General features: G+C 36.2%; 58 protein-coding genes, 1 pseudogene and 5 other annotated features (1 of these 64 running past the window's edge). Of the genes and pseudogenes, 43 read left to right on the top strand and 16 right to left on the bottom strand.

The features are described from left to right. The 13 genes from coaE to BWGOE10_RS22800 all read left to right on the top strand — a co-directional run. Window positions 1–491, top strand: partial view of a dephospho-CoA kinase gene (gene coaE / locus BWGOE10_RS22865; protein WP_070145073.1) — the 3' portion only. 112 nt of this gene lie to the left of the window's left edge; only the last 491 of its 603 coding nucleotides appear in the window; its start codon lies beyond the left edge, outside the window; it ends in the stop codon at window positions 489–491. Window positions 492–600: 109 nt separating this feature from the next. Beyond that, entirely contained in the window at window positions 601–1,629 is a 1,029-nt protein-coding gene (locus tag BWGOE10_RS22860) for a glyceraldehyde-3-phosphate dehydrogenase (RefSeq protein WP_070145072.1), read from the top strand. Window positions 1,630–2,016: 387 nt separating this feature from the next. Beyond that, entirely contained in the window at window positions 2,017–2,400 is a 384-nt protein-coding gene (speD, locus tag BWGOE10_RS22850; protein ID WP_002003660.1) for an adenosylmethionine decarboxylase, read from the top strand. Window positions 2,401–2,596: 196 nt separating this feature from the next. After that, window positions 2,597–3,058, top strand: coding sequence for a transcriptional regulator NrdR (gene nrdR / locus BWGOE10_RS22845; RefSeq protein ID WP_001203686.1), 462 nt, complete (start codon window positions 2,597–2,599; stop codon window positions 3,056–3,058). A 145-nt stretch (window positions 3,059–3,203) separates the two neighbouring features. After that, on the top strand, window positions 3,204–4,607 hold the full coding sequence (locus tag BWGOE10_RS22840) for a replication initiation and membrane attachment family protein (protein ID WP_070145070.1): 1,404 nt from the start codon (window positions 3,204–3,206) through the stop codon (window positions 4,605–4,607). Window positions 4,608–4,640: 33 nt separating this feature from the next. Next, window positions 4,641–5,579 (top strand): primosomal protein DnaI, encoded by a 939-nt coding sequence (gene dnaI, locus BWGOE10_RS22835; RefSeq protein WP_002015473.1) that lies wholly within the window; start codon window positions 4,641–4,643, stop codon window positions 5,577–5,579. Between the two features lie 388 nt (window positions 5,580–5,967). Beyond that, window positions 5,968–6,849 carry a putative sporulation protein YtxC gene (ytxC, locus tag BWGOE10_RS22830; protein ID WP_070145069.1) on the top strand — a complete coding sequence of 294 codons (882 nt, stop codon included), beginning with the start codon at window positions 5,968–5,970 and terminating at the stop codon, window positions 6,847–6,849. A 31-nt stretch (window positions 6,850–6,880) separates the two neighbouring features. Next, window positions 6,881–7,108 (top strand) — a binding site (T-box leader). A gap of 47 nt (window positions 7,109–7,155) precedes the next feature. Further along, window positions 7,156–9,093 (top strand): threonine--tRNA ligase, encoded by a 1,938-nt coding sequence (gene thrS, locus BWGOE10_RS22825; protein WP_000786076.1) that lies wholly within the window; start codon window positions 7,156–7,158, stop codon window positions 9,091–9,093. A gap of 206 nt (window positions 9,094–9,299) precedes the next feature. Continuing rightward, window positions 9,300–9,420 (top strand) — a sequence feature (ribosomal protein L20 leader region). Window positions 9,421–9,483: 63 nt separating this feature from the next. Then, window positions 9,484–9,987, top strand: a complete 504-nt coding sequence (gene infC / locus BWGOE10_RS22820) for a translation initiation factor IF-3 (RefSeq protein ID WP_002015470.1) — start codon at window positions 9,484–9,486, stop codon at window positions 9,985–9,987. A 21-nt stretch (window positions 9,988–10,008) separates the two neighbouring features. After that, window positions 10,009–10,209: a 50S ribosomal protein L35 gene (gene rpmI, locus BWGOE10_RS22815; protein ID WP_001125945.1), complete on the top strand. Its 201-nt coding sequence runs from the start codon at window positions 10,009–10,011 to the stop codon at window positions 10,207–10,209. 38 nt (window positions 10,210–10,247) lie between these two features. After that, window positions 10,248–10,604 carry a 50S ribosomal protein L20 gene (gene rplT / locus BWGOE10_RS22810; RefSeq protein ID WP_001138364.1) on the top strand — a complete coding sequence of 119 codons (357 nt, stop codon included), beginning with the start codon at window positions 10,248–10,250 and terminating at the stop codon, window positions 10,602–10,604. Window positions 10,605–11,040: 436 nt separating this feature from the next. Then, on the top strand, window positions 11,041–11,532 hold the full coding sequence (locus BWGOE10_RS22805; protein ID WP_000365057.1) for a dUTP diphosphatase: 492 nt from the start codon (window positions 11,041–11,043) through the stop codon (window positions 11,530–11,532). A 69-nt stretch (window positions 11,533–11,601) separates the two neighbouring features. Continuing rightward, on the top strand, window positions 11,602–12,687 hold the full coding sequence (locus tag BWGOE10_RS22800; protein ID WP_070145068.1) for a M42 family metallopeptidase: 1,086 nt from the start codon (window positions 11,602–11,604) through the stop codon (window positions 12,685–12,687). Window positions 12,688–12,728: 41 nt separating this feature from the next. On the opposite strand, the gene BWGOE10_RS22795 is transcribed toward BWGOE10_RS22800, so the two are convergent. Next, entirely contained in the window at window positions 12,729–13,346 is a 618-nt protein-coding gene (locus BWGOE10_RS22795; protein ID WP_070145067.1) for a TetR/AcrR family transcriptional regulator, read from the bottom strand. A gap of 296 nt (window positions 13,347–13,642) precedes the next feature. Between BWGOE10_RS22795 and BWGOE10_RS22790 the strand changes: the two genes are divergently transcribed. Together BWGOE10_RS22790 and BWGOE10_RS22785 are read left to right on the top strand one after the other, a co-directional pair. Then, the gene (locus BWGOE10_RS22790; RefSeq protein ID WP_001071405.1) at window positions 13,643–14,296 is read left to right on the top strand and encodes an HlyD family secretion protein; all 654 of its coding nucleotides are present in this window, start codon (window positions 13,643–13,645) and stop codon (window positions 14,294–14,296) included. A gap of 12 nt (window positions 14,297–14,308) precedes the next feature. Continuing rightward, window positions 14,309–16,105, top strand: a complete 1,797-nt coding sequence (locus BWGOE10_RS22785; protein ID WP_070145066.1) for a DHA2 family efflux MFS transporter permease subunit — start codon at window positions 14,309–14,311, stop codon at window positions 16,103–16,105. Window positions 16,106–16,125: 20 nt separating this feature from the next. Here the strand turns inward: BWGOE10_RS22785 and BWGOE10_RS22780 are convergent, their stop codons facing one another. From BWGOE10_RS22780 to sspI, 5 genes are all read right to left on the bottom strand, one after another. Continuing rightward, the gene (locus BWGOE10_RS22780; protein ID WP_070145065.1) at window positions 16,126–16,488 is read right to left on the bottom strand and encodes an ammonia permease; all 363 of its coding nucleotides are present in this window, start codon (window positions 16,486–16,488) and stop codon (window positions 16,126–16,128) included. A 13-nt stretch (window positions 16,489–16,501) separates the two neighbouring features. Beyond that, a complete protein-coding gene (locus tag BWGOE10_RS22775) occupies window positions 16,502–16,876 on the bottom strand; it encodes an ammonia permease (RefSeq protein ID WP_070145064.1) in 375 nt (124 codons plus the stop codon). A gap of 189 nt (window positions 16,877–17,065) precedes the next feature. Further along, window positions 17,066–17,779, bottom strand: coding sequence for a CPBP family intramembrane glutamic endopeptidase (locus tag BWGOE10_RS22770; RefSeq protein ID WP_070145063.1), 714 nt, complete (start codon window positions 17,777–17,779; stop codon window positions 17,066–17,068). A 162-nt stretch (window positions 17,780–17,941) separates the two neighbouring features. Then, window positions 17,942–18,499, bottom strand: coding sequence for an HD domain-containing protein (locus tag BWGOE10_RS22765; RefSeq protein ID WP_070145062.1), 558 nt, complete (start codon window positions 18,497–18,499; stop codon window positions 17,942–17,944). Window positions 18,500–18,674: 175 nt separating this feature from the next. Then, window positions 18,675–18,884 carry a small acid-soluble spore protein SspI gene (gene sspI / locus BWGOE10_RS22760; RefSeq protein WP_000009511.1) on the bottom strand — a complete coding sequence of 70 codons (210 nt, stop codon included), beginning with the start codon at window positions 18,882–18,884 and terminating at the stop codon, window positions 18,675–18,677. 82 nt (window positions 18,885–18,966) lie between these two features. On the opposite strand from sspI, the gene BWGOE10_RS22755 reads away from it, so the two are divergent. The 6 genes from BWGOE10_RS22755 (at window position 18,967) to BWGOE10_RS31960 (ending at window position 26,794) form a co-directional block, all read left to right on the top strand. Next, window positions 18,967–19,764: a TrmH family RNA methyltransferase gene (locus BWGOE10_RS22755; protein WP_070145061.1), complete on the top strand. Its 798-nt coding sequence runs from the start codon at window positions 18,967–18,969 to the stop codon at window positions 19,762–19,764. A gap of 62 nt (window positions 19,765–19,826) precedes the next feature. Further along, window positions 19,827–20,055: a binding site (T-box leader), on the top strand. Between the two features lie 43 nt (window positions 20,056–20,098). After that, window positions 20,099–21,133 carry a phenylalanine--tRNA ligase subunit alpha gene (gene pheS, locus BWGOE10_RS22750; RefSeq protein ID WP_000388220.1) on the top strand — a complete coding sequence of 345 codons (1,035 nt, stop codon included), beginning with the start codon at window positions 20,099–20,101 and terminating at the stop codon, window positions 21,131–21,133. Window positions 21,134–21,151: 18 nt separating this feature from the next. Continuing rightward, the gene (gene pheT, locus BWGOE10_RS22745; RefSeq protein ID WP_070145060.1) at window positions 21,152–23,572 is read left to right on the top strand and encodes a phenylalanine--tRNA ligase subunit beta; all 2,421 of its coding nucleotides are present in this window, start codon (window positions 21,152–21,154) and stop codon (window positions 23,570–23,572) included. A gap of 277 nt (window positions 23,573–23,849) precedes the next feature. Then, window positions 23,850–24,101: a binding site (T-box leader), on the top strand. A 52-nt stretch (window positions 24,102–24,153) separates the two neighbouring features. Next, the gene (gene asnS, locus BWGOE10_RS22740) at window positions 24,154–25,545 is read left to right on the top strand and encodes an asparagine--tRNA ligase (RefSeq protein ID WP_002015453.1); all 1,392 of its coding nucleotides are present in this window, start codon (window positions 24,154–24,156) and stop codon (window positions 25,543–25,545) included. A 129-nt stretch (window positions 25,546–25,674) separates the two neighbouring features. Then, window positions 25,675–26,577, top strand: coding sequence for an SDR family oxidoreductase (locus tag BWGOE10_RS22735; RefSeq protein ID WP_070145059.1), 903 nt, complete (start codon window positions 25,675–25,677; stop codon window positions 26,575–26,577). 82 nt (window positions 26,578–26,659) lie between these two features. Then, complete coding sequence (locus tag BWGOE10_RS31960) at window positions 26,660–26,794, top strand: YuzL family protein (protein WP_098786374.1); 135 nt, start codon at window positions 26,660–26,662, stop codon at window positions 26,792–26,794. A gap of 43 nt (window positions 26,795–26,837) precedes the next feature. Here BWGOE10_RS31960 and BWGOE10_RS22730 read toward each other — a convergent pair whose 3' ends face one another. The 3 genes and pseudogenes from BWGOE10_RS22730 to rnhC all read right to left on the bottom strand — a co-directional run bounded on the left by BWGOE10_RS22730 (window position 26,838) and on the right by rnhC (window position 28,437). Next, on the bottom strand, window positions 26,838–27,089 hold the full coding sequence (locus BWGOE10_RS22730; RefSeq protein WP_070145058.1) for a hypothetical protein: 252 nt from the start codon (window positions 27,087–27,089) through the stop codon (window positions 26,838–26,840). A 13-nt stretch (window positions 27,090–27,102) separates the two neighbouring features. Beyond that, a pseudogene (locus tag BWGOE10_RS22725) lies at window positions 27,103–27,374 on the bottom strand (hypothetical protein). Between the two features lie 127 nt (window positions 27,375–27,501). Next, window positions 27,502–28,437 carry a ribonuclease HIII gene (gene rnhC / locus BWGOE10_RS22720; RefSeq protein WP_070145057.1) on the bottom strand — a complete coding sequence of 312 codons (936 nt, stop codon included), beginning with the start codon at window positions 28,435–28,437 and terminating at the stop codon, window positions 27,502–27,504. 124 nt (window positions 28,438–28,561) lie between these two features. Between rnhC and zapA the strand changes: the two genes are divergently transcribed. From zapA to srtB, 12 genes are all read left to right on the top strand, one after another. Next, on the top strand, window positions 28,562–28,831 hold the full coding sequence (gene zapA / locus BWGOE10_RS22715) for a cell division protein ZapA (RefSeq protein WP_002112165.1): 270 nt from the start codon (window positions 28,562–28,564) through the stop codon (window positions 28,829–28,831). 1 nt (window position 28,832) lies between these two features. Beyond that, window positions 28,833–29,372 (top strand): CvpA family protein, encoded by a 540-nt coding sequence (locus BWGOE10_RS22710; protein ID WP_002015450.1) that lies wholly within the window; start codon window positions 28,833–28,835, stop codon window positions 29,370–29,372. 55 nt (window positions 29,373–29,427) lie between these two features. Next, the gene (gene polX / locus BWGOE10_RS22705; protein WP_002112162.1) at window positions 29,428–31,146 is read left to right on the top strand and encodes a DNA polymerase/3'-5' exonuclease PolX; all 1,719 of its coding nucleotides are present in this window, start codon (window positions 29,428–29,430) and stop codon (window positions 31,144–31,146) included. A gap of 19 nt (window positions 31,147–31,165) precedes the next feature. Continuing rightward, window positions 31,166–33,526: an endonuclease MutS2 gene (locus BWGOE10_RS22700; protein WP_070145056.1), complete on the top strand. Its 2,361-nt coding sequence runs from the start codon at window positions 31,166–31,168 to the stop codon at window positions 33,524–33,526. Window positions 33,527–33,721: 195 nt separating this feature from the next. Beyond that, entirely contained in the window at window positions 33,722–34,411 is a 690-nt protein-coding gene (locus tag BWGOE10_RS22695; protein WP_070145055.1) for a 23S rRNA pseudouridine(2604) synthase RluF, read from the top strand. 108 nt (window positions 34,412–34,519) lie between these two features. Further along, window positions 34,520–34,771 (top strand) — a binding site (T-box leader). A 114-nt stretch (window positions 34,772–34,885) separates the two neighbouring features. Beyond that, window positions 34,886–36,211: a branched-chain amino acid transport system II carrier protein BrnQ6 gene (gene brnQ6, locus BWGOE10_RS22690; protein ID WP_070145054.1), complete on the top strand. Its 1,326-nt coding sequence runs from the start codon at window positions 34,886–34,888 to the stop codon at window positions 36,209–36,211. Window positions 36,212–36,698: 487 nt separating this feature from the next. Then, window positions 36,699–37,409 carry a heme uptake protein IsdC gene (gene isdC, locus BWGOE10_RS22685; RefSeq protein WP_070145053.1) on the top strand — a complete coding sequence of 237 codons (711 nt, stop codon included), beginning with the start codon at window positions 36,699–36,701 and terminating at the stop codon, window positions 37,407–37,409. Between the two features lie 24 nt (window positions 37,410–37,433). Continuing rightward, window positions 37,434–40,565: an NEAT domain-containing protein gene (locus BWGOE10_RS22680; protein WP_070145052.1), complete on the top strand. Its 3,132-nt coding sequence runs from the start codon at window positions 37,434–37,436 to the stop codon at window positions 40,563–40,565. Between the two features lie 69 nt (window positions 40,566–40,634). Next, entirely contained in the window at window positions 40,635–41,516 is an 882-nt protein-coding gene (isdE, locus tag BWGOE10_RS22675) for a heme ABC transporter substrate-binding protein IsdE (protein ID WP_070145051.1), read from the top strand. A gap of 27 nt (window positions 41,517–41,543) precedes the next feature. Continuing rightward, a complete protein-coding gene (locus tag BWGOE10_RS22670) occupies window positions 41,544–42,527 on the top strand; it encodes a FecCD family ABC transporter permease (RefSeq protein ID WP_070145050.1) in 984 nt (327 codons plus the stop codon). Continuing rightward, on the top strand, window positions 42,517–43,287 hold the full coding sequence (locus BWGOE10_RS22665; RefSeq protein WP_070145049.1) for an ABC transporter ATP-binding protein: 771 nt from the start codon (window positions 42,517–42,519) through the stop codon (window positions 43,285–43,287). The genes BWGOE10_RS22670 and BWGOE10_RS22665 overlap by 11 nt, the downstream gene beginning before the upstream one ends. A gap of 43 nt (window positions 43,288–43,330) precedes the next feature. Then, complete coding sequence (gene srtB, locus BWGOE10_RS22660) at window positions 43,331–44,095, top strand: class B sortase (protein WP_070145048.1); 765 nt, start codon at window positions 43,331–43,333, stop codon at window positions 44,093–44,095. A 72-nt stretch (window positions 44,096–44,167) separates the two neighbouring features. Here srtB and isdG read toward each other — a convergent pair whose 3' ends face one another. Further along, a complete protein-coding gene (gene isdG, locus BWGOE10_RS22655) occupies window positions 44,168–44,491 on the bottom strand; it encodes a heme oxygenase (protein ID WP_002112144.1) in 324 nt (107 codons plus the stop codon). A 247-nt stretch (window positions 44,492–44,738) separates the two neighbouring features. Here isdG and BWGOE10_RS22650 point away from each other — a divergent pair, with 247 nt between their 5' ends. Further along, window positions 44,739–45,938, top strand: a complete 1,200-nt coding sequence (locus BWGOE10_RS22650; RefSeq protein WP_070145047.1) for a class I SAM-dependent rRNA methyltransferase — start codon at window positions 44,739–44,741, stop codon at window positions 45,936–45,938. A 40-nt stretch (window positions 45,939–45,978) separates the two neighbouring features. Here the strand turns inward: BWGOE10_RS22650 and BWGOE10_RS22645 are convergent, their stop codons facing one another. Then, on the bottom strand, window positions 45,979–46,173 hold the full coding sequence (locus BWGOE10_RS22645; RefSeq protein ID WP_002112142.1) for a YwbE family protein: 195 nt from the start codon (window positions 46,171–46,173) through the stop codon (window positions 45,979–45,981). Continuing rightward, window positions 46,174–46,347 carry a hypothetical protein gene (locus tag BWGOE10_RS32985; protein ID WP_002112138.1) on the bottom strand — a complete coding sequence of 58 codons (174 nt, stop codon included), beginning with the start codon at window positions 46,345–46,347 and terminating at the stop codon, window positions 46,174–46,176. Window positions 46,348–46,517: 170 nt separating this feature from the next. On the opposite strand from BWGOE10_RS32985, the gene BWGOE10_RS22640 reads away from it, so the two are divergent. The 7 genes from BWGOE10_RS22640 to BWGOE10_RS22615 all read left to right on the top strand — a co-directional run bounded on the left by BWGOE10_RS22640 (window position 46,518) and on the right by BWGOE10_RS22615 (window position 51,716). Continuing rightward, window positions 46,518–47,210 carry a response regulator transcription factor gene (locus tag BWGOE10_RS22640; RefSeq protein ID WP_070145046.1) on the top strand — a complete coding sequence of 231 codons (693 nt, stop codon included), beginning with the start codon at window positions 46,518–46,520 and terminating at the stop codon, window positions 47,208–47,210. A gap of 1 nt (window position 47,211) precedes the next feature. Next, window positions 47,212–48,147: a HAMP domain-containing histidine kinase gene (locus BWGOE10_RS22635; RefSeq protein ID WP_070145045.1), complete on the top strand. Its 936-nt coding sequence runs from the start codon at window positions 47,212–47,214 to the stop codon at window positions 48,145–48,147. 125 nt (window positions 48,148–48,272) lie between these two features. After that, the gene (locus BWGOE10_RS22630; RefSeq protein WP_070145044.1) at window positions 48,273–49,196 is read left to right on the top strand and encodes an ABC transporter ATP-binding protein; all 924 of its coding nucleotides are present in this window, start codon (window positions 48,273–48,275) and stop codon (window positions 49,194–49,196) included. Beyond that, window positions 49,189–49,350 (top strand): hypothetical protein, encoded by a 162-nt coding sequence (locus tag BWGOE10_RS32980; RefSeq protein WP_171903136.1) that lies wholly within the window; start codon window positions 49,189–49,191, stop codon window positions 49,348–49,350. The genes BWGOE10_RS22630 and BWGOE10_RS32980 overlap by 8 nt, the downstream gene beginning before the upstream one ends. A gap of 34 nt (window positions 49,351–49,384) precedes the next feature. Beyond that, a complete protein-coding gene (locus BWGOE10_RS22625; protein WP_070145043.1) occupies window positions 49,385–50,089 on the top strand; it encodes an ABC transporter permease in 705 nt (234 codons plus the stop codon). Between the two features lie 34 nt (window positions 50,090–50,123). Continuing rightward, window positions 50,124–50,996 (top strand): DUF4097 family beta strand repeat-containing protein, encoded by an 873-nt coding sequence (locus BWGOE10_RS22620; RefSeq protein WP_070145042.1) that lies wholly within the window; start codon window positions 50,124–50,126, stop codon window positions 50,994–50,996. Window positions 50,997–51,020: 24 nt separating this feature from the next. Beyond that, the gene (locus BWGOE10_RS22615; RefSeq protein WP_070145041.1) at window positions 51,021–51,716 is read left to right on the top strand and encodes an ABC transporter permease; all 696 of its coding nucleotides are present in this window, start codon (window positions 51,021–51,023) and stop codon (window positions 51,714–51,716) included. A 64-nt stretch (window positions 51,717–51,780) separates the two neighbouring features. Here the strand turns inward: BWGOE10_RS22615 and BWGOE10_RS22610 are convergent, their stop codons facing one another. Beyond that, window positions 51,781–52,113, bottom strand: a complete 333-nt coding sequence (locus tag BWGOE10_RS22610) for a spore coat protein C (RefSeq protein WP_070145040.1) — start codon at window positions 52,111–52,113, stop codon at window positions 51,781–51,783. Between the two features lie 134 nt (window positions 52,114–52,247). Continuing rightward, window positions 52,248–52,751: a DinB family protein gene (locus BWGOE10_RS22605; RefSeq protein WP_070145039.1), complete on the bottom strand. Its 504-nt coding sequence runs from the start codon at window positions 52,749–52,751 to the stop codon at window positions 52,248–52,250. 174 nt (window positions 52,752–52,925) lie between these two features. Here BWGOE10_RS22605 and BWGOE10_RS22600 point away from each other — a divergent pair, with 174 nt between their 5' ends. Beyond that, complete coding sequence (locus BWGOE10_RS22600) at window positions 52,926–53,822, top strand: hypothetical protein (protein ID WP_070145038.1); 897 nt, start codon at window positions 52,926–52,928, stop codon at window positions 53,820–53,822. A gap of 46 nt (window positions 53,823–53,868) precedes the next feature. Here the strand turns inward: BWGOE10_RS22600 and fhuB are convergent, their stop codons facing one another. Continuing rightward, the gene (gene fhuB / locus BWGOE10_RS22595) at window positions 53,869–55,905 is read right to left on the bottom strand and encodes a Fe(3+)-hydroxamate ABC transporter permease FhuB (RefSeq protein ID WP_070145037.1); all 2,037 of its coding nucleotides are present in this window, start codon (window positions 55,903–55,905) and stop codon (window positions 53,869–53,871) included. A gap of 7 nt (window positions 55,906–55,912) precedes the next feature. Then, window positions 55,913–56,887 (bottom strand): ABC transporter substrate-binding protein, encoded by a 975-nt coding sequence (locus tag BWGOE10_RS22590; RefSeq protein ID WP_002122874.1) that lies wholly within the window; start codon window positions 56,885–56,887, stop codon window positions 55,913–55,915. Window positions 56,888–57,297: 410 nt separating this feature from the next. On the opposite strand from BWGOE10_RS22590, the gene BWGOE10_RS22585 reads away from it, so the two are divergent. Then, the coding region (locus BWGOE10_RS22585) for a collagen-like protein (RefSeq protein ID WP_131798980.1) at window positions 57,298–57,671 on the top strand (374 nt) is incomplete at its 3' end.

Below are 57,671 nucleotides of genomic sequence, written 5' to 3'. Positions count from 1 at the left end.
AAGTTGTAGAACGAGGGAAACCAGCATATAACAAAATTGTAGATGTCTTTGGAACGGAAGTGTTACAAAAAGATGGAGAGCTTGATCGGCCGCAGCTTGGGAGTGTCGTTTTTTATAATGAAGAAAAACGATTGCAGTTAAACAAAATTGTTCATCCTGCAGTGCGTGAAGAAATGAATGTACAAAAGGAGATGTACATAAAAGAAGGCATGCAAGCGGTTGTGTTAGATATCCCTCTTTTGTTTGAAAGTAAATTAACAAATCTCGTTGATCGAGTATTAGTTGTAGCAGTCACACCGAATACGCAATTAGAACGTTTAATGAAACGGAATGATTTTTCGGAAGAAGAAGCAACGGCGCGTATTCAATCTCAAATGTCATTAGAAGAAAAAGTAACGAGGGCGGATGAAGTAATTTATAATGATGGCACAATTGCTGAAACGCAAACACAATTAGCGGCTATTTTGAAAGAATGGAACATTATTGATTAAAAAATTGTGAAATTAATGAAAATGCTTAGTGACATATCTCCTTTTTGTGTTATACTATTATTGGGATTAGAGATAAATAGTATAACGCATTCAAGGGGGATAACATATTATGACTCGTGTGGCAATTAATGGATTTGGACGTATTGGGAGAATGGTGTTTCGTCAAGCAATAAAAGAAAGCGCATTCGAAATTGTAGCAATCAACGCAAGCTATCCGTCCGAAACGTTAGCACATTTAATTAAATATGATACAGTACATGGTAAGTTTGACGGAACAGTGGAAGCATTTGAAGATCACTTATTAGTAGATGGGAAAATGATTCGCCTTTTAAACAACCGTGATCCGAAGGAATTGCCTTGGAAAGATCTAGGTGTTGAAGTTGTAATTGAAGCAACTGGTAAATTTAACGCGAAAGAAAAAGCAATTCTTCATGTTGAAGCTGGAGCGAAAAAAGTTATTTTAACAGCGCCTGGTAAAAATGAAGATGTAACAATCGTAGTTGGTGTGAACGAAGACCAATTAGATATTACAAAACATACCGTTATTTCAAATGCATCTTGTACAACAAACTGTTTAGCGCCTGTTGTAAAGGTGTTAGATGAGCAGTTCGGAATTGAAAACGGTTTAATGACAACTGTTCACGCTTATACAAATGACCAAAAAAATATTGATAACCCACATAAAGATTTAAGAAGAGCGCGTGCTTGCGGACAGTCTATCATTCCGACAACGACGGGTGCCGCGAAAGCGCTTGCAAAAGTTCTTCCACACTTAAACGGAAAACTTCATGGTATGGCACTTCGTGTACCAACGCCAAACGTGTCTCTTGTTGATTTAGTAGTAGACGTAAAACGTGATGTAACAGTTGAAGATATTAATGAAGCATTCAAAAATGTTGCAAACGGTGCGTTAAAAGGAATTGTAGAATTCAGCGATGAGCCTTTAGTGTCTATCGACTTTAATACAAATACACACTCAGCTATTATTGATGGTTTATCTACAATGGTAATGGGTGAGCGTAAAGTGAAAGTACTTGCTTGGTATGATAACGAGTGGGGCTACTCTCGTCGTGTTGTAGATCTTGTAACGTTAGTTGTAGATGAATTAGCAAAACAAGAAAATGTACAACATATTTAAGTGAAATAGGGGGAGGGCAAGTGAATATTTGCCTTCTTTTTTTATTTTTTTCTGAAAAGAAAAAAATTATAGGAGTATATTTTCAAATAGTGGACAGACCAAAAAACGTTGTGATTACTGTATTTGTGAATCATTTATTTTTTTTAGGGAAAAGTAAAGAGGAAATTATGACAGAAAATCGAAAAAACTGTTGTTGCAAAATGAAAATAAACAAAGTATACTAACACTCGTAAACTTAAGAGCTGAGGTACGTAGTCACTACTTAAAGGGTTAGGACCTCTCTGGACTAACTTTCCCCCGTGGTAGTGGAGCAAGCCAAATTGCAAATTAGTTTTCAATTCGAACAGTTAGAATAAATTTACAAGGGGGAACTGTAGAATGGATACTATGGATACGATGGGTCGTCACGTGATCGCTGAACTTTGGGATTGCGATTTCGACAAGCTTAATGACATGCCGTATATTGAACAATTATTTGTGGATGCAGCACTAAGAGCTGGTGCTGAAGTACGTGAGGTTGCTTTTCATAAATTTGCACCACAAGGTGTAAGTGGAGTAGTAATTATCTCGGAATCACATTTAACAATTCATAGCTTTCCGGAGCACGGTTATGCAAGTATTGATGTTTATACTTGTGGGGATCGTATTGATCCAAATGTTGCTGCAGAATATATTGCAGAAGGTTTAAACGCGAAAACGCGTGAGAGCATCGAGCTTCCTCGAGGCACTGGTAGCTTCGAAATTAAGCAGAGAGAAACAAAAGCTCTTTAAAAAAGAACATAATTGATTTAAAATGTAAAGAGGTGTATAATGCACCTCTTTTTTAGTTTATATAAAATAGGATCACGATATGTAATAACTTAGAGTGGTCATTGTAGAAGAATGAGTTATATAATATTGTATATATATTTTCACATGTAGGTGAGTAGCGAAAGAATAAAGATTATATTGTAAAGGAGTGAATGAATTGCGTTGTCCATCCTGTTTTCATAATGGCACAAGAGTGTTAGATTCGCGTCCGGTAGACGAGGGACGCTCTATTCGAAGAAGAAGAGAGTGTGAAAGTTGTTTAAGTCGCTTTACGACATTTGAAAGAGTAGAAGAATCACCTCTTATCGTTGTTAAAAAAGAAGGAACACGAGAAGAGTTTAATAAAGAGAAAATTTTACGCGGTTTAATTAAAGCGTGTGAAAAAAGACCTGTATCTTTAAGGCAGTTAGAGGAAGTAACACAAAGTGTGGAGCGTGAACTTCGTAACTTAGGTATATCAGAAGTGAAAAGTGATATGATTGGTGAAATTGTTATGGAAGAACTTCGTGATATTGATGATGTTGCTTACGTACGTTTTGCTTCTGTGTATCGTCAATTTAAAGATTTAAATGTATTTATTGAAGAATTAAAAGATATACTGCAAAAAGAGAGAGAGTAGAAAGAATCTCTTTATATACTGTAAGTAAACGAGATAAGAGAGCTAGAAGCGGAAGCTAATAGCTCTTTTTCGCTAATAAATTATATAATAAAGATAGAACGAGTGAAATATAGGTTAGATTGGATGAGAGAAAGGAAAAGCAAGAATGGAAAAACAGTCATGGATGGAGCTATTGCCGATTGATCGTTATAAAGTAAGTGCGAAAGGGTTGTTACATAATTACGACCGGAAAGTATTAACGATGTTGTATCAGCCGTTAATAGGTAGTAGAGCTTTTAGCTTATACATGACGCTATGGGGAGAGTTAGAGCAAGATCGTGTGTTTGGAAAAGAGAATACACATCACTCCCTTATGGTGACTATGCAAATGCAACTTCCTGAAATATATGGGGAACGAGTAAAGTTAGAAGCGATTGGTCTTTTAAATGTATATATTAAGAAAGAAAAAGATATTCGAATGTTTATATATGAATTGCAACCACCTTTATCTCCGAAGCAGTTTTTTGATGATATTGTTTTAAGTATCTTTTTATATAATCGCTTGAGTCGGACAAAATACAACCAAGTAAAGCAATATTTCTTAGAAGAAGAATTCGATTTTGCTTCTTATGAAAATGTTACGCGCTCCTTCAACGATGTATTTGATTCGTTTAACCCAGGTCAGTTTGAACATGCGCAAGAAGAACTGCGTATCCCGAAAACGACAACTATGCCAAATAACGAGAATGGGGATGCACCGAAAGTTTGGAATGATTTCTTTGATTTCTCTTTATTTGTAGACGGACTATCAGCGCTTGTTCCTAAAAAGGCGATTACAGATCAAGTGCGAGAATGTGTCATTACACTCGCTTATGTGTACGGTGTGGATGTGTTATCGATGCAAAATATCGTTCTTGGCGCAGTGACAGAGATACAAACTATTGATATCGAAAGGCTTCGGAAGGGAGCACGCGATTGGTATCAATTTGAAAATGGTCAAGCACTACCTGTATTAAGTGAAAGGGTGCAACCTCATGCTGCTCGTACAATGAAAGAGAAAGAGCCAACTACGCAAGAAGAGATGCTAATGAAGCAGTTAGAGGAAATCTCGCCAAAACAACTATTGAAAGAGATTTCAGGCGGTGCAGAGGCGACGAAAGCGGACTTGCAAATCGTTGAGGATGTAATGATAAATCAAAAATTAACGCCAGGGGTTGTGAATGTACTTATTTATTACGTTATGCTACGCTCAGATATGAAGCTTGCTAAAACGTATGTCGAGAAGATTGCGGGACATTGGGCGCGAAAAAAGGTCGGTACAGTAGGCGAGGCGATGGCGCTAGCGAAAGAAGAGAATCGTCAATATCAAGAGTGGGCTGAGACGAAGAAAAAAGGTCGTACAGCGAAGAAAACAGTGAGAAAAGAAATGGTACCAGATTGGCTTAAAGAAGAGTCGAAAGAAGAGAAAGAACCTGTAAAAAATGACGTAAGTGCGAAAAAAGATGCAAGTACGTTAGAAGATGAACGGAAACGATTAGAAGAAGTATTGAAAAAATATAAGCGTGATTAATAAAAGAAAATGAACGCTCTTTGAGGTGAGAAAATGGAGCATATTCAAAATTCATTTACGAAATTAATGGAAAATAAAAACTTTAAAAATAGATATGAAGTCTTAAAGGCAGAAGTGATGGCGCACCCTCGTGTGAAAGAATTTATAGACGAACATAAAGGTGAAGTAACGACTTCTATGATTGAACGAAGTCTTGTGAAGTTATATGAATATATTGGACAAAGTGTAGGGTGTGCGGATTGTCCAGATTTAGGGTCATGTAAAAATATGCTACAAGGATATGAGCCGAAGCTCGTCATTCAAGGTAAGATGATTGATATTCAATACGATCGTTGTATTAGAAAAGTAGCATATGATGAGAGAAAAAAATATGAAAAACTTGTTCAAAGTGTATATATGCCAGTTGATATTTTGCAGGCAACTATGGAAAATTTAGACCCTTCAGATTTAGATGCACGTATTGATGCAATAGGTGCAACGAATGAATTTTTAAACACATACGAACCAGGTAAAAAAGCACAAGGTTTATATTTGTATGGTAAATTTGGTGTAGGGAAAACGTATCTTTTAGGGGCAATTGCAAATGAGCTTGCGCGAAAGAAAATTAGTTCGATGCTCGTATACTTCCCTGAATTTTTACGTGAAATCAAAAGTTCGATTCAAGATAATTCGATTAGCGGAAAGATTGATGCTGTCAAACGTGTACAAGTATTAATGTTAGATGATATCGGGGCAGAAGCGATGTCAAGTTTTGTACGTGATGATGTACTCGGTGCAATCTTACAGTTCCGTATGTTGGAAAACTTACCGACGTTCTTTACATCTAACTTTGATTTCAAACAGTTGGAACATCATTTAACGTATACACAGCGCGGTGAAGCAGAAGAGATGAAAGCGGCCCGTATTATGGAACGAATTAAATATTTAGCGAAGCCAATCCCAATTGGCGGGAAGAACCGTCGTAATAAGTAAAGAGCGAGCTGAGAAGCTTGCTCTTTTTTATCCCGCATTAACGGGCAGTAAGATTCCCACCTCAAAATTCGGCTGTAAAGCAAAGAAGTTAGGTGGGAGTCGGGCTGCCCGTAAAAGCCCGATTGGTGAGGGCTGATAATCAGTGGAGGATGGACAAAACCTCCAATGATTAAAGTTTCACTTTATTTTAATCATTTTTTCAGAGTAGCTTGTATCATTTTTTTCTCCCTCCCTTAATATATATAAAATTAGCAAGCCATATCGAGTGGATGTTCTAACGATGGGAGATAGGTTTCTACTAAGAGTGAACTTCCATAGATCGGACTCTTATAGGATTTGTAACGTATAGATGCAATCCTTTAGAGCGGGGATAAAAGGGGGGACAAAAGTGATTGAAATTTGCTTCGAAGAAAAGAATGATGCTGTGCACGTATACAGACAACTAACGAAAAGAACGGAATCCTTATATAAGGAAACAAGTGTATATTTAAACGAACAAAAGGTTATTATTCATATACCATTATGTGAATCGAATTATATTGAAAAGATTTTATTGCCAGTATTACTATATTTCATTATGAATGTGAAACAAAATGAATGGATTCATACCATTTTAAAGGAAAAGTTTTTTTATGAAGAACAAGAAGAGTGTCATCAAATATTGCATATGGCACATGAGATTTTAAAGGAAAGGAGAAAAGGAGTAGCTCGTGATTTAACACGTCAAAAATTTGAATCTTATATTGCGTCGTCTTTGAATGATTGGCTTTGTGATCCGCTCTCATTCTCGTTTTCATCATACGTTCGTTTTCGTCTTCGTACATATAGGGAAATGGTAGCTGAGCTTGCTGAAGTTGCAATTGATGAGTATAAGATGGAGCAGGAATATCAAATGTTCATTGAGACACTTCGCCAACAAGTAAGTAGCCGGAAATCACGTTTGTCCTGTGTACATCTTGTTTTTGATGAAAGTTTTATTTTCTATGATGATAAAGGTAGACGTTTAAAACAGGAGAAATTGGTTCAATATATAGATGAAGAATTATTAAAGAAACAGGATGTATATATCGATACGAAAGTAATTGCGCCACTTCTTTCTATTTCGCCGAAAAAGATTTATTTATATACGAAAGAACAAGATCATAATATGATTATTACTTTGCGAAATGTATTTCAGGAACGAGTGCAACTACATGGATTACATGAATTTGAGCGCAACGTGAAAAATTTAAAAAATAAAGGTAACGCCCTTGATTTTCTAAGTTTTTGAGCATATAATTACCTACATAAATGAAATATATCGAAATGTTATGATGAGGACATGGGTAGTTTTCTACGATTTTCAGAGAGGGAAGCCTTAGGGTGTGAGCTTCCTAGTACGGGATAATTACTTACCACCTCTAAACTTTAGCAGTGAACGTTTTTCTAGTAATTGCTAACGGACAACACCGTTATGTTGAACTTGAGCAATTAACAATAAGGTTAATTGGAACAAGGGTGGAACCACGAATTCAACACTCGTCCCTTTTTATGGGATGAGTGTTTTTTATTTTGAAAAAAAGAGGAGTGACCAGTGATGGCAGATGTAGTTAAAATTACTTTCCCTGATGGAGCTGTGAAGGAGTTTCCAAAAGGCGTAACAACTGAAGAAATCGCAGCTTCTATTAGCCCAGGCTTAAAGAAAAAAGCTGTGGCTGGAAAATTAAACGATGAGATGATCGATCTTGTTACACCAATCGAAGAAGATGGTGCAGTTTCTATCATTACATTAGATTCTGAAGATGGCTTATACATTTTACGCCATTCAACAGCCCACCTTTTAGCACAAGCGTTAAAACGTTTATATAAAGATGTTAAGCTTGAGCTTGGCATTGGTCCAGTAATCGAAAATGGCTTCTACTACGATATCGATATGGAAGAAGCGATTACAGTTGAAGACTTCAAGAAAATTGAAAAAGAAATGCAAAAAATTGTGAACGAGAACTTAGAAATCGTTCGTCATGAAGTACCACGTGCAGAAGCACTTCGTCGCTTTGAAGAAATCGGCGATGAGTTAAAATTAGATTTAATTAACGATCTTCCAGAAGATGCAGTTATTTCAATCTATGAGCAAGGCGAATTCTTCGACCTTTGCCGTGGTGTTCATCTTCCATCTACAGGGAAGATTAAAGTATTTAAATTATTAAGTGTTGCAGGTGCTTACTGGCGCGGCGACAGCAATAATAAAATGTTACAACGTATTTACGGTACTGCATTCGTTAAGAAAGCAGAATTAGATGAGCACTTACGTATGCTTGAAGAAGCGAAAGAGCGCGATCACCGTAAATTAGGTAAAGAATTAAAACTATTTACTAATAGCCAAAAAGTAGGACAAGGCTTACCACTTTGGTTACCAAAAGGTGCAACAATCCGCCGTATTATCGAGCGTTACATCGTTGATAAAGAAGCAAGCTTAGGCTATGATCACGTATACACTCCAGTACTAGGAAGCAGAGAGCTTTATGAAACTTCTGGTCACTGGAACCACTACCGTGATGGTATGTTCCCATCAATGGAAATGGATAATGAAGAATTAGTTCTTCGTCCAATGAACTGCCCTCACCACATGATGGTTTATAAAAATGATATTCACAGCTACCGTGAATTACCAATCCGTATTGCGGAACTTGGAACAATGCACCGCTATGAAATGTCTGGAGCATTATCTGGATTACAACGTGTACGCGGAATGACTTTAAATGATGCGCACATTTTCGTTCGTCCAGATCAAATTAAAGAAGAGTTAAAACGTGTTGTAAACTTAACTTTAGAAGTGTACAAAGATTTCGGTTTAGAAAACTATTCATTCCGTCTATCTTATCGTGACCCAGCAGATACTAAAAAGTATTATGCTGATGATGAGATGTGGGAAAAAGCACAAGGTATGTTAAAAGAAGCTATGGATGAAATGGGTCTTGATTACTATGAAGCTGAAGGTGAAGCGGCATTCTATGGCCCAAAACTTGACGTTCAAGTTCGTACTGCTCTTGGAAAAGACGAAACACTTTCAACTGTACAATTAGACTTCTTACTTCCAGAACGCTTTGAATTAGCTTACGTTGGTGAAGACGGTAAACAACATCGTCCAGTTGTAATTCACCGTGGCGTTGTATCAACTATGGAACGTTTCGTAGCCTTCTTAATTGAAGAATACAAAGGCGCATTCCCAACTTGGTTAGCTCCAGTTCAGGCGCAAGTAATTCCAGTTTCTCCGCAAGTACATTTAGACTATGCGAAGAAAGTACAAGATGAATTACGACGTGCTGGTATCCGTGTTGAATTAGACACTCGTGAAGAGAAAATTGGTTACAAAATCCGTGAAGCACAAATGCAAAAGATTCCGTACATGCTTGTAGTAGGTGACAATGAAGTTACTGAAAATGGCGTTAACGTACGTAAATATGGTGAACAAAAATCAGAAACAATCGCATTAGATGCGTTTGTTGACATGATTAAAGTAGAAGGAAAACGATAAGAAAAAGCCGCGGTATACCGCGGCTTTTTTATGTATTATAAAAAAGAAAATCTAGAAAAAATAACCAAACAATACTTATCATAAAAAAGTATTGCAAGTATGCTGGTTGTTTGTTACAATATTTCTTGTTGTTAGTAAAACACATTGCGTCTTCTTGACAGACGTCATGTCCTATGATAAACTCATCAAGGATAATAGAATATGGTTTTGGCAAGTAGAAGCACCCGCTTCTCACCTGATGGACGCATTCGCAGTTAGCAGGTAAATGTATTTCTTACTAAAGATATTACAAGTGTGGGTGCCGTGTGCCCGCACTTTTTTTGTTCGGGTTCTACAATTGCAAAACGTATTCTAAGAAAACCTTGGAGGTGGCTTACTATTAGCAAGGATATGATGATTAACGAGCAAATTCGTGCACGTGAAGTACGCTTAGTTGGCGCAAACGGCGATCAACTTGGAATCAAGTCTCGTAATGACGCTTTAGACTTAGCTGCAGGTCTTAATCTTGATTTAGTATTGGTTGCTCCAAATGCGAAACCGCCAGTATGCCGCATTATGGACTACGGTAAATTCCGCTTTGAGCAACAGAAGAAAGAAAAAGAACAGCGCAAAAATCAAAAAGTAATTAGCATGAAAGAAGTTCGTTTAAGTCCAACAATTGATGAACATGACTTTAACACAAAACTTCGTAATGCTGTCAAGTTTTTAGAGAAAGGCGACAAGGTTAAAGCGTCAATTCGCTTTAAAGGACGTGCCATTACTCATAAAGAAATCGGTCAACGTGTTTTAGATCGCTTCTCAGAAGCTTGTGCTGAAGTTAGTACAATTGAATCTAAGCCTAAAATGGAAGGACGCAGTATGTTCTTAGTTTTAGCACCGAAAAACGATAAGTAATAGATAGAGGAGGAAATACCTATGCCTAAACAAAAAACTCATCGCGGCGCTGCAAAGCGTTTCAAAAAGACTGGATCTGGTAAACTGAAGCGTTCTCACGCTTACACAAGCCATTTATTCGCTAACAAATCTACAAAAGCTAAACGTAAACTACGTAAAGCTGGTGTAGTTAGCGCTGGTGACTTCAAACGCATTCGTCAAATGCTTGACAACTTAAAATAAGTTCGGCTGATATATAGAACAAACTAGGAGGTAATATTATGCCAAGAGTAAAAGGTGGTACAGTTACTCGTCAACGTCGTAAAAAAGTTATAAAATTAGCAAAAGGTTACTACGGTTCTAAGAGTACATTATTTAAGGTTGCTAACCAACAGGTTATGAAATCTCTAATGTATGCATTCCGTGACCGTCGTCAAAAGAAACGTGACTTCCGTAAATTATGGATTACACGTATCAACGCAGCAGCTCGTATGAATGGTCTTTCTTACAGCCGCTTAATGCACGGTTTAAAAAATGCTGGCATCGAAGTTAACCGCAAGATGCTTGCTGACTTAGCTGTTCATGACGAAAAAGCTTTCGCTGAATTAGCAACAGTTGCAAAAAACAACATTAACTAATTAATTAGTTGAAACCTTAGAAGATTTTTCTTCTAAGGTTTTTTATTTACATTCATTGCAAATATTCAATGATTTGCAAAATCCTTTACTTATTATCGTTATCGATATGACAAAATCAATGCGAAAACTATAGCGATATAGAAGAATATGTGTATAAGGTCGGGAGAATCCTCCTGGCTTTTTTTATTTATGCTCCTTTGGAAAGAAGAGTATCTTTCCTAGCAGAAACGACACTGCTATAATGGAGAGATGATATGGAACTTTCATCAGATGAATAATCTAAGAACGATGATTGAAACGTATTTGTAAATTAAGGACAAGCTATTTTAGAAAGAGGTAAATAGCTGACTTATTAATAAGAAACGAAAAATAATAATGAACTTTGAGATGAAACAACATTGTTGCGTAAAATGCGATGTTGGAGGAGGACAATAGAATGGACTTACTACAACTATTTAAATTACAAAAAGAATTAGATGACCGTATTGTGAAAGAACATGACTTACAACCGAAGAAATTGTTAAAAGAAAAAATGTTAGCTCTTCTTGTAGAAATTGGAGAACTTGCAAATGAAACACGTTGTTTTAAATATTGGAGCAATAAACCGGCATCAGAACGTGAAGTAATATTAGAAGAATATGTAGATGGTTTACATTTTATTTTATCAATCGGAATCGATTTAGGAATTGATAAAAACTTCTTATTCTATAAATGTGCGCAAACGAATAAAACACAAGTAGAAATTTTCTTAGACACATATGCGAAAGTGATTCGTTTTACAGATCAACCTTCTATTACGAACTATATTGAACTGTTTACAAGCTATCTTCGCCTTGGACAAGCGCTTGAATTTGAACAAGAAGAAATTGAAAAAGCATATTTAGATAAAAATGAAGTAAATCATCAGCGTCAAACACAAGGATACTAATTTAATTTTTGAATATTTCAATTTCATTTTGTATAATAAAGTGACTGAAGAAAAAGGAGGGTGTTGGCAATGACAAAATTAGACGAGACATTGACAATGCTAAAAGAATTAACAGACGCACGCGGCATTGCGGGTAACGAGCGCGAACCACGTGAAGTAATGAAGAAATATATTGAGCCGTTTGCTGACGAACTTTCTACTGATAATTTAGGAAGTTTAGTTGCAAAAAAAGTTGGGGAAGAAAACGGCCCGAAAATTATGGTTGCAGGTCATTTAGATGAAGTTGGCTTTATGATTACGCAAATTGATGACAAAGGCTTCCTTCGTTTCCAAACGGTTGGTGGCTGGTGGTCGCAAGTTATGCTTGCACAGCGCGTAACGATTGTAACGCGTAAAGGAGATGTAACAGGTGTAATTGGTTCAAAACCACCGCACATTTTACCTCCAGAAGCTCGTAAAAAGCCAGTTGAAATTAAAGACATGTTCATCGATATTGGTGCTTCTAGCCAAGAAGAAGCGATGGAGTGGGGCATACGACCAGGAGATCAAGTTGTACCGTACTTCGAATTCCAAGTGATGAAGAATGAAAAGATGTTACTTGCAAAAGCATGGGATAACCGAATTGGCTGTGCAATTGCAATTGACGTATTAAAACAATTAAAAGATGAAAAGCATCCAAACGTTGTATACGGCGTTGGGACTGTACAAGAAGAAGTTGGTCTTCGTGGTGCGAAAACATCTGCAAACTATATTAAGCCAGATATCGCATTCGCAGTAGATGTAGGTATTGCTGGTGATACACCAGGTGTAACGGCAAAAGAAGCACAAAGTAAAATGGGCGATGGTCCGCAGATTATTCTATATGATGCTTCTGTTATTGGTCATACAGGTTTACGTGATTTCGTTGTTGATGTTGCTGATGAATTACAAATTCCATATCAGTATGATTCTGTAGCGGGCGGGGGAACGGATGCAGGAGCAATTCACATTTCTGTAAATGGTATCCCATCTATGGCAATTACGATTGCGACACGCTACATTCATTCTCATGCAGCGATGTTACATCGTGATGATTATGAAAACGCAGTGAAGTTAATTGTAGAAGTTATTAAACGTCTTGATAAAGAGGCTGTACATAACATTACATTTAATTAATAGAAAAAAGCGAAGGATAACCTCCTTCGCTTTTTTCATTTTTAAAACGGTCTTTCTAATCCTGCTGCAGTATGAGCTCCTAAAATAATTAAGCGAGTTAATTGCATTGCCATGAAATGCGGGGTATAAATCATGCCTCTTTTTAACCATGACATAATCATTCCGATATGAGCGCCTGTAACATAACTAATAAGAATATCACGAGGGACCATAAGGTCTTCATCATCTGGCTGGGAAATAGATAAGCTTAATGTTAAATGTGTTTGAATTGTTTTCATCATTTTATAAGAATAGTTTCCAGCTGCCTTATCGCCGAGCATAACGTTATAGAAATTAGTATTTTCTGCGATATGCTCAAACAAAGCTAAAAAAGTTGGATGCGGTGAATCAAAAGCGAGCTGAAAATCTTCTTTATTTCGATTTTGTGGTTTAATTACTGCAGCTAGTTTTTCTAACATTTCTTCTATGCTTTTTTCTAATAAATCATATTTATCATGGTAATGGCTATAAAATGTAGCACGATTTACAGGAGCACGTTCCGCGATATGTTGCACAGTTACATTTTCGAAGCCCTTTTCGCCTACTAAAGCGACAAAAGCATCCTGTATGAGTTGTCTCGTTCGTTTTACACGTGGATCATTTGTATTTTTAATAGACATTTTTACTTCACCTCGTTTAATTTTTAAAACTTAAACAACAAATGTGTAGTGTAATGTTGTTTAAACAACATATAGATTTAAATTGTTGGTTGTAGATTCGGGATAATTATTTATAATTATAAACGATAGTCCTTTAGAAATCAGCACCGCTAGGATGCAGACAAAACATAGTTTGCGTCGTAAAAGGTGTGCTTTTTTTGTTTAAAGGTTAATATAATTAACAATTAAACAATATAAACACTAAGGATATAAATAGTTTAGAAAAAAATTATATGCGATATAAGGAGAGGAATGCAATGAATCAGTTTCGAAGAATGGTAATTATCAACATTATCACATTAATTGTATTAGTTGGCGGCGGTATCGGCGGTTATTACTACTACAATCAAGCAGAAAATTATTTAAAAACAGACAATGCAAAAATTGACGGAAAGGTAATTCCGATTGCATCACCAGTAGCAGGTAAGTTAACAGACTGGAAAGCTGAAGTAGGAAAAAACTACAATGAAAACGATAAATTAGGTGCTGTCACTGTAGCGGGAGCAAATGGTGAACAAACAGTAGACGTAACAATTCCGCAAAATGCTACAGTTGTACAATCAAACGCAACAACAAATGCGTTCGTTGGAGCAGGTAGCCCAATTGCATACGCATTTGATATGAGCAATTTATGGGTAACAGCAAACATTGAAGAGACAACTATTGATGATGTTCAAAAAGGCCAAACAGTAGATGTGTATGTAGACGCATACCCAGATACAACGTTAACAGGGAAAGTAGAACAAGTTGGATTAACAACAGCGAATACATTCTCGATGTTACCATCAAGTAACGCAACAGCGAACTATACGAAAGTAAAGCAAGTTGTACCAGTTAAAATTTCTTTAGATCATAGTAAATCAGTAAATATTGTTCCTGGAATGAATGTGTCAGTTCGTATTCATAAGTAAGGGGGAGATGAGATGTCCTCAATTGCAATTGTAGGATATGCACTATTTTGTATAATCGTCTTCTTCCTTGTAAATCGTCTTTTACGAAAGAAAAAAACGAATATGGGAGAAGAACAAGTCCCAGCCGTAAGTAAGATAGAAGTAAGTCAAGCAGAAACAGTAGAGAAAGAACTTGAACCAAAACAAGAAACAGAAGCTTCTAACGTAGTTGAATTAGAAACAGGGAAGCAAGAAGAGCAAGTAAAACAGGAAAAAGAAATGCTGAAGAGACAATTGCCGGTAGAGAATGTGAATGTAAAGGCAGTTGTAGCTGTATTAATTCTCGGTATGTTCGTTTCTATTTTAAACCAAACGATCATTAATGTTGCATTGCCTCCATTAATGAATGAATTTAACGTATCAACTTCAACAGCACAATGGTTAATTACAGGCTTCATGCTTGTAAACGGAATTTTAGTACCGATTAGTGCATTTTTAGTTTCACGGTTTACGTATCGTAAATTATTCGTAGCAGCAATGTTATTCTTCACTGTAGGATCTATCATTTGTGCTACATCAGGAAACTTCACAATGATGATGACAGGCCGTGTTATTCAAGCGGTTGGTGCAGGTATTTTAATGCCAGTTGGTATGAATATCTTCATGACATTATTCCCGCCTAATAAACGCGGAGCGGCGATGGGATTACTTGGGGTTGCAATGATTTTAGCGCCAGCTATCGGACCAACTGTAACAGGTTGGGTAATTGAAAACTATAGCTGGAACTTAATGTTCTATGGGATGTTTGTTATCGGTTTAATTATTACGTTCTTATCTTTAAAATTCTTTACACTAGCTCAGCCAGTGTCTAAAACAAAGTTAGATGTATTCGGTGTTATTAGTTCAAGTATTGGACTAGGTAGTTTACTGTACGGATTTAGTGAAGCTGGAAATAATGGCTGGACTAGTGCAGAAGTTGTTATAACACTTATTATCGGTGTCATTGGTTTAGCGGTATTTATTTGGAGAGAGTTAACAACGGACAATAAAATGCTTGATTTACAAGTGTTTAAATATCCAGTATTTACTTTCACATTAGTAATAAATGCAATCGTAACGATGGCGTTATTCGGAGGTATGCTATTACTTCCTGTATATCTGCAAAATATTCGCGGGTTTACGCCGATGGAATCTGGTCTACTACTCCTTCCAGGATCATTAATTATGGGGATCATGGGGCCAGTTGCAGGGAAACTATTTGATAAGTATGGTATTCGTCCGTTAGCAATTGTCGGATTAGCCATTACAACATTTGCGACATATAAATTTACAACGTTATCGATGGATACTCCGTATAGCGTTATTATGACGGATTATATTATACGTTCAATTGGTATGTCATTCATTATGATGCCAATTATGACAGCTGGTATGAACGCACTGCCGATGAAATTAATTTCTCACGGTACAGCAACGCAAAATACGTCAAGACAAGTAGCTGGTTCAATTGGAACAGCGATATTAATCACACTTATGACGCAACAAACGACTGCACACGTAGCGGATTATGGCAATATGTTAACAACGTCAAACCCAATTTTAGTTGATAAAGTACACGGTATGGGCCAAAGCTTAGCGGCATTAGCCGGATCAGCTCAAGCAGGAGATGCGATGAGCACCCAACTATTATTCGGACAAATTTCAAAGCTATCTGCAATTAACGGTATTAATGATGCCTTCTTAATTGCAACAATATTAGCCGGTATTGCTTGGGTGTTATCGTTCTTCTTACCATCAGGCAATAAACGAAATAGAAAAGCAGGGAATTAAATTCCCTGCTTTTTTGTCTTTTAAAGAGTGAGATATAAAAGATGATAACCACTCACAGAGCATAATCCTGTTATAAACAAAATCGTCCCCATAGAACGAATACTTGATATTTGTCTTCCGCTTATAATAGCCAATAGTCCAGCTAAAGAGAAGAGACACCAATATAAAGTTCCTGAAATTGGGATCATCTGCTCTATGTCTATTCCATAACCTATACAAATGATAGGAACAACGATAAGCAATATGCTAGTCAATCCTGCTATGAATGTAAAAAAATTTCGATATTTAATTCCAGTAGCAATTAAAAAAATGCCCACGATGATCTCACATAACAATAAAATAGGGGCTAAGATGAGCCAAATAAATAATCCGGTAGATTCCATGTACAATAACTCCTTAACGAATGAAAGATGAATCAGGCATAGACATGAGCTGATAACAAACAGCTGTGAACAGCCCTATCGAGAAAATAATGAATCCCATGTTACGTATACTATTAATTTTTGAACGTGCCCCATTCATTCCTGCGAATAAGCCAGCAAGAGAGAAGAGTATCCAATATAGAACTGTTGGAATGTGAAGAACGTTCTCTCCGTTTATACCTTTGTTCAAAAAAATAAAAGGCATTATAACGAATGAGCAGCAAATAATCCCCATTAAAATAGCAAGGAATTTACGATGAATAATTCCGGTTACCACTAAAAAAATACCACCAGCAATTCCGCACAACATGAGAAGTGGCATAAAAAGCATCCAAATAATACTAAACATATGTAAACTCCTTTATATGAATTAAGTTATATTTTACAACATGAGGTTTATTTTGGATATTATTAATGAATATGTATAATTTGATAGGAATGAGTAGTAACGATACGAATGATCAAAAAGTGTTAACGGAAGAAGAGTTTGAAGCTGTTATAAAAGAGTAAAAAGAGGTATCGTGATGATACCTCTTTTTTACATTGAAAAGGCGATTATATTAGTCAAAATATGTAATAGTATAGCGGGAATAATAGATTTAGTTTGTTTGTACAATAAACAAGCAAATATTCCCGTCATAAATGCGCTAATCATAACTCCCACAGAGTACGTATGAGCAATACCGAAAATTAAACTTGAGAGAATTGCAGCTGGCAAAAAGGTAAACTTCTCTTCGAAAAAACGAAGAAGAATACCTCTGCATACAAGCTCTTCAAAAATAGGTACAAAAATTCCACCAGCTAGAAGTAAGAGAAGTGGATAGTGCTCTAGTGTTGAAAGTTGTAATGCATCAGACTGTTCTTGTACGGATGAAGGGAATAATTTATCTAGTACAAACATATCTACAAACAGGGTGAGTACATAATAAATGAGAACATAGATGTACATCTGAAAAGATTTTAAAACTCGAAAATCGAATGTAGGTAATACTAGTTCTTTCAGTGGTTGATATTTCATGATATATACGATTAGTAAAAGTAGGGCAACTAATTCATAACTTACATTTTTTATAGATTCAAGCAAGGGTTTATTTGTATCTGGGTTAATGTATCCATATAACTCAATAGGTAAAAATGTAAAGAGTATATTTATTAACGAGAGACACGGAAAGAGAATGAATAAAACTCCAAGAAATTGTAACCATGACATGGAGTTTTTCTGTTCGTGTGGAATTTGTGTAGCGGATTGCATATGTTCAAATCACCTCTTTATATTTATATATAAAATTATAGCTGATTTGAATTTGGAAGGTTACGTTTAAATATTACATACAAGATTTAAATTTGAAATATTCTGTGCGTTTTTTAGGGGAAAATAATAAAAGAGGTATCACTCTGTAGTGATGCCTCTTTCTCATTGGTAAATATGTTCTGTTTTATTATTCGATTTCGATTGCTCTATTTGTAATTCACGCTCTACCAATCGGTCTAATTGCTGAATAGCTTTCAATGCTTTTTCATAAGAAATCGTTCGGTAGTGATGTGCGCCACCTGGTTCTTCATCGGCTTCATCCGCCCACTTAATAACGTTTTGTAGAGGTGTTCTTTCAAGCGTTTGTTCTAGTAGGAAAGAATCAGTGTGCAGAAGAATTGCAACAGAAATTTCTTTTGCTAGTTTCGGGTGTTCTCCTAATCTAATAAGCAATTTATGAGCTCTTTCTGCTCCTTTAATCGCATGTATATCATTCTTTTTATACAAGTCATAGTCCCATTCTCCCTCACTGTACCATGTGTGATGTCCGATATCATGAAGGAAACCAGCCTTTGTCGCAGCATCGACTGAGGCGCGATGCTTTTTAGCTAAGTGAAACGCATGGTAAGCGACAGCAATCGCGTGGACCATTCCAGAACGGTTTACATATTTTTGTGTAATGTGATGTTTAAAAACTTGTTCAAGCGTAATACGGTGCATAAAACATTCACTCCTTTTATCTAATGATGTATATGAAGAAAATCGATCGGTTTAAATGTATTTTGAACATTGTACTCCATCAATCCGCGTTAGTAAAGTAGAAATGTTTAGGAGAAGAAAAATTTTATAGACATAAAATGTCACCTTAGTTTTTTCTAAGGTGACATTTTAGTGTTTATTTTTTTAATCCTTGCTCCAGTGTTCCTAACATTTCGTGTTTTTCATTTTCATCAGCATTTTTCCAAATGACTTCGAATAAAACGCCAAGACCTGGAAGCATTTTTTCTTCACCGCTTTGAATTGCATCGACAATCGTTTCTTGTAATTGGTCTTGTGAATTTCCAGATACATTCGCTAATACAGCGCCGCGTAAATTAAAACTCATTATCTTCACCTCTTCTTCAGAATTGAAACTGACGTTAGTTTTTGTTCTTTTTTATGTAAATATGTATGAAAAATAGGCTATAATGATAAGACAAGAAGAGAGGGAAATACATATTATGAAAAACATTGATTCAGTACAAAACCCGCGTGTGAAGCAGTGGAAAAAGCTGCAGACGAAAAAAGAGCGCGATAACAAAGGTTTATTTTTTGTAGAAGGATTCCATTTAGTAGAGGAAGCGTTAAAGGCAGGAGTTGTAACAGAACTTATCGTTTCAGATCAGACAGATCTTCCGAAAGATTGGACAGTTAATGATGTTGAAATGTATATTGTGCCTGAAGCAATTGTAAAAGTACTTCGCGAAACAGAAACAACGCAAGGCGTATTTGCTGTTTGTGAGAAACATGAGAAAGAAGTAGCTCTTACTGATGGGAAATTTCTTTTATTAGACGGCCTTCAAGACCCAGGTAATTTGGGAACGATTATTCGTACAGCTGATGCAGCTGGTATTCATGCCGTTGTGCTTGGAGAAGGGTGCGTTGATGTTTATAATAGTAAAGTATTACGCTCTACACAAGGTTCTATTTTTCACTTACCGATTGTAAAAGGGAACTTAGAAGAATGGGTGGACAAGTTAAAAGAAAGTAACGTCCCTGTATATGGAACAGCTCTTGAAAATGGAGTTCCGTATGGTGAAGTAACACCGGCCGGAAGTTTTGCATTAATTGTAGGAAATGAAGGAAGCGGCGTACGCCAAGAAATTCTTGCGAAAAGTGATCAAAACTTGTATATTCCGATTTACGGAGGGGCAGAATCATTAAATGTTGCGGTTGCAGCAGGGATTTTAACGTATTATTTACAAAGCCCAGTTGCGAACAAATAAAAAACTTCTTATAATAAGTTGAAGTATATGTTTGTAATGAACATACAATAAAAGTTAAATAACGAAAAACGTTGATAGAGAAGAGTAGCTTACAAAATCGCCATATAGGGAGAGAGTGCCGTAGACTGAAAGCATTCTTATGGTAGATGGAAGTGAATTCACCTCTGGAGTTGGCGCCAGGACCATTTATATGTAAAGGCGTTCCGGTCAGAATTGATCGTTATAACTAATGAGTGGGCAGACTTGTTCTGTCAATTTAGGGTGGTACCGCGAATTTACCTCGTCCCTTTTTGGGAGCGAGGTTTTTTTATTTTTAAAATTAGGAGGGTTCCAAATGGAAGCACGTTTAAAAGAGCTAAAGCAAAAAGCGTTAGAGCTTATTGAAGAAGCGAAAGAGCTAAAGGGCTTAAACGACGTACGCGTAGCGTATTTAGGAAAAAAAGGCCCAATTACAGAAGTATTACGCGGCATGGGAAAATTATCAGCAGAAGAGCGTCCACGTATGGGAGCATTAGTAAATGAAGTACGTGAAGCGATTCAAACGCGTCTAGAAGACAAAATTGGCAACTTAGAAAAAGCAGTAATTGAAGCGAAATTAGCTACTGAAACAATTGATGTAACATTACCAGGTCGTCCTGTTGAAACAGGTTGCCACCATCCGTTAACAGCAGTTGTTGAACAAATTGAAGATGTATTCATCGGTATGGGTTATGAAGTAGCTGAAGGAACAGAAGTAGAAAAAGACTACTACAACTTCGAAGCATTAAACTTACCGAAAGATCACCCAGCGCGTGATATGCAAGATACATTCTACATTACAGAAGAAACGTTACTACGTACGCATACATCTTCTGTGCAAGCACGCACGATGGAAAATAACAAAGAAAAAGGACCGATTAAAATTATTTGTCCTGGTAAAGTGTATCGCCGCGATGACGATGATGCGACGCATTCACACCAATTCATGCAAATTGAAGGTCTTGTAATTGATAAAAACATCCGTATGAGTGACTTAAAAGGTACACTGCAAGTATTCGTGAAAAAGATGTTCGGTGAAGATCGTGAAATCCGTCTTCGTCCAAGTTTCTTCCCATTCACAGAGCCATCTGTAGAGATGGATATTTCTTGTATGATGTGTCACGGTAAAGGTTGTGGCACTTGTAAAGGAACTGGCTGGATTGAAATTTTAGGCGCAGGAATGGTTCATCCGAACGTGCTTGAAATGGCTGGTTATGATTCAAAAGAATATCAAGGTTTCGCATTCGGTATGGGCGCAGAGCGTATCGCAATGTTGAAATACGGCGTTGATGACATTCGTCATTTCTATACAAATGATGTACGTTTCTTACAACAATTCAAACGAGCGTAAGGGAAGGAGAGGATAAATATGTTCGTATCATATCGTTGGTTACAAGAGTATGTAGATATTAAAGATGTAACAGCACAAGAACTAGCAGACAAAATCACGAAAAGTGGTATTGAAGTAGAAGGTGTTGAAGTATTAAATAAAGGTGTAAAAGGTGTTGTAGTTGGTCACGTATTAGAATGTGAAAAACACCCAGAAGCTGATAAATTAAGCAAATGCTTAATCGATATTGGTGAAGAAGAGCCAGTTCAAATTATTTGTGGTGCTGCTAATATTGCAAAAGGTTTAAAAGTACCAGTTGCAAAAGTTGGCGCTGTACTTCCTGGTAACTTCAAAATTAAAAAAGCAAAACTACGCGGTGAAGCTTCTCATGGTATGGTTTGTGCCCTTCAAGAGCTTGGCATTAATGGGAAACTAGTTGCGAAAGATTACGCAGATGGAATCTTCATCTTCCCAAGTGACGCTGAAGTTGGTGCAGATGCACTTGAAATTTTAAACTTACATGATGAAGTACTTGAGCTTGGTTTAACACCAAACCGTGCAGATTGCTTAAACATGTTAGGTGTTGCATATGAAGTAGCTGCTATTTACGGCCGTGAAGTAAAACTTCCAGCTATCAACTTACAAGAAACAGCAGAAAAAACTTCTGATTACATTTCTATAAGTGTAGAAGCGAAAGAAGAAAATCCGTTATACATTGCGAAAATGGTTAAGAATGTAAAGATTGGTCCATCACCAATGTGGATGCAAACTCGCCTTATGGCAGCTGGTATTCGTCCAATTAGCAATGTAGTTGATATTACAAACTACATTTTAATGGAATACGGTCAACCGTTACATGCATTCGATTACGATAAATTAGGTTCAAAAGAAATCGTTGTTCGTCTTGCAAAAGAAGGCGAAAAAATTGAAACATTAGATGATCAAGAACGTACGTTACAAGAGCATCATCTTGTAATTACAAACGGTACAAAAGCTTTAGCTGTTGCTGGTGTAATGGGCGGAGCTGATTCTGAAGTTACAAATGAGACGGTAAACGTTTTAATCGAGTCTGCATACTTTGCAGGTCAAACAGTACGCCGTACATCAAAAGACTTAGGTCTTCGTAGTGAATCAAGTGCACGTTTCGAAAAAGGAATTGATCCAACACGTACATTTGAAGCAATTCAACATGCGGCTGCTTTAATGGCGAAATATGCTGGTGGTGAAGCACTTGAAGGTGTAGTAGAAGCTGATAACTTACAAGTACAAGAACGTACAGTATCTGTTACTGCTGAAAAAGTAAACCGTGTATTAGGTACAGATATTTCTGCGAGTGAAATGGGTACAATGTTCACAAACTTGAAATTCCCATTCACAGAAGTAGAAGGGACATTCCATGTAAATGTACCAGCACGTCGTCCTGATATTACAATTTCAGAAGACTTAGTAGAAGAAGTGGGTCGTCTGTATGGGTATGATCACATTCCAGTTACATTACCTTCTGGAACGATGACACGTGGTAAATTAACAGCAGCACAAACGAAACGTCGTAAAGTACGTCGCTTCTTAGAAGGTGCTGGTTTATATGAAGCAATCACATATTCATTAACAAGCGCTGACAAAGCAAAACAATATATGGTAGAGCCGAACGAAAAAGCTCCTGTAAATCTTGCGCTTCCAATGAGTGAAGAGCGTAGTCAACTTCGTTTAAGCTTAGTACCACAATTGTTAGAAGCAGTTTCATACAATAATGCTCGTAAAAACGATAGTGCTGCTTTATACGAAGTAGGTTCTATCTTCTTACCGACAGAAGCAGGAGAACTTCCGAAAGAAGAACAACATCTTGCAGGTGTTATGACAGGTCTTGCTCTTCACCATGCATGGCAAGGTGAGAAGAAAGTAGTAGACTTCTTCGTTATGAAAGGTGTGCTAGAAGGATTATTCGACGTACTTGGCGTTGCAAACCAAATCGCATATGCACCAGCAAAACGTGAAGGTATGCACCCAGGCCGTACAGCTGACATCGTATTAGATGGCGAAGTAATTGGATTCATCGGTCAATTGCACCCAGAATCGCAAAAACAATTAGATGTGAAAGATACATTCGTATTCGAACTATCTCTTGCAAAAGTATTCGGTGCAGACGTGGAAGAAACTTACTACTCAGCAATCCCACGTTTCCCATCTATGACACGTGATATGGCTGTTGTAGTAACAACAGAAACAAAAGCTGGTGAAATGAAGCAAGTCATTGCTGAAGCTGGTGGAGAACTTCTGAAAGACGTAACATTATTTGATTTATACGAAGGTGAAAAAATGGAAGAAGGCAAGAAATCACTTGCATTCTCTATGACCTACTTCGATGCAGAACGTACGTTAACAGATGAAGAAGTAACCGAAGCACATAACCGTGTCTTAACAGCGGTAGAAGAGAAATTTGGTGCGGAGTTACGTAAGTAATAAAAGATTGCCGGATTAATTCCGGCAATTTTTTTTTATGATGCGATTTTCGAAAGTTGTCGGTAAGTCGATATATTATAAAAATCGCTGATATATTTGAAGTTACGGTCGATATATTATAAAAATCGCTGATATATTTGAAGTTACGGTCGATATATTATAAAAATCGCCGATATATTTGAAGTTGCGGTCGATATATTGCAAAAATCGCTGATATATTTTCTGGCATCTTGCATCTTTCTCTCGAATGTAGTACATTAATTTTAGTTTAACAAAATGAAAGACGATGATAAGGAAAAGTAGTATATACTATAATCCATAGCGAGTCAGGGACGGTGAGAGCCTGATGAGGCGGTATATATGAAGAACACCTTGGAGTTGCTAACCGAAATTGGATCTTGTATTCAAGAGTAGACTTAGACGGGAATCCGGCCTGTTACAAACCGGGAAGTATGTATTACATACGAGTTAAAGTTGGTCTTTATGACAAATTGGGTGGTACCGCGAAGTTTAACCTTTCGTCCCTTTATGGATGAAAGGTTTTTTTGTATTTAAATATATCAGCAAAGGAGAATTTCACTATGGAAAACACATTAGTAAAAAGTCTGTATAGAGATACAGAAAAGTATGCAGATCAAACAGTACAAGTATCAGGGTGGATTCGTAACTTACGTGATTCAAAAGCATTTGGTTTCATCGAATTAAACGACGGTAGCTTCTTCAAGGGCGTTCAAATCGTTTTCGATACAGAATTAGAGAACTTCAAAGAAATTGCAAAACTTCCACTTAGCTCTTCAGTTAAAGTAGAAGGTAAAGTAATTGCAACGCCTGGAGCGAAGCAACCATTTGAAATTAAAGCAGAAAAAATTGATATCGAGGGCTTATCAGACTCTGATTACCCACTTCAAAAGAAGCGTCATACGTTTGAATACTTACGTACAATCGCTCACTTACGTCCAAGAACAAATGCATTCTCTGCAACGTTCCGTGTACGTTCTATCGCAGCATTTGCGATTCACCAGTTCTTCCAAGAGCGTGGATTCGTACATGTTCACACACCAATCATCACTGGTAGTGATACAGAAGGTGCTGGCGAAATGTTCCGCGTAACAACGCAAGATTTAAACAACGTACCTAAAGGTGAAGACGGACAAGTTGACGAATCAAAAGACTTCTTCGGCAAAGAAACAAACTTAACAGTAAGTGGACAGCTGAATGCTGAAGCTTATGCATTAGCGTTCCGTGATGTGTACACATTCGGACCTACATTCCGTGCAGAAAACTCAAACACAACTCGTCACGCAGCGGAGTTCTGGATGGTTGAGCCTGAGATTGCATTCGCTGAATTAGGCGATGTAATGGATCTTACAGAAGATATGCTGAAATATGCAATGAAATATGTATTAGAACATGCACCAGAAGAAATGGACTTCTTCAACAGCTTTGTTGATAAAACAGTTCTAGAGCGCATGAACAACGTAATTAACTCTGACTTCGGTCGCATCACTTATACAGAAGCAATTAAAGTACTTCAAGAATCAGGTGCTGAATTCAAATACCCAGTAGAATGGGGTATTGACTTACAAACAGAGCACGAAAGATACTTATCAGAAGAAATCTTCAAACGCCCTGTATTCGTAACTGACTATCCGAAAGACATTAAAGCATTCTACATGCGTATGAACGAAGATGGTAAAACAGTAGCAGCTACTGACCTTCTAGTCCCTGGCATCGGCGAATTAATCGGCGGTAGCCAACGTGAAGAAAGAATGGACGTTTTAGTAGACAGAATTAAAGAATTAGGTATGAACGAAGAGGACTACTGGTGGTACTTAGAACTTAGAAAATACGGCGGTACAAAACACGCTGGATTCGGTCTAGGTTTTGAGCGCTTCCTAATGTACATCACTGGTATGGCTAACATCCGTGACGTAATTCCATTCCCAAGAACTCCAGGTTCTTCGGAGTTTTAAGATAAAAAAAGCGAGAGCAACTGCTCTCGCTTTTTTTGTTTGGAAAAATGTTGTTCATAGGTTCGTTCATATCTCACATATAGTAAAACGAATGAAATATTTATGGGCAAGGGAAGGGGTTTTTGTACAATGGGGGAAATTCCAAGTCATACAAAGTGGACATTACGTGACAAGTATATAGTAATCACTGGTGCAACAAGTGGTATTGGATTAGCGGCAGCTAAGGCATTTGCGGAGCGTGGTGCCAAGCTAGGAATTATTGCACGCAACGAGGCAAAAGCGAATGATGCTATGACTCAAATTAAGGATGTAACGAATGGGAATGTGGTGGTAGATTTATTTCTGGCTGATATGGCTTCCCAACAATCTATACGCCGGGTAGCTACTGATATTTTAGAAAGGTGTCCGAGAATAGATATATTAGTGAATAATGCGGGTGCTTTATTTCAAACAAGGAAGCTTACGGAGGACGGTTTGGAGATGACCTGGGCGGTAAACCATTTAGGTCCATTCTTACTCACTAATTTGTTGTTGGAGCGTTTAAAAGAAAGTGCTCCTGCTCGTGTCATTACCACCGCATCTCACGGTCACAAAATGGCTAAAAAGGGAATTGATTTCGGTGATCTAGATGCAGAACAACTGTATCGCGGTGTTAAGAAGTTCATGGGTGGTCCTACAATGCGTTATGCGCAAACAAAACTGGCTAACATTTTATTCACCTCTGAATTGGCACAGCGGTTGGAGGGAACGGGTGTTAGTGCTTATAGCTTTGACCCGGGGCTAGTGAATACGAATTTTAACCAGGACAATGGTCTGGTTGCTCGCTTAACTATGGCAGCAATGAAACCTTTCTCTCGTACACCCGAGAAAGGTGCTGAAACTTTAGTATGGCTAGCAGAATCAACTGGATTTACTGATCAGAGTGGTTATTACTATGCCGATAAACAAGTAGGGAAAATGTCTGAAGCTGCTTTGGATAAGGATGCAGCAAAGCGTCTATGGGACATTAGTGAAAACCAGACACGAGAGTAAAAGAGTAGCGAGTATATGTTCAGATTATTATGTTGAATAGTTTTTTACCCTTAAGCAAAAAGTAATCTTGGGGGTGAGTGCAATGAGTAAAAAAGTGAAAACAGATCATTCTAGATCAAGCCTAGGTTCTTCAGAGGTGGAAGGACAAGGAACAACTACGCATGAAACGGGTTCTCATAAAGTACCTTCATCAAATAAGAAGCAGAAACAAAGCTAATAAAAAGGGGAGAGTCGTAGTGACTCTCCCCTTTTTATATGTATTACATCTTGTTGTCATTAATCTCTTTTGTAATTTTATCCACATCTTTGTCTAATCGATCTAAATAGAAAAACCATAGTAAGCTCATGAATACGTAATAGATAGCCATCACACAAAGATTATCAGATATGTTTTCAAATGTAGATTTGGAAGTGAAAAAAGCACCCCAAATGGTAGAAATAGTGAGGTAAGAAAGCGGACCTACGAGGTGTACTAAAACATATAATAATTTTTTAACTTTTACAGAGTTCATATGAAGTCCCTCCTTATGTAAACAATCCTCTTTTTCTAATCATAAATTCAAGTTCCTCACAGAAGTGTTGTAGCTTGACTGGATTATGTATTAACAAGTGGGCATCGTGTGTTTCCCGATAAACTTTCGAATCCGAAAGTTTAATAAGAAAGATCGACCGTAGCGTTCTATTAAATCGTTGAATTCTCGTTGTTCACTTAGTAACTGAATGTTTTCTCTAATTTTGAACTGTCTTTCGTGTGGATCGCCTAGTAAAATATTTAGAATCATTTGTAGAAGTAGCAATGGGACACCTCCTTGTAGTTAGAAAAAACTGTATATTTAAAATATAACAAAAATATGCAGAAGATAGTAGATTGGACTAAAGTAAAACAAAAAAACAGGAGTTTGTAGGCTCCTGTTTTTGTCGATACTATTTTAGTAAGCGAAATGCCTTTTCTGTATTAGCAAAATGCAGTTTCACAAACTCAGGTAATCTTTCTTTTCCGACTTTCTGAATTAATTTAGCAGCGGCGATATCAACTTGTTTACCTGCACCTTTTGGAAGTGGCATACCAGCTTTTTTGCTTAGTTCGTCAAATTGTTTTACGAATGAGTAACGAGCCAAAATGGAAGCGGCGGCTACTGCTAAATGGACGCTTTCGCCTTTCGTAGCGAAATACACATTTTCACGCTGTACCTGTTTTTGTTTCGCTAAATATTTATAGTATGTATCAGGCTGTGTAAATTGGTCGATTAAGATGCCTTCTGGTTTTGTAGGTGCAATTTTTGCCAATAAGTTTGTAATTGCTTTATTATGCAGTAAAGCTTTCAGTTTACCTTGGTTGTTTCCTTTGTCAAATAGCTCATTATATTTTTCATTGTGAAGAACGAGGGAGCTGTAAGGAACAACGTGAAGGAGTTGTTTTGCAATCTCAGCAATTTGAGCATCGTTTAAGTTTTTGGAGTCTTTTACACCAAGTTCTTTTAAAAGTGGAATTTGCTTCGCATCCACATATACAGCAACTACTGTCATTGGTCCGAAGTAATCACCAGTACCTACTTCGTCTGATCCTAGAATAGACATTGTACCGATGGAAGCGGGCGGCGCATAACGATGTGAATCAACCGATTTTTTCACAGCTGATTTCGGTGTTTGAGAGACAGTTTGCCAACGAGCAGCTTCAGCTTCAGCACGTCCTCCTTGGAACATTACTTTTCCAGATTTATACGCTGTAATCGTGCAAGATGGCACCTTTGCCATGAAGACACCGCCTTGCGGAATTTTCGGGCTAAGAGCTTGTTTATACTGTTGTTTCATGTCTTCAATTGCACTAGAACTTGTTTGTATTACGATAGAATTTGACAAAATGGTCGCTCCTTTTTTAATATTGTTATTTTTATCATATCGGATTGTTCTTTCTGTTTCCATATTATGATGGTTCATGGTATGATAAACTTTAGGATTCTGTACGTGATTGGAGGCCGGTGAGTTGTCACAACAAAAGGGAAATAAAAGTCGAATTAATGTAGAAATATATGGTCAACAATATTCAGTTGTTGGCGATGAAAGTACAAGTCATATCCGCATGGTAGCAGCGATTGTGGATGATAAAATGCGCGAACTCAATGCCAAGAATCCTTCGCTTGATACGAGTAGACTAGCGGTATTGACGGCGGTAAACGTCATACACGATTACATAAAATTAAAAGAAGAACATGAGAAATTGAAAGAAAGTATGACACAAAAAGGAATTGAATAGCATGATTGATATTATTATCATTTTACTGCTTGTTATGGGATTCTTCCTCGGTTTACGCAGAGGATTTATTTTGCAACTTGTAAAGTTAACAAGCTTTATTATCGCATACCTCGTTGCATACTGGTACTGTAAAGATTTAGCGCCAGCACTTGCGAAAATTATTCCGTATCCATTTGATAAGAATGTTTCTGTTCCCGAATGGATAGATGCGAATAATATTGAGGGTGTCTTCTATCAAGCAATTGCGTTTATTGTATTATTTATTATTACAAAAATCGCACTTTCACTACTTGGTAATTTACTGAATATGTTTGCAGAAATCCCAGTTTTAAAGCAAGTCAATGCGGTTGCTGGGGCACTTCTTGGCTTTTTAGAAGTGTATATCATTCTGTTTGTCTTAATTATTGTTGGATCAATTCTTCCAATTGAACAAATACAAACACCATTACAAAAATCATCAATTAGCAAAATAATTGTAGACGATACACCGATTCTTTCTGAAAAGGTGAAGGAACTATGGCAGACAGGTAGCAGAGTGTAACTTCTCTTTTTTCGGAAAGAGAAGTTTTTTTCTATGAAAGAAAGGCGGGGCAATGATGAAAGTGAATAAAAAACAAGTTATCAAATTACTAGAGACAATCGGCCTGTTTATGGAACTGAAGGGCGCGAATCCATTTAAAATATCTGCATTCCGTAAAGCGGCGGCAGCACTAGAAAGTGATGACCGTAGTCTTTCTGAAATTGAAGATTTCACAAAGATTCCAGGTATCGGAAAAGGAACGGCAGCAGTTATTCAAGAATATATAGAATCGGGAACATCTGAAGTACTACAAGAACTTGAAAAAGAAGTACCAAGCAGTTTATTACCACTATTAAAACTACCAGGCCTTGGTGGTAAGAAGGTGGCCAAGTTATACAAAGAACTTGGTGTTGTTGATATGGAAACGTTAAAAGCTGTTTGTGAAGAAAATAAAGTACAAGCTTTAGCGGGATTCGGTAAGAAAACAGAAGAGAAAATATTAGAAGCAATTGATCAAGTAGGCTCTCGTCCAGAGAGGTTACCAATTGCGATGGTATTGCCTATTGCCGGGGAAATAGAGGAGAAATTGTCGAATGTTGCTGAAATAATTCGTTTCTCACGCGCTGGTAGTTTACGCCGTGTTCGTGAGACAGTGAAAGACTTAGATTTCATCATTGCAACGACAGAGCCAGCAGTAGTACGTGAACATTTACTACAATTTGATAATATGATTGAAGTGATTGCAAGTGGAGATACAAAAGTATCTGTTCGTCTTCAATATGAATATGATATTTCAATTGACTTCCGCTTAGTAAAACCAGAAGAATTTATTACAACTCTTCACCATTTCACAGGATCAAAAGACCATAACGTAAAAATGCGCCAAATCGCGAAAGATAGAGGCGAGAAAATTAGTGAATACGGTGTAGAAAACTTAGAAACAGGTGAAGTGAAAACATTTGAAACGGAAGAGGAGTTCTTCGCTCATTTCGGTCTTCCATTCATCCCACCAGAAGTGCGTGAAGATGGAAAAGAAATTGAATTAATTAAAGAGTATCCGAACTTAATTCAGTTCTCTCATATACAAGGTGATTTACATATGCATACAACGTGGAGTGACGGTGCTTTTTCAATTGAGGAAATGGTACAAGCATGTCGTGCTCGTGGATATAAATTTATGGCAATTACTGATCACTCGCAATACTTGAAAGTAGCGAACGGTTTAACGAAAGAGCGTCTTCGTGAACAAGCGAAAGAAATTGAACGTATGAATGAAAAGTATCCAGACATTACAATTTTGCGCGGAATCGAAATGGACATTTTACCAGATGCGACACTTGATTTTGACGATGAAGTATTAGCAGAACTAGATTATGTTATTGGAGCGATTCATTCTAGCTTCTCACAAGACCGTGAAACGATTATGAAACGTCTTCGCACTGCACTTGAGAATAAGCATGTCACGATGATTGCTCATCCGACAGGACGTCTTCTTGGGCGCCGCGAGGGTTACGATGTAGATACAGATTTATTAATCCAGCTCGCAAAAGAAACAAATACAGTCTTAGAATTAAATGCAAATCCAAACCGTTTAGATTTAAGCGCGAAATTATTAAAACAAGCACAAGATGCTGGTGTAAAAGTAGCGATTAATACGGATGCTCATACACTTGAAATGTTAGAAGATATGGAAACAGGTGTAGCGGCAGCACGTAAAGGTTGGATTCAAAAAGATAACGTGATTAACACATGGGATATTGAACGTTTATTAGACTATATTAAACGTAATAAGTAACACAAGGGGGACCAGCAACATGTTAGAAAGAACGTTGCGTGTATTAGAGTACAATAAAGTAAAAGAACAATTACTTGAACATACAGCATCTTCACTTGGTCGTGATAAAGTGAAGAATTTAGTGCCAAGCACAGATTTTGAAGAAATTGTGGAACTGCAAGAAACAACGGATGAGGCAGCGAAAGTTATCCGTTTAAAAGGACATGTACCACTTGGAGGGATTTCTGATATTCGTTCAAATATTAAGCGTGCGAAAATTGGAAGTATGTTAAGTCCTCATGAATTAATTGAAATCGCAAGTACGATGTATGGTAGTCGCCAAATGAAACGCTTCATTGACGATATGATTGATAATGGTGTTGAACTTCCAATTTTAGGAACACATGTCGCGCAAATTGTATCTTTATATGATTTAGAAAAGAAAATTACAAACTGTATCGGTGACGGTGGTGAAGTAGTCGATAGCGCAAGTGACAAATTGCGTGGTATTCGTAACCAAATTCGTACTGCGGAAAGCCGTATTCGTGAGAAATTAGAAAACATGACGCGTTCTTCAAACGCGCAAAAAATGTTATCAGACGCAATTGTAACGATTCGTAACGAACGCTACGTAATCCCGGTAAAACAAGAATACCGCGGCGTATATGGTGGTATTGTTCACGATCAATCTGCTTCTGGACAAACGTTATTTATAGAACCGCAAGTAATCGTAGAATTAAATAATGCGCTTCAAGAAGCACGTGTGAAAGAAAAACAAGAAGTAGAACGCATTTTAATGATGTTAACGGAAGAAGTAGCAGTGGAAGCTGATATCGTTCTATCAAACGTAGAAGTAGTTGCAAATCTTGATTTTATTTTTGCAAAAGCTCTTTATGCGAAGCGAATTAAAGCGACGAAGCCAATCGTAAATAATGAACGCTACATGGATTTAAAACAAGCACGCCATCCGCTTATCGATCCGGAAATTATCGTGCCAAATAACATTATGCTTGGTAAAGACTTTACAACAATTGTTATTACAGGACCGAATACAGGTGGTAAAACAGTTACGTTGAAAACAGTTGGTATTTGTGTACTAATGGCACAATCTGGTCTTCACATTCCAGTAATGGACGAATCAGAGATTTGTATATTTAAAAATATCTTTGCTGATATCGGTGATGAGCAATCGATTGAACAAAGTTTAAGTACGTTCTCCTCCCATATGGTGAACATTGTAGATATTTTAGAAAAAGCTGATTTTGAAAGCTTAGTTTTATTTGATGAATTAGGTGCTGGAACAGACCCGCAAGAAGGGGCTGCATTAGCAATTTCAATTTTAGATGAAGTATGTAACCGTGGTGCACGCGTTGTTGCAACGACGCATTACCCAGAATTAAAAGCATATGGATACAATCGTGAGCAAGTTATTAATGCGAGCGTTGAGTTCGATGTGAATACATTAAGCCCAACGTACAAATTATTAATCGGTGTACCAGGACGTAGTAACGCCTTTGAAATTTCGAAGCGTCTTGGATTATCTGATCGAGTTATTGATCAAGCACGTAACCATATTAGTACAGATACAAATAAAATTGAAAATATGATTGCGAAGTTAGAAGAAAGTCAAAAGAACGCAGAGCGTGACTGGAACGAAGCAGAAGCGCTTCGTAAGCAATCTGAAAAACTTCATCGCGAATTACAGCGTCAAATTATTGAATTTAACGAAGAGCGTGATGAAAAATTATTAAAAGCGCAAAAAGAAGGGGAAGAAAAAGTCGAAGCTGCGAAGAAAGAAGCAGAAGGCATTATTCACGAACTTCGTCAATTGCGTAAAGCGCAGCTTGTAAACGTGAAAGATCACGAGCTTATTGAAGCGAAGAGCCGTCTAGAAGGCGCAGCGCCAGAGCTTGTGAAGAAACAAAAAGTGAACGTGAAAAACACAGCGCCAAAACAACAATTACGTGCAGGTGATGAAGTAAAAGTATTAACGTTCGGTCAAAAAGGTCAATTGCTTGAAAAAGTAAGTGATACAGAGTGGAGCGTACAAATTGGTATTCTGAAGATGAAAGTGAAAGAATCCAATATGGAATACATTAATACACCGAAGCAAACTGAGAAAAAAGCAGTCGCAAGTGTGAAGGGTAGAGATTATCACGTGTCGTTAGAGCTAGACCTTCGCGGTGAACGTTATGAAGATGCAATGATGCGCGTTGAAAAATATTTAGACGATGCACAGCTTGCAAGCTATCCTCGTGTATCAATTATTCACGGTAAAGGAACAGGAGCGCTTCGCCAAGGTGTACAAGATTACTTGAAAAAACATCGCGGCGTGAAAAACTACCGCTACGGTGACATGGGCGAGGGAGGCCTAGGCGTAACAGTTGTCGAATTAAAATAGCAAACAACGAAACAAAGGGGAAACCATTATATGTTTATGGACAAACTTGCAAAAGTATTGTTAGCTTGTTGTGGAATATTTTTGGTGATTGGGGTTATTTATTTAGTTGTTTTTGCGAAGTAAAGGAGCGTCAATCGTGGCATAATGACATCGCCATAGATTGACGCTTTTAATATATATGAAAAGGAAAAAGCTATGAAAATCAACCAATACATAAGCGAAGCAAAGTCCTGCTCAAGACGCGAAACAGATCGCCTCATTAAAGCAGGACGTATCGCAATTAACGGTGAAATATGTACACACGGTACAATCGTGAGCGATGGTGATGTTGTAACGATTGATGGACAGGTTATTGCAAAGGAAAAGAAAGAAAAGGTGTATATTGCCTTCCATAAACCAGTCGGAATTACTTGTACAGCAGCCGATCATATTGAAGATAATATTATTGATTATATCAATTATCCAGAGCGAATCTTTCCTGTTGGGCGATTAGATAAAGCATCGGAAGGACTTATTTTATTAACGAATGATGGCTCTATTGCTAACCAGATTTTGCACGGTGATCATGAGCATGAGAAAGAATATGTTGTCACTGTTGATAAGCCGTTTACAGATTGGTTTATTGATGAGATGTCTGGTGGAGTGAAAATTAAAGATGGAATGACGAAGCCATGTAAAGTAACGAGAGTCGATCCATCAACATTCCGCATTGTTTTAACGCAAGGGATGAACAGGCAAATTCGTAGAATGAGCCGTGCTTTCGGGTTTACTGTAACAAAGCTAAAGCGAGAGCGCATTATGAATATAGAGTTAAATGAACTTGAAGTAGGAAAATGGCGAGATATTACAGCTGAGGAATTAGAAATATTAATAGGGCAGTTATAGGGAGAAAAGTTTTCTCCCTATATTTTTGTTGTCAGAAAAAATAAAACTATTGATTTTTTAAAAAATAGCCCATATAATAAAAAACAACAAGTTTCGACAAGATATTTTATAAAAGTAATGATGAGGACATGAGTTGTTTTTGACGATTCTCAGAGAGGGAAGCCTTAGGCTGTGAGCTTCCTAATACGGAAAGACAAACTTACCACCTCTAAACTTCAAGAGTGAACTGCATGATGCATTGTAATTCTTGGCGGATAAAACCGTTATCAATTTACACGAGCTATAAAATGAGCTTATTTCGGTATAAATTCATTTTATTAGAATAAGGGTGGAACCACGATTTCAGCACTCGTCCCTTTGTTAGGGACGGGTGTTTTTTGCGTTCTTTTACGGGGAAGTATGCTTGAAAGAGGATATGTGACGGATTTTGATTCAGAATATTTTGTCAATAAAATAATTAGGAGGTTAGTAGAAATGAAATCATCTTTAAAGTTTTCTGAGATGTTCGCAATAAGTTTAATGTTATTTGCACTGTTTTTCGGTGCCGGTAATATGATTTTTCCACCAGCGTTAGGACAAGGTGCTGGAACAGATGTATGGATCGCGTTATTTGGCTTTATCGTAACAGGGGTAGGGCTGCCTTTATTAGGGGTAATTGTTATAGCTCTAAAAGGAGATATTAATGAACTAGCAGGCCGTGTACATCCTTTATTCGCACTAGTTTTTATCACAGTAATTTATTTATGTTTAGGTGTATTTGTAAGTGTACCACGTACAGGAACAGTTGCTTATGAAATGAGTATTGCACCATTTTTACCAAGTGAGGTAGCTGGCCAATCATATCCACTTGTTATTTTTACATTTATTTTCTTTGCGGTAACTTTCTATTTATCTTTAAACCCGTCGAAATTAGTGGGACGCATCGGTAAAGTGTTAACACCAATTTTATTAGCGGTCATTGCAATTATTGTAGCGAAAGCAATTATGACACCAATTGGAGAGTTTGGTGCACCGACAGAAGCTTATAGTGCCCCGCTCTTTAAAGGTTTTATTGATGGATATTTAACTTTAGATGGACTTGCAGCACTGGTTTTCGGAAATGTTGTAATTAATGCTTTAAAAGCAAAAGGTATTACAAATAAAAATAGCATTGCAAAAGTAACAATCTTTGCAGGGTTTATTGCAGCACTTGGTTTACTATTAGTTTACTTAGCACTTGCTTACCTTGGAGCTTCTAGTGTTTCACTTGGAATGGGAGCAAACGGAGGAATTATTTTAACAAACGTTGTGAATCATTTATTTGGTAGCTACGGAACATTATTACTAGGTATCGCAATTACAGCAGCGTGTTTAACAACTTCTGTAGGTATTGTTGCCGCTTGTGGAGAATATTTCTCTTCGTTATTACCAAAGCTTTCTTATCAAAAAGTCATTTTCATTTTCTGTGTATTAGCATTTATGGTAGCGAATCTTGGGTTAACGCAATTAAATGCATTAGCATTACCAATTTTAATTGCAATTTATCCAATTGGTATCGTGCTGATCGTATTATCACTCGTTGAAAATTACGTTCGTCTTCCATTAGCGATGTATGTAGGCGGTATTATAGGAGCGTTCGCAATTAGCTTCTTTGATGGATTGCACAATGCGAATCTGCAAATTGCAGCATTAGCACCTATTTTAGATAAAATTCCATTATACAGTGTAGGGATTGGCTGGTTAGTTCCAGGTATGATTGGCATAGTGATTGGATATATAGTTTCTAAGTTTCAAAAGCAGGAAATTGCTGTAGAAAAATAGAGAAAAGAGGCTTTCTATGAAAGGAAGTCTCTTTTTTGTAGAAAAAGCCGCATATAGAAAAATTTAGATATTAAAAAATTTATACGTAATATAGTTGACAAAAAAATTAGCATTAGGCTAAGATTGACTTAGTTGTGGAAATATTGGAAGGGAAGTGAGGGGAGTAAGGGAAGAGGTTTTCTATGACTATATCATTTTTTGAAGAAGAGGTGATAGAACAATAGAATAGGTAGTTTATTTTTTTGAATTGCATTGAGAATGATAATCAATAAATCGATTGAAGTATTTTATAGTGCGTATTATAGGGAAAATGGAGGGATATTATTTTTTTGACCTCTAGTGAGAATGATAATCAAAGATGCTTATATTACATAAAGTAATGACAAGTAAATAAAGGTAGAAGAGATTATTTTTTTCTTATAAATTGAGAATAATTATCATTTTCAAAATAATAAAATGAAAGATAAACAAGGAGGAAGTAAGCAAAATGAGAAAGTTTTCAGTAATGCCCGCTTTTATTATAACGTTAGTATGTATGCTAGCTTTTCTCGTAATGCCATCTGGACAAGCTTCAGCAAAATTAGCTGACGGTACTTACGATATTAACTACGTTATCAAAAAGGCGGAAGATGATTCAGCTTCAATGGCAAATGATTATTTTGAAAAACCAGCTAAGTTAATTGTGAAAAATGGTGAGATGAGAGTACAAGTTCCAATGAATCATAGTGCTTGGATTACAGAGTTTAAAGCACCAGAGAATGGTAACTTCGTTGATTCAAAAGTAATTAGCAAAGACGAAGCAGCAGATAAAAGAACGGTTGAATTTAAAGTTGATGATTTATCTAAACCGTTAGGAGTAAAAATTCATGTTGTTGTACCAAGTGCAAACTACGACCATCATTACACAATTCGTTTTGCATTTGATGCAAACGTAAAAGCTGTAGGTGGCAATAACAATGCAGCAGCTGTAACAAAAACTGATGATCAAACTAAAAAAGATGGACAAGTAAAAGAAGAGCAAAAGAAAGAAGAGAGTAAAGAAACAAACAAAGATGCAAATAAAGGAACAAATGAAAGTGGCAAAGCTGAAAAAATAGATAACCCAAAAACAGGTGATGATGCACGCATTGGATTATTTGCAGCGTTAGTTTTAATTTCAGGTGTTTTCTTAGTTCGTAAAGTGAAGTTAAGTAAATAAATTTTAAAAAGGAGAGTCATTCCATTGAACAGGTATTTTAAAATTGTTGTTGCAATGTTTCTAACGATTTTTACATTCGTATCAACGCTACAACCACTTGCAGTTCAAGCAGCTACAACTTTAGCTGACGGTGAATATTCAATTGGTTTCAAAGTTTTGAAAGATACATCAGATGAAGAATCAATGATGAATCAATATTCTGTAAGCCCGGGGACTTTGAAAGTGAAGGATGGGAAAAAGAAAGTATCCTTTACGTTGACACATAGTTCATGGATTACGAAGTTTGAAACAGAAAAAGGTAGTCAATTCGTTGATGTAAATGTAGTTAGTGAAGATAAAGAGAATGATACAAGAGTTGTAGAATTTGATGTAGAAGATTTAGAAAAAATATTAAATGCAAAAGTAAAAGTTGATATTGATGCTTTTAATTATCATCATTACTATGATATTCGTATTTCATTCGACCAAAATAGCATTACACCAATTCATGTAGAAAAACCAGATGAAAAAGAGGACCCAGCTAATAAGCCAGATCCAAATGAAAATCCGGATCCAAGTCAGAAGCCCGACCAAAAGCCTGACTCAGATCAACAACCAAATTCTAACACAATTAAAGATGGTGCGTACAGCATTCCATTTAAAGTGTTAAAAGATAAAACAGATGAAGAATCTAAAATGAATACTTACATGGTAAATCCAGGAGTATTGAAAGTAGAAAATGGTAAGAAAAAAGCGATTGTAACACTAAAAAGTAGCTCATTAATTAAAAATTTCCAAACGGAAAAAGATGGTGCATTTGTTGATGCAAAAGTAGTGAGTGAAGATAAAGAAAACGATACAAGAGTAGTAGAGTTCGAAGTAGCTGATTTATCAAAAAAACTAAATACAAAAGTATTTATTGAGATGGCATCAAGAAATTATAAACAAACGCATGACGTACAACTTGTATTTGAACAAGACAAACTTGAAACAATTAAAAATGAAGAGAAACAACCGGATGAAGATAAAAAGCCGGATACTGAAATAATTAAAGATGGTGCGTACAGCATTCCATTTAAAGTATTAAAAGATCAAACGGATGAAGAATCTAAGATGAATACTTACATGGTAAATCCAGGAGTATTGAAAGTAGAAAATGGTAAGAAAAAAGCAATTGTAACGCTAAAAAGTAGCTCATTAATTAAAAATTTCCAAACGGAAAAAGATGGTGCATTTGTTGATGCAAAAGTAGTGAGTGAAGATAAAGAAAACGATACAAGAGTAGTAGAATTTGAAGTAGCTGACTTATCAAAAAAACTAAATACAAAAGTATTTATTGAAGTGGCATCGCAAGGTTACAAGCAAACACATAATGTACAACTTGTATTTGAACAAGATAAACTTGAACAAGTTAAAAATGAAGAGAAACAACCGGATGAAGATAAAAAGCCGGAAGTAGAACAACTGGATGGAAATAAGAAACCAGATGCTGAAACAATTAAAGATGGTGAATACAGCATCAATTTTAAAACATTAAAAGATCAAACAGACGAAATCTCAATGATGAACACATATACAAAAAATCCAGGTGTATTAAAAGTAAAATATGGTAAGAAGTATGTATCATTTACGTTAACGAATAGTGCTTGGATTACAAAGTTTGAATTTGAGAAAAATGGTTCGTTTGTTGATGCGAATGTATTAAGTGAAGATAAAAAAGCTGATACACGCGTAGTGGAAGTAGAAGTAGCCGATTTATCGAAAAAGTTAAATGCAAAAGTAAAAGTAGATATCGATTCAATGAATTATCATCATTTCTATGACATTCAATTTGCATTTGATAAAGATAGCATTCAGCCTTTAGATAACCAAGGCGGAAATGATAACCAAGGCGGAAACGATAACCAAGGCGGAAATGATAACCAAGGCGGAAACGATAACCAAGGCGGAAATGACAACCAAGGCGGAAACGATAACCAAGGTGGAAATGACAACCAAGGCGGAAACGATAACCAAGGCGGAAACGACAACAAAGGTGGAAACAATAACCAAGACAATAACACAATAATTGATCCCAATGCTCTTAAAGACGGTGAATACAGTATTGGTTTTAAAGTGTTAAAAGATAAAACAGACGAAATTTCAATGATGAACACATATACGAAGAGTCCAGGAGTATTGAAAGTGAAGGATGGTAAGAAATATGTATCCTTCACATTAACGAATAGCTCATGGATTACAAAGTTTGAGTTTGAAAAGAATGGCTTGTTTGTCGATGCGAAAGTATTAGGTACAAATAAAGAGCAAGATACAAGAGTAGTGGAAGTAGAAGTAGCCGATTTATCGAAAAAGTTAAATGCAAAAGTGAAAGTGGATATTGATGCGATGAATTATCATCATTTCTACGATATTCAATTTGTATTTGATAAAGGTAGTATTAAAGCTTTAGGTAACCAAGGTGGAAACGACAACAAAGGTGGAAACGACAACCAAGGCGGAAATAATAATCAAAATGGACACACAACAGTGGATCCGAAAAATTTAAAAGACGGTCAATATGATGTTGCTTTTAAAGTGTTAAAAGATAAAACGGATGAGATTTCAATGATGAATCAATACGTTGTAAATCCAGCAAGATTAACAGTGAAAGATGGCAAAAAATATGTTGCGGTAACACTGAAAGATAGTGCTTGGATTACGAAGTTCCAAACAGAAAACGCTGGCACGTTTGCTGATGCAAAAGTAGTGAGTGAAGATAAAAATGCAAATACGAGAGTAGTAGAATTTGAGGTTGATGATTTATTTGCGAAATTAAATGCGAAAGTAAAAGTAGATATTGATTCAATGAACTATCATCATTTCTACGACGTGCAAATTCAATTTGATACAAATAATATTGGTGCAGTAGGAACTATTAAAGAGGATCCGAAAAACGATCCGAAGAATGATCCGAAAAATCCAGTGATTACACCGAAAGTAGACAATGTAAAAACAATCGGTAATCCTGATTTCAATCGAAATGCAGACGGTAAGAAGCAAAACGAAAATGTGAAGAACGATACGAAAAAAGAGAAAAACTCAAAAACAGCAGATACAGCACAAATCGGTTTATACATGGTGCTACTACTAGGTTCACTTGCTTTATTAGTTCGTAAATATAGAGCGGGTAGACTATAAAATTTGGAGTCTTGATGCATGAAACCGTGCATCAAGACTCGTTTCATATTGTACTGAAAGGAGTGGTGATTGAGAGTGAAGAAAATCATGAGTGTATTAATGGCTATCATTCTTTTATTTAGTATAGCTGGGTGCTCATCACCAAAAAAAGAAACGGCGAAAAAGGTAAAGAGTAATAGTGAGGAACGTGTTATTGCTACGACAGTTGCTGTGACTGAAATTATGGATGCATTAGAAGTAGATTTAGCAGGTATTCCTACAAGTTCTAAAACTTTGCCAAAGCGCTATAAAGGTTTACCTGAAGTTGGGAATCCGATGAGTCCTGATATGGAAAAAGTAAAATCAATGAAACCATCAGAAGTATTATCTGTTACGACGCTTGAATATGAGTTGAAGCCAGTTTTTAATGAATCGGGCATTAAGGCAAACTTTTTAAATTTAACGAGTTTAAAAAACATGCAAAATTCAATTACAGATTTGGGTAAAAAATATGGGCGTGAGAAACAGGCTGAAGCAGTCGTAACAAAGTTCGATAAAAAAGTTGCAGACATTCAAAAACAAGTGAAAGGGAAGAAAGAACCAACAGTCCTTATTTTACTTGGAGTACCTGGAAGTTATTTAGTTGCGACAGAACACTCCTATATTGGGGATTTAGTAAAACAACTAGGTGGTAAAAATATAGTACAAGGTGAGAAAGTAGAATATTTAGCTTCTAATACAGAGTACTTAAAAAAAGCTGATCCAGATATTATTTTACGTGCAGCGCATGGTATGCCAGATGAAGTTGTGAAAATGTTCGATAAGGAATTTAAAACGAACGACATTTGGAAGCATTTTGCCGCAGTTAAAAATAATAGAGTGTACGATTTAGAAGAGCGTTTATTTGGAACGACGGGGAATTTAGCAGCTATTGAAGCTTTAGATGAATTAAAGAAAATGATGTATCCATGATGCATGTATAGATAAAGGAAGATTGAGATGAATAAAAAAATTTGGAGTTTCCTCATCGTCACAGTATTACTAGTTATTATGACTACTGTATCCGCTGTGAAAGGTAGTTTAGAAATAGGTGTCATTGATCTTTTTCAAGGTATATTTACAGGGACAAATGAAGATGTTGAAGTCATTAAAGATTTACGTTTCCCGCGCATCATTATTGCACTTTTCACTGGAGCGGCGCTTGCTGTTTCTGGTGTGCTTTTCCAAGCAGTCATGAAAAATCCACTTGCGGATGCTGGGGTTATCGGGATATCTTCAGGGGCCAGTTTTATGACGCTTGTTATCATTACACTATTTCCTCAGTTCTTTTTCTGGACACCACTATTCGCGTTTTTAGGCGGTGCGTTTGCTTGTTATCTCGTTTATGCGTTTTCTTGGAAATCAGGTTTAAGTCCGCTACGAATTATTTTAATCGGTATAGCGATAAATGCGATGTTTACTGGTTTAAATGAATCTTTCGTTACGATTTGCGGATATTTCATTAAAAGTATTAAACAGACGACAACATCTAATATAACGATGAAGACATGGAGCGATGTGGAAGTACTTGTTACATATGGATCAATCGGTCTCACTCTTGCATTGTTTGTAGGGGCATGGTGTAATTTATTATCTCTACAAGATAAAACGGCTAAAAACCTTGGACTTCACGTGACGAGGGTACGCCTTATTATTTCTGCCATTGCTGTCCTTTTAGCAGCTGTATCAACTGCAATTGCGGGTGTTATCGCTTTCGTTGGATTACTTATCCCGCATATTTCAAGGCAACTGGTTGGATCAGATCATAAAGTACTTATTCCATTTTCAGCCCTTGCAGGTGCGTTATTAATTTTAACGGCAGACACAATTGGTAGGCTAATCGTACCACCTAATGAAATTCCAGCGGCGACGATTATGGCAGTCATCGGTGGTCCGTTCTTAATATTCTTGCTTAGAAAGAGTGATCGAGTTCATGGAAATTAAAAATGTAACCTTTTCTTATGATAATATAACGGATCGTTTAAAGTCTGTTAGTAGTGAAATAGAGGTTGGAAAAATTACAACAATTATTGGTCCAAATGGTTGTGGGAAATCAACATTACTAGGTGTTATGTCGCGAAATCATGATCCCCGTAGTGGAGAGGTAATGTTAGATGGGAAAGCTATTAGCCAGTATAAGCCGAAAGAGTTTGCTAGAAAGCTAGCGGTCGTTCATCAGCAAAATGAGGCGCCAGCAGATATTACAGTTGAGAAATTGACGAGTTTTGGGCGTATGCCATATAAAAATATTTTTTCTACACAAACGGATGAGGATAGCGAAGCAATCGAAAGAGCATTGACGTGTACGAGACTACAAGATAAGCGTGATAAGCCAATACACGCATTATCTGGTGGAGAAAGGCAACGTGTTTGGATTGCAATGACTTTAGCGCAAAATACGCCCATGCTGTTTTTAGACGAACCAACGACGTATTTAGATATTTACTATCAGCTTGAAATATTAGAGTTAGTGAAAGAGTTAAATGAAGTACATGGTTTAACGATTGTTATGGTATTACATGACATTAATCAAGCAATCCGTTATAGCGATCATATTATCGTTATGAAAGATGGAGAAATAGTTATGAAAGGTACGCCAAATGATGTTGTAACAGAAGATATGATTAAGAGCATATATGGCGTAGAGGTCGTTGTGAAATGCGATGAAGATACAGGATTGTATATGGTACCAATGGGGATTTGATAGACGGCTAAATCCCTTTGGAAATCCGTTTTGAGGTGATAATTTGAGCGGCAAGAAAGAAAAGAAAAAAAATTCCTTGTTTCAAAGAATACTTACAGTTGCTTTTTTAGGCATCTTTTTTTACTCCGTGTATGAATTAGGCGGGATGTTCATGGATTACTATGAAAATCGCAAAGTAATGGCTGAAGCACAAGATATTTATCAAAGGAGTCCGATGGAAGAAAAATCATCAGATGGAGCAGTACGTGCACAATTTCAAGCCTTACAAAAAATTAATCCAGAAATAGTTGGATGGATTACGATGGATGATACGCAAATTAATTATCCGATTGTTCAAGCGAAAGATAATGATTACTATTTGTATCGTAATTATAAAGGTGAGGATATGAGGGCAGGCAGTATTTTTATGGATCATCGCAACGATGTGAAATCTCAAAATCGAAATACGATTTTATACGGACATCGTATGAAAGACGGTTCTATGTTTGGGAGTCTTAAAAAAATATTAGAAGAAGATTTCTTTATGTCTCATCGCAAATTGTATTACGATACTTTGTTTGAAGGATACGATGTAGAAGTATTTTCAGTATATACAACGACAACTGATTTCTATTATATTGAAACAGATTTTGGAAGCGATGAAGACTATGCATCTTTTCTAGAAAAAATTAAGGATAGGTCACTCTATAAAACAGATACAAAAGTGACAGCGGATGATCAAATTTTAACACTTTCAACGTGTGATTATGCACTGGATCCAGAGGCTGGTAGACTAGTCGTGCATGCGAAGTTGGTGAAAAGAAATTGAAAAAAGAAAAGGTATAGAAGTAGAGAAGATGTATCACTTCTCATACTTCTATACCAATTATTAAAACCGAAGTTATTGAGCCGCAGCAATTGGCATACGAACAATTTTAACATCATAGAATGAGATTTTATTATCGATAATAAAATCTGGTAATCCACCACGGTGTGAATGCGCATCTTTAAAGGCCGTACTCTTCGTCCAACCTTGGAAATCTTCTTTAGCATTCCAACGAGTGCTAATCGTTACTTCATCATAATCAACTGTATTTTCAGTTAGAAGAACTTCTAATCCTAAGAAACCAGGCATCGTTTCAACTTTACCTACTTTATTAAAGCGCTCAATTAATTTATGTGCGTCACCCTTCGTAATTTTAGATGTATTTGTAACAATAATCATTTCTTTATTCCTCCTATAAATCTATCATTATTTTCATCGTTTCATATATATTAAATGATAATGAAAATCATTATCGTTGTCAATGGTAATGATGAAATATATAAGTTTTTTTCGATTAAGCGAGAGGATGAGCTAGTTGTACTAGCAAAGCAATAATATGGTATAGTGAAACGAGGCTGTTTTTCGGTCTCGTTTTTTAAATGCTTACTATAGTTAGAAAGCATTCAAATGGAAAGGAAGACATTACATGCGATCTGAAGTAACTATAAAAATAAAACCGAAGTTTATAAAAGAAATTAAAGGTGGATATCCACTTATTTTAAAAGATGCAATTCAAAATTTAAATGATGTACGTGAAGAAGGGACAATCATCAAAGTAGTAGATGAGAAGAACCAATTCATCGGAAAAGGATATTATGGAAAACAAAATAAAGGGTATGGTTGGATTTTAACGAGAAAAGAGAAGGAGCAAGTGAATCAATCTTTCTTTGAAAGTAAAATCAAATCTGCTTTACATAAACGAAAACATTTTTATAAATCAAATGATACAACAGCATTTCGTGCCCTGAATGGTGAAGGTGATGGCCTTGGAGGTTTAATCATCGATTATTATGACGGCTATTACGTAGTAAGCTGGTATAGTGAAGGGATTTATACTTTCCGAGATGAAATTATAGCAGCACTTCAAAAAGTAGCAAACTTCAAAGGGATTTATGAGAAAAAGCGTTTTGATACGAAAGGGAAATACATTGAAGGTGATGATTTCGTAGCAGGAGAGCGCGGTGAGTTCCCACTTATCGTAAAAGAAAACGGTGTAAATTTTGCTGTATATTTAAATGACGGGGCGATGGTTGGTGTATTTTTAGATCAACGTAACGTTCGAAAACAAATTCGTGATAAATATGCAAAAGGAAGAACAGTTTTAAATATGTTCTCTTATACTGGAGCTTTCTCTGTATTTGCAGCGCTTGGCGGAGCAAGTAAAACAACAAGTGTTGACCTTGCCAATCGTAGTTTAAGTAAAACGATTGAGCAGTTCAGTGTAAATGAAATTGATTACGAAGCACAAGATATTATTGTAGAAGATGTATTTCTATATTTCAAATATGCTGCTAAGAAAAAGATGAAATTTGATATGGTTGTACTTGACCCTCCAAGTTTTGCACGCTCAAAAAAATATACGTTCAGTGCGGCGAAAGATTATAAAAACTTATTAAAAGAAACAATTGCGATTACAGAAAATAACGGTATTATCGTTGCTTCTACAAATTGTAGCGCATTCGATATGAAAAAGTTTAATGGCTTTATCGATACAGCATTCAAAGAAATGAACGGTAAATATAAAATATTAGAAGAACATTCTTTACCAGAAGATTTCCGTACAATTGATCAATTTAAAGAAGGAGACTATTTAAAAGTAGTTTTCATCGAGAAAATTAAAGGTTAATAAAGAAAAAAGGAGCTCAAGTTTAAATGAGCTCCTTTTCTTATTGAATGATATTTTGGACTCTGCCAACTTGCCCGTCCTGCAATCGTACTTTAATGCCGTGCGGATGAGAGGGTGAGTTAGTTAAAATATCTTTTACAATTCCTCTTGTTAGCTTGCCTGTACGTTGATCTTGTTTTAATACAATATCAACTTCAAGACCTGATGAAATGTTAGATCGTTTTTGCCCGCTCATTTATACACCTGTACGTCTACGTTGGTTGTTTGTTTTCTTCGTTTGTTGGTTTTGTAATTTTTTCGTTTCTTGACTTTGATTTCCATTATTTGAGCCGTTTCCATTTCCTTGCTTTTTCTTCGCAAGTTGTTCGCGCATTAAATCAGCTAAGCTTACTTTTTTATTTTCTGACATGATAAGTCTCCTTTATATAAAGTTAATTATGAACAATAGTAGTGAATTTCATCATATCATTGTTAGGGAAGGAAGGGAAGTTGGTTTAAAAATTCATATAATTCTTTCCAGCATTCATTCGTTACGATACAATTAAAATGTTAATGTTTGTAAAAAAAGGGGATAGAAATATGTCACATCATATTTTATTAGTTGAAGATGATATCTCAATTCAGGAGATGGTTGAAACATATTTAATAAAAGAAGGCTTTCAAGTTACAATCGCATCTGACGGAGAAGAAGGAGTTACCGCATTTTTTAAAGGTTCATTTGATTTGATCATTCTCGATATTATGATGCCAAAGTTAGATGGCTTAGAGGTTGTGCGAATCATTCGAGAAAAAAGTGCCGTCCCAATTTTAATGATGTCAGCGAAAGATACAGATGTTGATAAGGCGGTTGGTTTAGGACTTGGAGCGGATGATTACATTTGTAAGCCATTTTCTATGATTGAATTGGCTGCACGTGTAAAAGCAGGTATTAGGAGATCTACGAAATATTCGGCTACAGAAACAACAGAAAAAATGATTCAAATTGGTGATTTAACTATTGATCCAATCAATTTTACTGTGGAGAAAAACAAGAAGCCTCTCAAACTTACTTTAAAAGAATTTGAGATTTTAAAACTGTTCGTAAAGAATAAAAATCGTGTATTTACAAAAGCACAAATATATACGTTAGTTTGGAATGAAGAGTATTACGGTGAAGATAACGTTATTAATGTTCATATGAGAAGATTACGTGAGAAAATTGAAAGTGATCCATCTAATCCAGAATATATTAAAACATTATGGGGCATCGGCTATAAGTTGGAAGTGATGTAGTATGGTTGTATTTTTAACAGTGGTGATTATTATATTGCTTATCGTTATTTACGTGCAATATAAAATTAGGAAAAATAGTAGTAGGAATTTACGCTACACGTATGAGAAGTTAAATCGAATTGTAAAAGAACAAACTGGTGAGAAGCTATTAATTATGACGGATGATACAGAATTGCAAAAGTTATTAGTGGCAATCAATCATTTATTAGATGCAAAACAGAAAACGCATGCAGATCATGCGAAAGTGGAAATTTCGATGCGAAAAATGCTTTCAAACATTTCACATGATTTAAAAACACCACTAACAGTTATTCTTGGATATACAGAAATGTTAAATAAGGATAAAACGATAAGTGAGGAAGAGCAGCAAATATTACTTGAAAAGGTGCATGTAAAAACGCTGGAAGTGATGGAACTGATTCATAAGTTTTTTGATTTGGCAAAATTAGAATCTGGTGACAAGGCAATCGAGATAACAAAAGTAAATATGAATGAAGTTTGCCGTGAGAAGATTTTATCTTTTTATGATTTAGTGACGACGAAAGGTTTTCATGTTCATATCGATATACCAGAAAGAAATATATATGCACTTGGAAATGTAGAAGTATTAGGCAGAGTGTTGAATAATTTAATATCAAATGCGATTACATATGGAGACGATGGAAAGACACTCGGTATGATTTTAAGAGATGATGAAACGAGTGTGTATATAGACGTATGGGATAAAGGAAAAGGAATTGATGAATCTCATATTGATAAAGTGTTTGAGCGTATGTACACACTTGAAGATTCGAGAAATAGATTGTACCAAGGAAGCGGTCTAGGGTTAACGATTACGAAAAGGCTTGTGGAAGCGATGGATGGAGAAATTCATCTTTCTAGTAAGCCGTATGAAAAAACGATTTTTACAGTTGTATTAAAAAAGATGCAGTTTTAGCTTGTAGAGAAGTAGATTCTACAAGCTTTTTTTCAGCGTAAGGAATTTGTAAGGAACGGGTAAGAAAAAAGAGAATTCCGTTGTCTATTATAGAAATATAAAGTAGTGCGAAAGGAGACAGTGACATGACATATATATTAAAAACGAATCAGTTAACGAAAGTGCTTAAAGGGAAAGAAGTTATTTCTAGCGTTAACATGCATGTGAAAAAAGGAGAGATATACGGCTTTTTAGGACCAAATGGTGCAGGTAAAACAACGATTATGAAAATGATTACAAATTTAATAAAACCGACGAGCGGTGATATTGAAATTTTCGGTGAGAAGTTAACAGACACATCTTATGAATTGTTAAAGCGTATGGGGACAATTATCGAATATCCAATCTTTTATGATAAATTAACGGCGAAGGAAAACTTAGAATTACATTGTGAATATATGGGGTATTACGATAAGAACGCAATTGATCATGCTTTAAATTTAGTAAAACTGCACGGCGTAGATAATAAAAAAGTAAAAGATTTTTCATTAGGGATGAAGCAACGACTTGGTATTGCAAGGGCGATCATGACAAAGCCAGAACTACTCATTTTAGATGAACCAATTAACGGTTTAGATCCAATTGGTATTAAAGAATTAAGAGATTTATTTAAAATGCTCTGCAAAGAATATGGCATTACGTTATTAGTTTCTAGTCATATTTTAGGCGAGATGGAACAAATGGCGGATACAATTGGTGTGATTCAAAATGGAAAACTAATAAAAGAAGTTTCAATGAAGAGTATTAACGGAAAACAAACAGAGTACATTGAAATCACTGTTCCTGATGTGAAACGGGCAGCTTATATTTTAGAAGATAAAATCGGTATAAAAAACTACAAAATAATGAGTGGAAACATGATTCGTGTTTATGAAGTGGCGGTGACGCAGCAAGCAATTTCAAAAGCACTCATTATGAATGATGTAGAAATTGAAAGTATTAATAAGAAGCATAGCTCCTTAGAAGAATATTTCTTGAATGTAATGGATGGGGAAGGCATTCATGCTTAATGGGTTGTTAGTGAATATAGTAAGTGGATTGATCGTAATGTTCATAAGTGGGATTTTATATTATAGAAAACCAGAGCGGAAATGGTTGTTAATTTTACTAGTGATAGGGATAGTAAGCGTAGTTACTGCTGGAATTAGAATGTTAGTAGCATAGAGATAGTTACGTTAGTAATGGAGGCGTGGTTTATATGTTTAAATTAATGAAACTGGAATGGAAGAAACACCAATTATCTAGTTATTTTAAAGGGGTAGCCATTTGTATTATAGTAATTTTTGCTGCGGTAAGTCTTATGGGGTTGGGAGCGAAAAGTGAAGTAGATGCGGCGCTCACTGATTTCACAAAATATATGACTTTAGCAAACATTTTTATAAGGATAACATTTCTTATTTTTAGTGCGGTCATTTTATCACGTTTAGTAATTGATGAATATAAGAACAAAACAATGCAACTACTATTTATGTACCCACTGCAAAGGAAAATGTTAATGAGGGCAAAATTAACAATTGTTTTTAGTTTTTGTTTTGTGAGCATGATTATTGCTACTTTTAGTATTAGTTTGCTCATATTTTTTATGAACCCAATGATGGGGCTAATTGAAACACCTATTACGATGGGTGAAATAATAGCTACCGTTCCAGCTACTTTTATAAATGCATTTATGATATCTGGTATAAGCTTAATTCCTTTATTTTTTGGGATGAGAAAGAAATCGACACCGACAACGATTACTTCTGCAGTAATAATTGGGATGATGATGAATAGTAACGTTGGTCCTGGAAACGGTCAAGTAAGTATGTATGATTTTATATTTATCCCAATTGTACTCTGTTTATTAGGAATTTTTATTAGTTATCTGTCGTATCGAAAAATTGACCAGATGGATGTGGCGTGAAGCAAGTTAAAAACAACGATGAACTGGGGTATGAATGTTGAAAAAAATAATAGTAATTGCAATTTTATTTCTTACAATTGCTAGTGTGGTTTTCGGTTTTAAGACATTTCAGGGGAAAGATTTTAAGAAAGAAAAGTCTTTTGAGATAAATAATATAAAAGAAATAGAAGTTTATAATGAAAACTGGGATATTGAATTTAAAAGTACAGACGCTAACGAAATGGTAATTTCCGCTCAAGGTGAACGAGTAGATAAAGAGATAGATCCCGTCAAAATAGAAAATGACGGTAATAAAGTTGTGATTAAGCAAAAACAAAAGATGACCAGATTTTTTAATGGTTTTACGTTTAGGAAAAAGAATATTATTTCTATATCTATTCCGAAAAAAGAAATAGATAAAATAGTATTAAATAATAAATCGGGTGATGTGAAAATAAGCGACATAGTAGTAAAAAGTATCGTGACAAAAGGAAAGTCTGGAGATGAAATGATTGTAGGACTATCGGCAGATAAGGGTGAGTTCACATCCGAAAGTGGAGATTTAATGTTAAAAGATAGTTCATTACAAGAAGTAAATATAACTTCTACTACTGGCGATAATTATGTGAAAAATATAAAAAACGAAAATATGAACATCACTTCAACATCTGGGGAAGTATTATTGAAAGATATGACAGAAGGAAAATCATTATTTGTAGAAACAAAATCAGGCGACATTGGCGTAAGGTATAAAGATGTCCCAGCTTCATTGAAACTTACGGCCAAAAGTAATTCGACTGACATAATGATAGATTTAAAAGGACTTAAGAAAGATAAAAATACAGAAAAGATAAAAGAAGGAACCATCGGTGATGCAAAAAATGATGTGAAGATTTTAAGTAAAACAGGAGGAATTTATATCGATTAAAATTTAAATAAAAGGAGGACTATCATGCTACGTCTTATGAAGCTAGAACTGAAGAAGTTTAAGCTCGGATGGTATGTGAAGAGAGCAGTTATTGCAAATATCATTATACTGGCACTACTAATTTTTGTTAGTTTCGTTGCTCAAATAGAAGGAGATCCTGAAATAAAAGATCCACAGATAATTTTGTTGGTGGCTAGCACATTAGTAAGAGCAACATTTATTATTTTTGGTGGCGTACTAATAGCCAAGTTAATAATTGATGAATATAAAAACAAAACAATATTACTCATGTTTTCTTATCCAATTAACCGAAAGAAAATGATGGTTAGTAAGTTGGCCATTACAGCAACATTAACATTTATAACAGTTATTTTATCGAACATTTTAGTAGTAGGAATTTTCTTTGGGATAGATAGTTATTTTTCAATTCTTCCTAATCCATTTAAAGTAGATCAATTGATTCAAGAAGGGATAAATCTTGTTCCTTTAGCGATTGCAACTTCGGGAATAAGTTTAATCCCTCTATATTTCGGGATGCGTAAACGTTCTGTGCCAGCTACAATCGTTTCTTCTATTATCGTTGTATTAATCGCAATTAATAACCAGCCCATATTTCCTATAGCGACGTTTCTTCCTCTTCAATTCACATTTGCAGCGATTGGTATGGTGATTGCATATTACGGAATTAAAAATATAGAGAGGGAAGATGTAACAGTATGACAAGAATAAGTAAAAAAGAGTTGGTGTTACACCAACTCTTTTTTTGTATATGTATGCTTCGTTACTACTCCGTAAATTTGTAATGTTTGCTTAAATACTCTTGAACTCCTGGAGAAATGTTAAAGTTATTAGGACTTTTATATTCGATAGTAAACTCTCCATCTTCAATTGTTTCAAAGGCGATTGCGTAGCTATCCATCTTAGAATCGTAAGAAGTATTTTTGACTTTCGCGTCTAGATTAAAGTGTTTTGTAATATACTCTTTTGATTCAGCAATTGCTGTTTGTTTTCCCCAGGGTGTGCCATAACATGTGAAGTAAATAGATACACCGATAACTCCAATGATAGAAGTTAGTAAGAGAGTTCTTATTGTTATTTTTTTGTTTTTTGTATTCAATTTAGTTCCCTCCAATTAATGTGAATTTATTTTAACGTATTTTCTCATAAAATACCATTTAGTAGAAAATAGTTTCACATGAAACAAGTTACAGAAAAAGACAAGGTGATAGGACACCTTGTCTTTTTCTGTCATTACATTTTAGGAGCTTCCATTCCAGCTGCAGCCCATTCTTCTTTTGCAGGACCATATACGCCAGGGAATGTTAAGCCAGCTTGACGCATTAAAACAGTCATCTGTCCGCGGTGGTGATTTTGATGATTTATGAGTGTCATTAAAAATATAGAATTCGGCATAGGACGACCAAAGAAGTCATTAATAGTAGCTAAGTCTTTATCAGTCCATTCGCTTTGCAGTGCTTCAATAAAAGCCGTATTCACTTTGCGATATTCATCTGCAATTGTTTTTGCTGAAGTTGGCACAGGATAATCTTTCGTTTCTCCTTCAAACTTAAGTCCTGTTCCAGATAGCATAACAGGAATTGCAGTAACGATATGCCAAGCAACTCTTCCTAACGTCCAGTGTTCAGGCGCAATTTCTTGTGACAAAGATTCATCTGTTAATGCATCGAGCATCTTTTGAGTAGACTCAGCCTCGTATTTCCATGATTGTAAAAAGCCTTCAATTGTTTGGTACATTGTTGTTATCCCCCCTATTTATGTTCATAGATTAAGTTCGTGGGGAAATGGATAGTTTCCTTTATATTTTAATAATGGTATTTAAGAGTTATATATAAATTTTATGATATTATTGAGTGTATATGGAATTATATTAATTTAGTGTATAGATTTTACAGCATCAAGGGGGATATTATGAAAAGATTGACTTTAGGAATCATAATTCTATTTTTAATGGCAGGATGTAGCAATGAGACTTATAAAAAGGCAATGGATCAGGGGAAATTGGCTTTAGCGAGTAAAGAATATGACACTGCACAAGCATCATTTGAATTGGCATTGGAAGAGAAAAAGAATGATAAAGAAGCAAAAGTATTACAAGAACAAACTACTAAGATGATACGTGCAATAAAAGAGAAATCGAGTGAAAATATAGAACAAGCAATAGAGTTGTTTCAAGAAGTAGAAAAAATGAAAGATGGTTCTACAACTCTTCAAAATCAAGCGAAAGAACAAAAAGCTTTGCTCATGGAGAATAAAGAGTTAAAAGGTCAATATATAGGTCAATTGGAAAAGGCAGAGAAGTTAAAGAATGATAAAAAATATGAAGAGGCTAAAGTAATAGTAAATAAAATTATTAATGATACTGGTCAAAATCAACAATTTATTTCGGAAAATCAACGGGCCAAAGAGCTGAATACGCAAATCGATGACATACTAACTCAACAAGCAGAAGCAAAGAAAAAAGAGGAAGAATTAAAAAATGAAAAGAAAAAAGAGGCTGATATTGGAAAGCTAGAGGGGTCTTGGATGTCACAAGAAAGTACAGACAGACCAGTTGGTTTGGAAATAGAATTTAATAGTGAGAAAACAGGCGGAGAATTTATGGAACATAATATTTTTGGGAAAGGGACTACTATAGGGGATTTCCGATTATTAAGTGTAAACAAAGGAATTATTTCTGTAGAGCTTGTATTTTTAGTGGGAGAAAGAAAGCAGAAAGCTGATTTGAAACTTGAGGAGAACACATTAACTGTATATCATGAGTTTATGGGAGATAGTGAATCTGTGAAATTAGTGAGATCAGAGTAATTTATTTAGTATATAAAAAGGAGGCTTCTAACAAGAAGCCTTCCTTTTAATTAACCTTCTTCCCGCTCTTCCTCATTAACCATAAGAAATAAGGTGCCCCAAGTACAGCAACAACAAGCCCAGAAGGTATTTCTTTCGGATATGCAATTGTTCGTCCGAGTAAGTCAGCAACGGAAAGCAGAATTGCTCCAAATAAAGCGGAACAAACGAATAGTCTTTGATGATTCATGCCAACAACGATTCGTGCTAAGTGCGGTGCAACAAGGCCTAAAAAGGCGATAGTACCGACAGCAGCAATATTGACTGATGCAAGTAGTGTCGCTAACACAATTAGAGCAAGACGCGTTTTATTTACAGGCTGCCCGAGTCCGGTTGCTAAATCGTCTCCAAGTACGAGAACATCGAGTTGTTTCATTAAGAAAAATATAATGGGTACGAGAATGAGTGATGGATATAGAATGATATTTTCTAAGTGATTCCATCCTCTTGCATAAGTACTGCCTGACAACCATGTTAAAGCAGCAGCCACGTTTAAATTCGCCCTAACGATAAAGATTTGAATAATCGCTGAACCGAGCGCCGAAATGCCAATTCCTATTAAAGCGAGAGCTGTTGGACTAAATCCTGATTTCCAGGAGAAGAACAGGACAATTCCAACTGCAAGTAGTCCACCAATAAATGCACCAATTGGTAGGAAGAAACCAGGAAGTGCAGGGAAGACATACATAATGGTTAAAGCACCAACACCTGCTCCCGATGAAATACCAATAATAGAAGGATCGGCAAGTGGGTTTCGTAATATGCCTTGGAAAACAAGTCCGCTTATCGCAAGACATGCTCCAGCAATAGCGGCAACGAGCATTCTTGGTAAACGAAGATTCATCATCATATTTTTATCAAATTGTGTTAATTGTCCTGTTATGACATTTGTAATGCTTTCGATATAAGAGTTGCTACCGATTGCAACGCCAAGAGAAATCGTCACAATACAAAGCACGATAGATATAATGATTACCTTTTTATAAGAGTAATAGCGAGAACTAGCTCCAGCTGCATTAGCTCCATTATCATTCATATATTGTTTCGATTTCATCATGCGATACACTAAATAAATAAGCCAAGGTGATCCAATCATTGCTGTAACTGCCCCGACAGGTAATTCTGCACCAGTTGGATCTATTAATCTACCAACAACATCTGCTCCTAGTAATAATATTGCTCCCCATAAGAATGAGGAGAGAAGGAGGGTAAAGTGTTGACGATAACCAATAAGGCGCATTAAGTGTGGTGCAACTAAGCCGACAAACCCAATCGGTCCAACAACAGTAACAATTACTGCTGTTAAAAAGATTGCAGCAATGAAGGCGATAAGACGTGTTACTGCTGTTTTTTCACCAAGAGAAACAGCAACATCATCACCTAGTAAGAGAATGTTGAGCTTACGAGATATGAATAGTAAAACTAGGAAAGAAATAACGATAAATGGAAAAGTAAATTGAACGCCATCCCAGTTATTTTGAATAAGAGATCCAGCTCCCCATAAAAATAAACCAGCTGTTTCATTTTCATAGAAAAGCTGCATCGTTCCGGTAAAGGCAGAAAGCATTAATGTAACGACCATACCAGCTAGTGCCATTCTAAGTGGGGTTCCCTTTTTTCCACCAGAAATACGGTATACAAATAAAGCAGTAATTGCACCACCGATAAATGTGAAAAGAAGTGAGTTAATTTGCAAACCTTTCGGTAAGAAAATTGTAGCCGCTACTAGAAAGAAATATGCACCTGAATGAATTCCCATTGTACTTGCTTCAGCAAGAGGATTTTTCGTTAAAGTTTGCAAAATGACTCCAGATGCAGCAAGAGCACCTCCAGCTAAAATGGCAATTACAGCTCTAGGGAGTCGAAGCATGATTAAAGTTTGATGCCCTAGCGATTGATTCGGTGAGATAAGAGCATCGATAATCATACTGTAGGAAATATTTGCTTGTCCTTGCCCGATATGAATAAAGAAAAGGAGGAGCAAGAGAGTTGCTCCTCCTCCGAATACAAGACTTGCTCGAAGTGTATGTTGTAAGCTATTCATCGTGTAATCACTTCTTCGCTGTCATTACATCTGCTACTTGTGTTGCTAAAGATTTTGCAGACTCAGGACCACCGAAAATCCAAGTGTCGCCTTTTAATTTATACATTTTGTCTTCTTTTTTGAACTTTAATTCTTCCCAAGCAGGGTTGCCTTTTAGTTGAGTGTCAAACATGTTATCGTCATCCGCTACAATGTAAATGAAGTTTGAATCTTGTACACTTTGTAATGATTCTACAGTTGTTTGTTTAAAACCATCTGCCTCAGATTTACCTGGTTCAAAAGTATTTGTTAAACCTAATTTTTTTGTAACCTGTAAAGCTGTAGAATTGTCGGTTAAAATACGGAATGTTGGTACGTTTTTAGCTGTAAATGCTTGTGTCATTACGATGTTTTTATCTTTTAAGCCTGCTTTGTCAATTTTTGCTTTTGCATCAGCAAATGTTTTATCCATATCAGCTAATACTTTTTTACCTTCATCTTCTTTTCCAACTGCTTTGGCAATTTGTTTAAATGTTTCTGTCATTTCAGCAAAGTGATCGTTATTGCTTGTTGATGGGTCGAACATAACTGTTGGTGCAATTTGTTCTAATTCATTTTTAATCGCTTTACTACGGAATGAAGCTGTAATGATTAAATCTGGTTTTAGACGGCTAATTTCTTCTAAGTTTGGTTGTTGACGAGTTCCTACATCTACAACATCTTTACTTGGTTTTGTTTCTGTATTTACCCATTTATTATAATTCTTAATGTCTGCCATCCCTACTGGCTGAACACCAAGTGCTAATAAGTCTTCTGCATATACCCACTCAAGTACAACAACTTTTTTCGCCGGTTTATCTAACTTCGTTTCCCCTTCAGCGTGTTTAATTGTTATAGCTTGCTTTTTATCGTCTGTCTTTGTTTCTTTTTTCTCCTCTTTTTGCTGTCCGCATCCAACAGCGAATAGAAGAACTACTATGAAAATACTGAGAATTTTCTTCATCTTCTGCCCCCAAATAATTTTTTCATTTGCAATGTACGATATTGAAAATCGTTATCAATTACAACGAACAAATCATACTATGAGGATATTTTAAGTGTCAATATATTTTTAAAATTTCGACGAAAAATAATGATTTATACGGATTTTGATATGTTGCATTGAAATACATGAATGTATCAAGATTGAAGGAGAGGAAATTCGTTTAATGAAGAAGGCGAAAGTACAAGCGAAAGGAGAGAATATTGCATGTAATAATTATTAGAATGTCAGGAGTAAACCTTTGTTTATAAAAGGTTTGTCTTAGATCGGATAGAGTTGATAGGGGAAATGAAAAGCGATTTTTTATTAGATAGATGCTTCTAAATTAGTTGAATGTATTTAAAATATTGAACAAGAAGGAAGGGATCAACATGTCTTTTGGGCGCAATAACACAAATGGATATTGTGGGTGTAATAATCAAAATGGTATACATGTTGATTCGTGCTGTTTTAGTTGTGATGGGATAGTTCCTAAGCTCGGTCCAACAGGTCCAACGGGAGCGACAGGAATAACGGGAGCAACAGGAGCGACAGGAATAACGGGAGCAACAGGAGCGACAGGAATAACGGGAGCAACAGGAGCGACAGGAATAACGGGAGCAACAGGAGCAACAGGGATAACGGGAGCAACAGGAGCAACGGGGATAACGGGAGCAACAGGAGCGACAGGCCCAACGGGAGCAACAGGAGCAACAGGAGCAACAGGGGCAACGGGAGCAACGGGAGCAACAGGAGCAACGGGAGC

The organism is Bacillus mycoides, from assembly GCF_001757995.1.
In the GTDB taxonomy this organism is placed as follows: domain Bacteria; phylum Bacillota; class Bacilli; order Bacillales; family Bacillaceae_G; genus Bacillus_A; species Bacillus_A mycoides_B.
The sequence above is the reverse complement of the archived record's forward strand: the minus strand, read 5'-3'. Positions and strand labels throughout refer to the sequence as shown.

What these genes read in the sequence shown, in the direction of transcription:
- isdG (WP_002112144.1), bottom strand. Translation starts at nt 44,491, where the DNA reads ATGATTATTGTTACAAATACATCTAAAATTACGAAGGGTGACGCACAT.
- BWGOE10_RS22800 (WP_070145068.1), top strand. Translation starts at nt 11,602, where the DNA reads ATGACAAAATTAGACGAGACATTGACAATGCTAAAAGAATTAACAGAC.
- BWGOE10_RS22755 (WP_070145061.1), top strand. Translation starts at nt 18,967, where the DNA reads ATGATAAGACAAGAAGAGAGGGAAATACATATTATGAAAAACATTGAT.
- rpmI (WP_001125945.1), top strand. Translation starts at nt 10,009, where the DNA reads ATGCCTAAACAAAAAACTCATCGCGGCGCTGCAAAGCGTTTCAAAAAG.
- BWGOE10_RS22805 (WP_000365057.1), top strand. Translation starts at nt 11,041, where the DNA reads ATGGACTTACTACAACTATTTAAATTACAAAAAGAATTAGATGACCGT.
- asnS (WP_002015453.1), top strand. Translation starts at nt 24,154, where the DNA reads ATGGAAAACACATTAGTAAAAAGTCTGTATAGAGATACAGAAAAGTAT.
- BWGOE10_RS22620 (WP_070145042.1), top strand. Translation starts at nt 50,124, where the DNA reads ATGTTGAAAAAAATAATAGTAATTGCAATTTTATTTCTTACAATTGCT.
- BWGOE10_RS22795 (WP_070145067.1), bottom strand. Translation starts at nt 13,346, where the DNA reads ATGTCTATTAAAAATACAAATGATCCACGTGTAAAACGAACGAGACAA.
- BWGOE10_RS22670 (WP_070145050.1), top strand. Translation starts at nt 41,544, where the DNA reads ATGAATAAAAAAATTTGGAGTTTCCTCATCGTCACAGTATTACTAGTT.
- pheT (WP_070145060.1), top strand. Translation starts at nt 21,152, where the DNA reads ATGTTCGTATCATATCGTTGGTTACAAGAGTATGTAGATATTAAAGAT.
- infC (WP_002015470.1), top strand. Translation starts at nt 9,484, where the DNA reads ATGATGATTAACGAGCAAATTCGTGCACGTGAAGTACGCTTAGTTGGC.
- BWGOE10_RS32980 (WP_171903136.1), top strand. Translation starts at nt 49,189, where the DNA reads ATGCTTAATGGGTTGTTAGTGAATATAGTAAGTGGATTGATCGTAATG.
- dnaI (WP_002015473.1), top strand. Translation starts at nt 4,641, where the DNA reads ATGGAGCATATTCAAAATTCATTTACGAAATTAATGGAAAATAAAAAC.
- fhuB (WP_070145037.1), bottom strand. Translation starts at nt 55,905, where the DNA reads ATGAATAGCTTACAACATACACTTCGAGCAAGTCTTGTATTCGGAGGA.
- sspI (WP_000009511.1), bottom strand. Translation starts at nt 18,884, where the DNA reads ATGAGTTTTAATTTACGCGGCGCTGTATTAGCGAATGTATCTGGAAAT.
- brnQ6 (WP_070145054.1), top strand. Translation starts at nt 34,886, where the DNA reads ATGAAATCATCTTTAAAGTTTTCTGAGATGTTCGCAATAAGTTTAATG.
- BWGOE10_RS31960 (WP_098786374.1), top strand. Translation starts at nt 26,660, where the DNA reads ATGAGTAAAAAAGTGAAAACAGATCATTCTAGATCAAGCCTAGGTTCT.
- BWGOE10_RS22780 (WP_070145065.1), bottom strand. Translation starts at nt 16,488, where the DNA reads ATGGAATCTACCGGATTATTTATTTGGCTCATCTTAGCCCCTATTTTA.
- BWGOE10_RS22630 (WP_070145044.1), top strand. Translation starts at nt 48,273, where the DNA reads ATGACATATATATTAAAAACGAATCAGTTAACGAAAGTGCTTAAAGGG.
- BWGOE10_RS22730 (WP_070145058.1), bottom strand. Translation starts at nt 27,089, where the DNA reads ATGAACTCTGTAAAAGTTAAAAAATTATTATATGTTTTAGTACACCTC.
- BWGOE10_RS22695 (WP_070145055.1), top strand. Translation starts at nt 33,722, where the DNA reads ATGAAAATCAACCAATACATAAGCGAAGCAAAGTCCTGCTCAAGACGC.
- BWGOE10_RS22665 (WP_070145049.1), top strand. Translation starts at nt 42,517, where the DNA reads ATGGAAATTAAAAATGTAACCTTTTCTTATGATAATATAACGGATCGT.
- thrS (WP_000786076.1), top strand. Translation starts at nt 7,156, where the DNA reads ATGGCAGATGTAGTTAAAATTACTTTCCCTGATGGAGCTGTGAAGGAG.
- BWGOE10_RS22785 (WP_070145066.1), top strand. Translation starts at nt 14,309, where the DNA reads ATGTCCTCAATTGCAATTGTAGGATATGCACTATTTTGTATAATCGTC.
- BWGOE10_RS22860 (WP_070145072.1), top strand. Translation starts at nt 601, where the DNA reads ATGACTCGTGTGGCAATTAATGGATTTGGACGTATTGGGAGAATGGTG.
- BWGOE10_RS22650 (WP_070145047.1), top strand. Translation starts at nt 44,739, where the DNA reads ATGCGATCTGAAGTAACTATAAAAATAAAACCGAAGTTTATAAAAGAA.
- BWGOE10_RS22765 (WP_070145062.1), bottom strand. Translation starts at nt 18,499, where the DNA reads ATGCACCGTATTACGCTTGAACAAGTTTTTAAACATCACATTACACAA.
- rplT (WP_001138364.1), top strand. Translation starts at nt 10,248, where the DNA reads ATGCCAAGAGTAAAAGGTGGTACAGTTACTCGTCAACGTCGTAAAAAA.
- BWGOE10_RS22770 (WP_070145063.1), bottom strand. Translation starts at nt 17,779, where the DNA reads ATGCAATCCGCTACACAAATTCCACACGAACAGAAAAACTCCATGTCA.
- BWGOE10_RS22635 (WP_070145045.1), top strand. Translation starts at nt 47,212, where the DNA reads ATGGTTGTATTTTTAACAGTGGTGATTATTATATTGCTTATCGTTATT.
- BWGOE10_RS32985 (WP_002112138.1), bottom strand. Translation starts at nt 46,347, where the DNA reads ATGTCAGAAAATAAAAAAGTAAGCTTAGCTGATTTAATGCGCGAACAA.
- polX (WP_002112162.1), top strand. Translation starts at nt 29,428, where the DNA reads ATGAAAGTGAATAAAAAACAAGTTATCAAATTACTAGAGACAATCGGC.
- BWGOE10_RS22600 (WP_070145038.1), top strand. Translation starts at nt 52,926, where the DNA reads ATGAAAAGATTGACTTTAGGAATCATAATTCTATTTTTAATGGCAGGA.
- BWGOE10_RS22735 (WP_070145059.1), top strand. Translation starts at nt 25,675, where the DNA reads ATGGGGGAAATTCCAAGTCATACAAAGTGGACATTACGTGACAAGTAT.
- BWGOE10_RS22710 (WP_002015450.1), top strand. Translation starts at nt 28,833, where the DNA reads ATGATTGATATTATTATCATTTTACTGCTTGTTATGGGATTCTTCCTC.
- BWGOE10_RS22605 (WP_070145039.1), bottom strand. Translation starts at nt 52,751, where the DNA reads ATGTACCAAACAATTGAAGGCTTTTTACAATCATGGAAATACGAGGCT.
- BWGOE10_RS22840 (WP_070145070.1), top strand. Translation starts at nt 3,204, where the DNA reads ATGGAAAAACAGTCATGGATGGAGCTATTGCCGATTGATCGTTATAAA.
- BWGOE10_RS22775 (WP_070145064.1), bottom strand. Translation starts at nt 16,876, where the DNA reads ATGTTTAGTATTATTTGGATGCTTTTTATGCCACTTCTCATGTTGTGC.
- BWGOE10_RS22615 (WP_070145041.1), top strand. Translation starts at nt 51,021, where the DNA reads ATGCTACGTCTTATGAAGCTAGAACTGAAGAAGTTTAAGCTCGGATGG.
- BWGOE10_RS22790 (WP_001071405.1), top strand. Translation starts at nt 13,643, where the DNA reads ATGAATCAGTTTCGAAGAATGGTAATTATCAACATTATCACATTAATT.
- BWGOE10_RS22625 (WP_070145043.1), top strand. Translation starts at nt 49,385, where the DNA reads ATGTTTAAATTAATGAAACTGGAATGGAAGAAACACCAATTATCTAGT.
- BWGOE10_RS22640 (WP_070145046.1), top strand. Translation starts at nt 46,518, where the DNA reads ATGTCACATCATATTTTATTAGTTGAAGATGATATCTCAATTCAGGAG.
- BWGOE10_RS22590 (WP_002122874.1), bottom strand. Translation starts at nt 56,887, where the DNA reads ATGAAGAAAATTCTCAGTATTTTCATAGTAGTTCTTCTATTCGCTGTT.
- BWGOE10_RS22700 (WP_070145056.1), top strand. Translation starts at nt 31,166, where the DNA reads ATGTTAGAAAGAACGTTGCGTGTATTAGAGTACAATAAAGTAAAAGAA.
- speD (WP_002003660.1), top strand. Translation starts at nt 2,017, where the DNA reads ATGGATACGATGGGTCGTCACGTGATCGCTGAACTTTGGGATTGCGAT.
- BWGOE10_RS22645 (WP_002112142.1), bottom strand. Translation starts at nt 46,173, where the DNA reads ATGAGCGGGCAAAAACGATCTAACATTTCATCAGGTCTTGAAGTTGAT.
- isdC (WP_070145053.1), top strand. Translation starts at nt 36,699, where the DNA reads ATGAGAAAGTTTTCAGTAATGCCCGCTTTTATTATAACGTTAGTATGT.
- pheS (WP_000388220.1), top strand. Translation starts at nt 20,099, where the DNA reads ATGGAAGCACGTTTAAAAGAGCTAAAGCAAAAAGCGTTAGAGCTTATT.